Raw genomic sequence first — 57671 nt, forward strand, 5'->3', positions numbered from 1 at the left:
ATCAATGCTGCTGATTGTATCCTTCGTGTTTTCAAGGAATCGATCAACTTGATTGGTAAATTCCTGAACGAATTCAGGTGGGAAACTTTTTGAAACAGCTTCCATGTTTGATTCCATGTTATCCCACAACTGAGTAATGTTCTGTATGTACAGTGGGGAATTTTCGACTAACGCTATTCCTTCGGTAATCACCTTGGTTATAAGGAAGTAACCTAATAACGCAATGAGGATAACAAATAAAGTGAACACAATAATAACTGGAAAATACCGCTTCAGTTTCGTATTCTTTTGAATCAGTTTAACAGCTGGATCAAGGGCAAGGGCGCTGAGAAACGCGAGAATAAGAGGAATGGAGACGGGTAAGATCCAGAAAGCAAGCACTGCTAAAAGCGCAATGACCAATAATATTAGTAAGAATCGTTTTGTGAGGAACTTTGGCAATCTTGTTCTCCTTTCTAAGTCAAACCATCTTACTCTATTATAGTACGGACTTACACGCTTTACCAGTAGAGAGAAATGAATTATTTGACGAATAATTCATTTTCAGCCGTTCATATAATAGTAGGAGAGAATGGCTAGAGGGGGGAAAACATCATGAGAAAACCACTTCAACAAGGAAGCCTTTCCATCTCAGAAAACGTGATTGATTTCATTTTAGAAGTTGCGATAAAAGAGACAGAGGGGATCCATTCAATTGACGCTCCAGTTAAAAAAACGCTGAGGAAGATGGTTGGGAAAGGAAAGCGATCATCTTTCCAGTATGAAAACATGCAGGAAGATGGAGGATTAGCGTTAAAGGTCGAGGTAGCTATTGATTTTGGAGAAGTTATTCCATATACATGCTTCGTTCTCCAGGAACGAATTAAGAATGATGTTGAAAAAATGACTGGGTTACAGGTAGATGAAGTGAACGTTGTTGTTGCAAGCTTACACCTACAAGTGGATGATGAACAGGTATAGAGAAACTCCCTCCTTAGCAATGGAGGGAGTTTTCTTCTTATTTAGAAATGAACATTTGCGTCCAGTAATGGGCATATGAACCACCAGAGACGTAACCTACACCAATTTCAGTATATCCGGGGTTCAAGATGTTTTTTCGATGACCTTCACTATTCATCCATGCCTTTACAACTTCTTCAGGAGTAGCTTGCCCTGCAGCGATATTTTCACCGGCACTTCGATAGCTTACTCCGAAACTGTCAAGCATGTTAAATGGCGAGCCGTATGTCGGTGATTGATGTGAAAAATAATTTTTGTTTCTCATATCCGAGGATTTATATCTCGCGACTCTGGCAACTTGCCAATTCCATGTTAGCGGAGATAGGCCATTTTTTGCCCTTTCTTCATTTGTTAAGTCCATAACTTGTTGACCGACATCCTTTGATTTCTCGATGGATGGATTAGCGGTTGGTACGTTGACTTGATCACCAGGATAGATAAGATCTGGATTTTCAAAATGTGGATTGGCGCTAATAATTTCTGTAAGACCGATTCGATAGCGCTTCGAGATTTTCCATAACGTATCTCCAGATTCCACCGTATATGTAGTTTGACCAAGTGCCACATCTGGAAGGACTATCATCGTTACGAGAAGACTTGATAGTAGGAATAGCTTTTTCATTTGATCATCCCCTTTCCATCGTAGTTTGACCAGAAGCGAAAATAATCATTCCGAATAATTTAATCAATTATTTCATTTTAGTTTGGATAGGATAATAGGAGGTGTAATAAAGGTTATTCAACCAAGTAAACATTGCAACTACACTGCTCGTTATACTATTATTAAAGAGTGACCGTGTTGTGAATTACAAAGGAGGCAAATGAATTATGAAATTTGATAAGACTGGTCTTGAATCTACGATCGTTCAATTTCCGATTCTCGATCACATCATGCATGAAAACGGTTTAGTTCTTGCTGGGCAGTGGGATTATGAGCGCGTTACATATGATTATAAGTTTGAGGATATGACAAACGGTGATGTTTACTATCTTCGAGTACCTGGGGTTGCAGTCGAAGGTATGGTTGATTCCTCTTATGCTGTCATTAAATTAGGCAAGCCTTATGTTGGAAAGCATTACTACCCACATGGCGTAGAGTATGATGAAGAATTTCCAGAAACAATTCTTAACACATGCTATAAGAAACTCGAAATTCTTCGTGATCAATTAGGTTCAGCTCTTCAAAGAAGCATGGTTTCAGTAGGGGATATCGCCCAATATGTTACACCAACTAAACCATCTGATAGCGTTGCTGAAGCAGCTGCTATTATGAAGAAGGAAAACGTAACGATCGTGCCTGTGTGTGATGGAGAAGACTTGGTAGGTATTGTAACGGATCGTGCAATTGCGGTTGGTGGATTTGCCGATAATCAAGCAGGAATGACGAAAGTGGAAGAGCTTTTAGAAAAGCCATCAATGACACTTTCTCCAGATATGAAACCTGAGCAAGCAGCAGACTTAATGAATGAGTCGCGCTTAACAGAAGCTATTGTCGTAGACGGAGAGCGTTTTGTGGGGATTGTTTCCTATTTCCATTTGAAAGAAAAAATGAACGCATAAAAAAGAAGAGCCTGGTGCTCTTTTTTTTTGTCTTGATTAAGAGAAACGAACGATCGCCATGAAGCAGAGTGTAGTCAGGAGAGTACCAGTCTAATCGTTGCAGTTTCTATAATGGATAAGGCATAATAGATACAACGAAATGGAGGCGACTGTCCTATGAAAAATGTCCTTCGGTTCGCTTTGCTAATTGTTGTGATCGTCATTGGAATAGACGTTTACGACAAAATCGAGTGGCGTAACATCGGCACAGAAGTTGAACGAATCATTAACGAAGAGAAATTTGTGTTGGAAAACACGACAGAAGATGTGAAGCAGGAAGAGTCAATAGCGAAAGATGAACCACTACCTGAGCTAACAGGCATCGAAAAATGGGTAGGCCAAGAAGTTGATACAATGAAATCGAATCTGGGTGAACCTGATCGAATTGACCCTAGTTCTTACGGATATGAGTGGTGGATCTATGAACAGTCTAACTCAGCTTATTTACAAATTGGTGTAGAAGAAAATCGAGTTGTCACGGTCTTTTTTATGGGAGATGTGGATGCTGGAGAGAGATACCCAATGGGAGAACAGGCTTCTACTATTTTCAAGGATGAAGCACCTCAAAAGGAAATTTCCGTGAAATTTGATGCTTATGACTATCGTTTTCAATTAACAAAAGAAGAACAGCAGCTAAAACCGTTAGTGGCGATTCACGAAGGATTATTTGCCCAATATTATTTTGATAAATTTAATGGAAGCTTGCGTGCGGTTAGAATTGCAGAGCCCGGAGTTCTCGTTAAACAAAGACCATATGCCGTTTCTTATCGCGGTGGATTGCTAGAGCCCAAAGAGTTATCAGAAGAAGAATGGCAGGGCGTTCAGACGGCGATGGAAAAGCAAATACATGCAATGACAAATGTCCTTCGTAACCTTTCAGATAAAAAACCACTTGGTTATAACGATAAAGTGGCCAATGTGGCGTTTGGTCATAGCAAAGATATGGAAGAGAATAATTATTTTTCACATACTTCTCCATCTGAAGGAGAGCTTTCCGATCGTTTAAAGGAAGGAGACGTGCTTTATAGTTATGCAGGAGAAAACATCGCAGCCAGATATCCTGATGCAGGAGCTGCGATGATTGGTTGGTTGAACAGTAAAGGACATCGCGAAGCGCTTCTTAATGAAGAATTTACTGAAATTGGTGTTGGGGTTTTCCGCTACTATTATACTCAGAATTTTATTAAACCTTTCTAGGAATAACGATAAAATTACCGGTCGCAGTGGCCACGATCGTACCATCATCACGGTAGACGTTCGCTTTTATGACCCATCTCGTATGGCTTTTAAAAACGATATGGGAGCGGCATCTTAATTCATTGCCATCGCCTTTAGATAGGAAGTGGATGTTCATCTCAGATGTCACTGCTGCCTGATCAGAAGGAAGTGATTGGTGAACAAGTGAGCCCATCGCAATATCAATTAAGGATGCCGTGATGCCTCCATGAACCATTTGAAGAGGATTATGCACAAGGTCTCGAACGGGTATGATGCTTTCGTATGTATTTTCATCGAGAAGCTTGCTCTTAATTCCCATTAACCCAGCTAAATACGTCTTATACTCATTTCTTTGTTTCTTTAGCACGCCTTCTAATAATGAATAGAGAGCGCTTTTTTCATTTTCATCTGCCTCAGCTAGGATTTCTGAAAAAAATTGAAGTAGTTGCTGGTCTTCCATATAAGCACCATTCCTTTTGACAAGTTATCGTTTCTATTAGTTTATCAATAAAGGTCTCATTCACCAATAAATAGGCGCACAATTGTTAAAAGTCTAATTATGATGTAGTAAGACCATTTAGGTTTCATGGAAGTGGAGGTGGCGAATTTGCCTGAAGCAAAAGAAAAGGGAAGTCAAAAAGTTCAGGAATTTAAAACGTTCGTCAAAGCTCATCCTCATGTACTAAAAAAAGTGAAGCAGAAGGAAAAAACGCTTCAAGAGTTGTTTGAGGAGTGGATGCTTTTTGGTGAAGAGGATCCAAGCTGGTATGAAGAAAATCAAGAAGAAGATCAAGAAGATCGAGAAGCAACTAATGAAAAAGGGATAGGTAGCATGCTTGGGGCGATTAAACAAATGAATTTTGAAGAGGTTCAAAAAGGGATTGAACAATTCAGCGGTGCCGTATATTCAATTCAAGAGGTGTTGTCCCAATTTCGTAAACCAAAGTCACAGCCTCCTTACTCCCAATCCCATTCTCCTTTCCCGTTTCGACATGACTAGGGGGAGATGCAATGCGTGAGGAAGTACAGGAGTTTTTAGCCAATCGTCAGGATCTTGTTTTTTTTCTAAGGAATCAGCCTGTTTGGTATCGCCGTTTAAGTAGAGAACCATATGCGTTAAAAGAGTTTGAAGAAGCATCAAAAACATTCTACGGTCAGACGTTTCCGCAAAAAGTTGACCGTTTCCAGAACCAATTAAACATGGTGAATATGATGCTTGCTTTAATGACCCAATTAAAAAATTAGGGTCTTTTTTTATTATTCTTTTCACTCGTGGGCACACTTAGGAAAGAAGGGGTGTGGATGCATATGGTTGTTAAGCGTTTAGGAAGGCATCTGATGGTCATTGCTTTAATGATTAGCTGTTGTGTACCAGTTGTTGGGTTCAGTCAAGCACTGCAAGAAAATGTCTCAGCTAAAGAGAACACAGAGCCAGTTGTATTGAATCATCGTGTGAAAGGGTCAGACGTTTTTATTGAGTGTTTGATTCCAAATTTTTCATTTGACGATGGGAATATGACAAAAGAGTATCATGGATACTTAGACATCTATCTTGATGGTGAAAAGTATCAAACGGTTGACCGAGCCGCGTTTGTTATACGTAACTTACCTGAAGGAAAGCATTCGATTCGTCTTGATATTATGCGGGAAGACGGTGGGCGGTATTTATCGTTAAAAGAAATGAAAGTGGAAATAAAATAAGCCTCTATTAGGAGGCTTATGGTTAAGATATTTGCTTAAATGGCGTTGTTGGCGGGACGATAGGTGGAAACTGCTCTTGTAAATAGTTGAAAATCAATTTCTCAACTTCAATTCCCTGGTGGACAAGTGCTTGATTACCAAATAAACAGTTGAATTCCAAAAAGTAATACTTTCCATTAGAACAAACCACATCAAAACCGGCATGATTAATCCCAAGCGCTTTTGCGGTCTGATCAACTAACTGGAGCGCTTCTTCAGGAATATCATGGAAAGAAAGTTTGCCACCTTGTGCGACGTTATTTAGAAATGATTCGCCTCCAACACGCCAATAGGCTGATACAACAGAATTTCCAACATAAACCACGCGTAGATCTTTCTCAATTGGTAAATATTCTTGCACATAGAGCACCTCATTGCGCTCTGCATATGCATGGAATTCTTCTTCTGTTCGAATCAAAAAGACACCATTTCCCATTGAGCTTCTAACTTCTTTTGCGACAAAAGGGAAAGGGAACGTATTTAGAATGCGTTCAATTGACTCGTTAGAACGTCCTGCAATTTCGGTATAAGGCATAAGATCTGGAGAAAGGGACCAAAAAGCTCTTGTCATTTCGATTTTATCGAAGCCAAGTTGAATTGATTGGATCGAAGGGAAAATCTTTTTATTTAATCCATAAACAAGAGAATTCACCTGCCACTTTTCTGGAAAAAGCAGTACATCTGCTTCTCTAATTGCATGAATATCTTTAAACATATGATCAGGTTTAATGTAAGATACGCCTGACATACCAAGAGTTCGAAACGGATTGAACGTAATAAGTTTCACAGTTTTCTTTGTCTTCCTTTCTTAGATGAAAACACATAAATCTAGAAAATTATAGATCCGATTACATAAAAAGTCAATAACCAAATCGTGGGTATTCACTTTACTACTATAGTAGAGGACTGGTCAGGGGGTTCCTAAAAGTGGTAAGATAAGGGTGGAGGTGTAGGTATGATTGCTACTCTAGATAGTGTTATGATTTTAGATCAGGCTGAAGAGCTTGGATTTTTGATAAAAGATTCAGAAGTAGCTCATGAATATCATGAGGCTAGGAAGCAGTTATCAAAAGATCGGGAGGCGCAGCGTTTAATTAAACGCTTCACGGAAATGAAAGAACTTTATGATGAGGTTCAGCGTTTCGGGCGTTATCATCCTGACTTTATGACGATTACTGTAAAAGTACGTGAAGCGAAGCGAGATATGGACCTTCACGAAGCGGTAGCGGCATTTAAGAAAGCGGAGACAGAACTTGAAGGTCTTCTTGTAGAGGTTTGTTCTCTATTAGCTGGTGAAGTATCTCCGTCTATTAAAGTTCCTTCCGGAAATCCTTTCTTTGATAACCAATCGTGTGGTGGAGGCTGCGGCTCAGGCGGCAGTTGCGGTTGTGGATAACCAGAGCATTTGCTCTGGTTTTTCAATTTCGAAACCGAATGCAGTCGGGACAGAGGTTCCCGCAACAAAACATCTTTTCTTGAGGTACTAAAAATCGCACGCGATAAACAAGCAGCTGCTCTTCTTCACGTACGAAGGAATATTCCATCCTTAACTGCTTTCCTCGCATGCTTTTAGCAGCTTCCAATTTAATTAACATCTCAATCTCAGCTTTTCGAATATTCGAATTTACTGTAAGATAGAGAAAGGGAATACCGGTTATGGTTTGTTTTGAAACGGTGTTCACATAAGTTGATTCGGCCAGTCGATTTAGAAATGGATTCCATATCTCATTAAGATTCATTTTAGAGCATCCTTTCTTAAAGACGGTCTCCTAATATCGTAACTGAATCATCATCAAATGACCACTCCGTTTAAGAGTGGAGTTCATAAGTAAAGGGGAAACGCGTCATGTTTGTAGAACGGGTTGGCCTAGCAGTCTATATTCAGTCACTAAAGCATGCCAAACAGCTAAGAAGGTTTGGAAATGTTCACTACGTTTCCTCAAAACAAAAGTATGTCGTGATTTATATTAATCTCGATCAATTGGAAACAACGAAAGAGCGCCTGAACTCTCTTCACTTTGTTAAGAGAGTGGAGCCATCAAAGCGTCCAGAGGTGCAAACTGAATATCAGAACGCTAAGCCTGATAAAGCAAAACAATATGATTACAAAATGGGTCTCTAAAAAGCTAATCCTTTTAAGAGGCTTTTTTTATGTTCTTTTTTAAATAAACCAGTCCTAAACGGTTGATTATTTCGGCAACCGAAGTATATAATGGTCGAATTAAAGGAAGTGACATGGTGGAGAATTGGAAACGAAATGTATGGATTTTGTTTGGTAGTCAATTTTTAGTCCTAGGTGCCATGACGATGATCATGCCATTTCTCCCTTTATACGTGCAAGAACTCGGTGTAGAAGGGGAAAGTCAAATTAGCCTCTGGTCAGGCGTCATTTTCGGAGCGAATTTTTTAACAGCATTTTTATTTTCACCATTCTGGGGACGTATGGCAGATCGACATGGACGAAAGCTAATGCTTCTTCGTTCTGGCTTCGGTATGGCAATCGTTATTATTTTAACCGGATTTGCCACAGGTCCCTGGTCTTTACTTGGTTTACGTTTGCTTAATGGGGTTGTTTCAGGGTTTATCCCTGCTGCAATTGCACTTGTTGCAACAAATACACCAAAAGAGCACGTTGGGTACGCGCTCGGTACGCTAAATTCAGGAGCGGTTGCAGGTGCCATTTGTGGTCCTTTATTTGGAGGATTAATGGCAGAAACGTTTGGCTTTCGGATGATTTTTAATATTACTGGTATTGTTATTTTACTTGCAGCATTTGTTGTATTATTTCTAGTAAAAGAAGAGAAGAAACCAGAACCCTCCGCCAAAAATGAGAAAAGCAACGCGATAAAAGATTTCAAAAAAGTAACGGTGCATTCTCCTATGCTATCTCTAATGCTCGTCGGTTTTCTTGTACAGTTTGCGCTTCTTGGTATGAATCCACTCATTCCTCTTTTTGTACAGCAGCTTACAGCAGGAGGAAATGTGGCTTTATTTGCAGGTATAGCCGCTTCTGTCATGGGAGTAGCCAATATGCTAGCTTCACCTAAACTTGGAAAAGTTGGAGATCGTAAAGGCTCTCATCACGTTCTCTATTACTCGTTAATAGGGGCTGCGATCTTTTCTATCCCTCAGGCGTTTGTTCAAGAACTTTGGCAATTAATTGCTCTTCGCTTTTTATTAGGGTTATGTATTGGCGGATTGCTTCCTTCAGTCAATTCGTTAGTTAAAACGCTATCGCCTGCTGGCATGGAAAGTAGAACGTATAGCTTCTCGAATAGCGCGGTGTATTTAGGAAACTTACTTGGACCTATAACGGGGGGAGCCATTGTCGCGTTGGTTGGGACAAGAGGTCTGTTTTTATTTGCAGGGATCATATTGTTAATCAGCGTAGCGTATGTAAAAAGAAAAGTTCTCCCAATCCTTGATCGGAAACGCACTGTTTATGAAGCAAAAGAAATCCCATCATAAAAGCAGGAGCCATTGGCTCCTGCTTTTGTTTATTCTATGAAATTACTGAAGTGGAGGAATTAAGTTATTTAAGCGAAGTATCCCAATAATATAATTGAAATAAAGATCTACTTCGTTAAACTCACTTGAAGGTTTCACTTCAATAGGGATGATTGGCGTCTCAATCTCATTGCTTAATGCTTCGAATAGTTCCTGGCGCTGTACAGAAGGCTCTTTTGCAGGAATCCCTTCTCTAGATATGTAAAGAGGCTGTAGGTTTCCTTCTCCAGCAGGTTTTAAGACGACTACTGGTGATAAAACCTCCCTGTTATTTTTAGTGGTTTTAAGTACGAGTAAACGGTGAACGCGATGTGAATTCGTTCTTGCAAGTTCAACTAATTCATATATATCAGAATAGCCTTCACCAAGCTCGATAAAGCGTTGAATCATGTTGTCATTCTCCTTTCCTTTAAATCAGAAATCCAATCATAATGTAGCATGAATCCTTTATGATGGAAAGGATGAAGCGTTTGCATTAGAATGAAAGAAAGGAGGTTCTTCTATGGGCTCGATTCTGCTTCTGGTTGGTTTAGTAGGTGGGTTGCTTTATCTGTACTGGAGAGGAAGACATGCTAAAGAGGAAACCGTCGATAAAAAGTTGATTCAGGGTTTGATTATCACAGACATTCTTGCTGCACTTGTGTTGCATGGTGTCATAACAGCTGCGGAGGCTGAAATGCTTTCAGAGCAATCTCTATCAGAGGTAGAAAATTATTTGTTTAATCATACGAGTATTACAGAAGGATCATTTAGCGACTGGGTTCACCACGGTTGGCATGGTGTGCAGGTTGATGCACTTGACATTGATCCTGGCTAAAGTGAGAAACCTCTTTTGATCTGTTTCGATAAAAAAACCCGCAGGATTTCCTGCGGGTGCCTTAAGCTATGAAGCTAAGGCAAATGGGAGAGGAGAAACCGGAGGAAGAACTTATGGGGAAACGTAAGTCTTCTTCCGCGGTTGGCAACATCGTTATGAACGATGCTACTACGTTTAGTATCACCATCCCAAAAACGTTTATACATGGATTTTAGCTTTCTCTTTTTTTGTGGTAGGATAAGTAGGAATATGGAAACGATAAGGTTGTGAGAGAGATGCGTATAATTGCAGGAGAATGTAAAGGAAGGCAAATTAAGCCTGTCCCTGGAACTTCTACAAGACCAACAACAGATAAAGTAAGAGAATCAATTTATAACATCATTGGCCCATTTTTTGAAGGTGGTTTCGCTCTTGATTTGTATGGAGGTAGTGGAGCGCTAGGCATTGAAGCTTTAAGTCGTGGTATTGAAAAATGTGTGTTTGTGGATCGAGAAAGTAAGGCGATTGAAACAATCAAATGGAATTTAGAGCAAACGAATTTTACGGAATCCGCTGAAGTATTTCGGAATGATTCAAAGCGTGCGCTAAAAGCTCTTCAAAAACGAGAGGTTAAATTTTCACTTGTTTTATTAGACCCTCCCTATCATAAAGAGCAAATCTTGCACGACCTTGAAAAGCTCACGGCTTATCATTTGTTAGACGATCAAGCAACGATTGTCGTTGAACACAAAAAAGAAGTGACGCTTCCAGAATTCTATGCGGGATTGCGAATGATTCGTGAAGAAACGTATAGCGGAAAAACAACAATATCCATTTATACATATGAACAGTTGCGTGTTGAGGAGGAGAAATAGTCATGGCAAAAATTGCAGTATGCCCAGGTAGTTTTGATCCAGTAACTTTTGGTCACCTGGATATTATTAAACGAGGTGCAAGAGTGTTTGATGATATTAAAGTTGTTGTGCTTAATAATCAGAGTAAATCCACGTTATTCTCAGTAGAAGAGCGTGTAGCTTTGTTAAAAGAAGCAACAAAAGACATTCCGAACGTTACCGTTGATTCTCATCACGGCCTTTTAATTGAGTATGCTAAAAAAGTTGAGGCGTCAACGATCTTACGCGGATTGCGTGCGGTATCTGATTTTGAATATGAAATGAAAATTGCTTCAATTAACCGAAAACTAGAAGATGAAATTGAAACGTTCTTTATGATGACCAACAATCAATACTCCTTTTTAAGCTCAAGTATTGTAAAAGAAATTGCAAAATACCATGCACCTGTCTCAGATCTAGTACCTGAGATCGTTGAAAGTGCTCTCAGACAAAAGTATGCAGAATCCCCGTTAAGTTAACGGGGGTCTTTTTTCTACTTAGATATTCGTTGATTCCCAGCACGGTAAGTAACAAGGATAATAAATGTAAGTAATGACAAAAGGGTGATCCAGGAACCTGTTTGCGTAAGAAAAGAATAGACGTTTTCAATAAAAGAGGGGGCATCTTCTCGATTTAAAACTGGAAGAGAGCCATTACCTGAAGATAAATAATCTAAATAAATAGGTTTCCAAATGACAAGTGTAAGAAAAGCTGCGAAAAAGCCATGAAGTAACCTTGCGAAAAAAAACGGCTTGAACCGAATGTCGGTATCTGCCAAAATACTTGCTACCTGTGCCTGAACGGAAAATCCATTAAAAGCCAAAATGAAGCTGGTAACGATCGCTTGAGCAAGAAGTGTTGTAGAGCTTTCACTTGCTAGTCTGCTTCCGAGCGTAATTTCAAACATTCCAGAAAGTAATGGGATATCGAGCTCAGGTGATAGCTGTAACAGTAGTAAGATGGAACGAATTACTCCTGCAAGTATAGCAGCGATTCCAATCACTCCGAGTAGCTCATTTAAAACAGAAAACAGAATGATGAAGCCACCAACCATTAATAGTGTTTTAATTGAAGAATGAACAGCATCTCCCATCATTTTTCCAAATGGCCTTGGATCTATAAGTCGTGTTTGATGGAGAGCGGTAAAAGCAAGTCCGATCCGCGACTCAGAGGAGCGAATCATTTCAGTAGGTTGAGCGTCTTCAGGGTGATGAAAACGCATCACGAACCCAACTAAAATATTACCTGTGTAGTGGGCGATCGCTAATATAACGCCAAGGGCAGGATTATGGAAAAAACCAACTGCAACAGCGGCGAAAATAAAAAGCGGGTTTGAGCAGTTCGTAAACGAAACAAGGCGTTCTCCTTCAATAGCAGTGATGTCATTATTTTGACGAAGATGAGCGGTATACTTCGCCCCTGCAGGGAAGCCTGAGGCGATGCCCATTGCAAATACAAAAGCTCCTGAACCCGGTACACGAAAAAGGGGTCTCATCAAAGGTTCTAGTATAATGCCAATAAATCGAACAACGCCGATGCCGATTAGGAGTTCAGAGATAATAAAAAAGGGTAATAAAGATGGGAAGACTATATTCCACCACATGGATAAGCCGCTTTTGGATGCCTCTAGTGTATGATCAGGAAATATAATAACGGCGAGAGCAACGAACGTCACGGACGTTGCAAGCATTATCGTTTTCATTACTTGAACGTTCACAGTTCCATTCCTCCCACTTCTCAAATCATGAGTAGTTAACGAAAAAAGATTCTCTAACCTGTCCGATTATTAAAATATACGTATGTGAGGCACAATTAGACCATATGATTAAGCAGGTATAGACAGGGAGGCGTTCTCTATGAACCGTCCAAAGATCGGATTAGCTCTCGGTTCTGGTGGAGCAAGAGGATTCGCTCATTTAGGTGTGCTTAAAGTATTACTTCAAGAGAAAATCCCGATTGATTGCATTGCAGGAAGTAGCATGGGATCACTCGTCGGTGCGATTTATGGATCTGGACACGATGTCGAAACGATGGAGAAAATGGCATCGCTTTTCCGCAGAAAGTATTATTTAGATTTTACCGTCCCTAAGATGGGGTTTATTGCGGGGAATAAAGTGAGAAGTTTAATTGAAACGTTGACTCATGGGAAACAGATAGAAGACATGGATCCTCCGCTTGCGATTGTGGCAACAGACATTATTAAAGGAGAAAAGGTTGTTTTTCGAACCGGGTCTGTAGCGCAAGCGGTAAGAGCAAGTATTGCGATACCTGGAATACTAGTTCCAGAAAAGATTGGAGAACGCCTCTTAGTAGATGGAGGTGTCATTGATCGCGTCCCAGTTTCTGTTGCAAGAGAAATGGGCGCAGATCTTGTCATTGCTGTAGACGTATCCAACGTAAAAAAAGAACCTGATGTGACATCCATTATAGACGTCATTATGCAAAGTATTGATATTATGCAAAATGAAATGGTGAGGCTGCATGAAATTAATGCAGATGTCATGATAAAACCAGGGTTGGAATCTTTTCAATCAAGAGCTTTTACAAACGTAGTGGATATCATTAAAATCGGAGAGGAAGAAGCCTATCGCCACCTTGAACAAATTCATCGGGCGGTGAAGGTGTGGAAGGAGAAAAACAAATGAATCGAAGCACCAAGAAATTCACCTATGTTTGGGCAATTATTATTGTATTGGTGGCGGCCTTTACATTTATTGACCTCCCCTATTATGTGACAACACCGGGAGAAGCGAGAGTATTAGATGAAGTCATCAACGTCGATGGTGGTTCACAAGATGGTGGAGAATTTATGCTGACGACTGTTCGAGTAGGAGAAGCCAACGTTATTCAATATATCTGGGCCCAATTTAACGAATATCATGAGTTAATTGAAGAAGATTTGATTAAACGTGAAGGCGAGTCGGATGAAGAGTACCATCAAAGACAGCTAGATGTTATGGCAAACTCACAAACGAGTGCGACAATTGTAGCATACCAAGCAGCGAATAAGGACATTACCATTACAAAAAATGGTGTTCTCGTAACCGGAATTATTGAAGGAATGCCAGCGGATGGGAAGTTAGAACTAGGAGATTTAATTGTCGAGGTTGATGGAGAGAAAGTGGAAGAAACCGAACAGCTTCTTGAGCAACTTGGCTCTTATGAAAAGTCAGACACGGTTAACTTAACCATTAAAAGAGAAGATAAGGAAATGAAGGTGGAGCTTGGTTTTGCAGAATTCCCTGCAGCTTATAATGCCGAAGACGGTAAAGTAGGCGTTGGGATTACAGGTCCTGTGACAGCAACGACGATTGAAACAGATCCTTCCATTAAAATCAATACCGACGAAATTGGTGGACCATCAGCAGGGTTAATGTTTTCACTTGAAATTTATAACCAATTAACGGAAGAGGATTGGACAAAAGGGTATGAAATTGCTGGAACGGGTACAATCAACGACGAAGGTGAGGTTGGACCGATCGGTGGAATAAAACAGAAGATCGTGGCTGCTGATGGATCAGGGGCAGAAATTTTCTTTGCGCCGGTTGCTCACTCCAATTATGATGATGCCTTAGAAGCAGGAAAAGATATTGAAACCGATATGAAGATTGTTCCTGTGGAAACTTTTGAAGATGCTCGTGAGTACTTAAAACAATTGAAAGATAAATAAAGCCTGGCATACTGCCAGGCTTTTTTTAGATCATTAAAGGGACCGATTTATATTCTTTTTTAAGAAAGTCTTCTTGATGCTGACCACTGTAGCCGAGTGCATAAACTAGGCTTGCTCGTCTTTCAATTGTGAGAAATGGGTGGTCTGATTGATTAATATTCGAAACGAGAGGAATAGAAAGTGCCCCTTTTTTCTCACTAAGAAACGTTCGACCTGGTTTTGTCATCCCAAGAATACGGATATATGGTGCTTCCCCATCTAGTGCTGGCTTCATATCCTCCTTAGTCGTTTGTGTGAGAACGTGAAGAGCGAACCGTTGAATTCTTGTCCACGTGTATCGTTTGGTTTTGACAAACTCCATAAATGTTTGAAAACTTGGGGCTTTCTTCGCCATTGTAATAAGACGGTTCTCGAGCCCTTCCTCCGCTTCATAGATGAAAGAAAGGTCCTTATTGTTCGTCGTAAGTAGTTTATAACGCAGCAGGTGATAAAGCTTGTGCCACCCGTGGAAGTCGCTATATGTATGCTCATAGTCGAGGAGCTTCTCGTAAGTTGGATGTGGCACGTAATTGATGATGTGATCAAGGGTACTACCTTTTAATAGCTTGCTTCGAATACTTGTTGCGCTTGCTATTTCCACATCGTCAAAGTCTTGATCATGGTAACCTGCTTTGCTTCGTAAAATTGTAAAGGGCTCTATATGAGAATTAAGATCTTGAATCGCTTTAACATAGTGGTAACCCAGTATGTTATTTGGTTGAGAGAGATCAAGCACGTTGGCGTGTCCATCAAGACTCTCAAAAGCTAGCGATGACGCTTTTGGATAGCTATTTCCCTGGCCCATGTAATATTTAATTCGTTCGTTATATTCTGGTTCATTGTGACGGATAAATGTTGTTGTCTTTTGGAACTCTTCTATGGCACCTGATTCACTTCCAAAACAAACGGAATCCACTCCGAGGGAAGATAGGAGTGAAATTGCTCCTTTTGCAAAGATTTCCGCTTTTTGGGTAGCATAAACGTAGGGGAGTTCAATCACAAGATCAACGCCATTTCTTAGAGCCATCTCTGTCCTCGTCCATTTATCAACGAGGGCTGGCTCTCCCCTTTGGAGAAACGAACCGCTCATAACGGCAATCACCACATCAGCATTCGTCGTTTTTTTCGTTTCTTCTAGATGATAAAGATGCCCGTTATGAAAAGGATTGTACTCCACAACAACTCCAGCAGCTTTCATACAGTCGCTCCTCTCCATCCAAATCTAATTGGACGATCATTTTTATTAGTTGAATTAAAGGTTTTTTCTCTGGTATGATAAACATTATACCAAGATTACCAATGAAACAACTGGTGTAAAGAAAAAATATTGACATTTGCTTAATTTGTAGCTATAATACTTTTGTTGCCTTGAGGTGATACACAGATGAAATGGTCAATTGAACAATTGAAGTCCTATAAATTAAAAGGCCTTACAATTGACGAAGAAGTGAATGTAGAGGAACTGAAGGAACGTAATCCAGATATCCGTGAGATTACACCAGTTCATGTTACCGGTGAAACATCGTTTCATGGTAATAAGGTTACCTTTCATCTTACAGTGAAAGGCAAAATGGTTCTACCATGTGCCAATACACTCGAAGATGTTGATTTTCCGTTCGTACTTCGCCCAATGGAGACATTTGTGCTTGAAGCAAACACAAATGGCGTTGATTTTGAGGTAGAAGATGAAGAAATTCATCAAGTTTCGGGAAATACGGTTGACTTAGTTCCGTATATTAAGGAAAATATACTTTTGGAGATTCCGATTCGCGTAGTGAAATATAGCTCTGAATCGGAAGAAATGCCAAAAAAATCGGGTAATGGTTGGGAAGTGATTACGAAGGAACAGCCGAAAGAAAAGGTTGATCCTCGTATGGCCGGTTTAGCTGATTTTTTCAATAAGGAAAATGAAGATAACTAGATCATGATTTCCGTAAGACTGTTAACTTTTTAAGGAGGTGGAAACAATGGCAGTACCAGCTAGAAGAACTTCTAAAACGCGTAAAAACAAGCGTCGTACTCATTATAAATTAGAAGTACCAGGAATGGTAAAGTGCCCTAATTGCGGCGAATACAAACTTTCTCACCGTGTTTGTAAAGAGTGTGGAAATTACAAAGGTGAAAACGTAGTTAGCAAGTAATCTTGCGAAACAGAGAGAGAAATCTCTCTGTTTTTTTTACGTGTTGAATTATTTGACTTTTCAAAAAGAGGTGGAGTGAAATGACGAGTGTAATCACTACGCAACGAAATCAGGCTGCCATCATCACCATTCATCGACCAGAACAAAGGAATGCGATTAATTTTGAGGTAATGGATCAGTTATCGCAAGCAATTGAAACGGTTGAAGCAGACGACAGGATTAGCTATATTGTCCTTACTGGTAGCGGGGATAAAGTATTTTGTAGTGGTGGAGATGTGAGGGCATTTCAAGAACTTCGAACAGAAGATCAGGCTTATCCAATGCTACGTAAAATGGGGAATGTCCTTGATCAATTGTTTTTCTGCAAAAAACCGACTGTTGCGCTTTTGAATGGCCACGCAGTAGGTGGTGGGCTAGAGCTTGCGATGGCATGCGATTATCGGATTGCTAGAAAGAACACGAAGGTAGGGTTTATACAGGGATCGATCGGGTTAACAACCGGCTGGGGCGGATCAACATATGCCTTAACGAGAATGAATCATGCTGAAGCTTTGAAGATGCTTATGAGTGCTGATCGCTATTCGAGTGAAGAAGCTTTTTTAAGCGGTTGCCTTACATATATTACGGATGATCTTCTATGGGAAGAGGATGCGTATCGCTACATAGAAAATCTTCTAAAACGGTCACCACTAATTCTTTCTTCTTACAAAACCTACTGGCTCAATAGCCTAGATTCACATCTCATCCGTCATCGAGTTGAAGAAGAAATTAGAAGCTGTGCTCGCTTATGGGATACAGAGGAGCATCATCAAGCCGTTAAGGCATTTTTAAACAAAAATTCGTAAATTTGTATCGTATAAATCGGTTTCGTTCTAGGTTGTATTGGAATAAGAAAAGGTCTATCCCTCTCTCACTAGGGTCAAAAAAATAGATTCTTTCATAAATACAAGAGTCTACTATATCTAGTAAACGCATATGATGACTGTAAAACAGTTATTGGGGGGATTGTGATTGGTACCGATTCGCCAGGATGCTTGGTCGAAAGATGAAGATGTATTATTAGCTGAGGTTGTCCTACGTCACATTAGAGAATCAAGTACACAACTTGCTGCATTTGAAGAAGTAGGTATGACGTTGTCTCGAACTCCAGCAGCTTGTGGGTTTCGATGGAATTCACTTATTCGTAAACAGTATGAGGCGGCGATCACGTTAGCTAAGAAGCAGCGCAAGGAACAGAAAAAAAATCAAGTGGAAGTGAAAGTAGATTCAGCAGAAGAAGATCGAAGCATCGATTTAATCGATGAAGCCATTAGCCTGTTGATAACATCAAAAACGTATCTGACTGAAACAAGTAAAAGTGAAGCATCACTACAGGAGGCGCTGGCTGAAAATCTTCAGCTTAAGCAAAATCTTCATCAGTTAGAAAAAGAGTACCTAACAGTTCAGGAAGATTATCAATCATTACTAGAAATTTTGGAGAAAGCAAGGAAAATGGTGATCTTTCAAGAAGACGATTCAGGAAGTTTGCGGTTTCAAATGGATGCGAACGGCAACTTAGAAAAAATAAAGAAATAGGAGCGTGTCAGCTCCTATTTCTTCGTTACTCCTGTTCGCTTACGCCTTCAGGATACCATACATAAGGATTTTCTCCACGATCGCGTTCAGGCTGATAGGTGACTGCTTCAAAGCCCATTTTCTCCCAGAATTCACCTGAACCTTGTCTTGCGTTCGTTTTCACCGGCAAATTAAAGGTTTTTGCGAAATTCACAAGCGTGGAACCATAATCACGATTATGATATTGAGGAAGTACTTCAAGTTTCCACAGCTCAAGGTAATCCTGCGGTGGATCAAAATAGCGATCGTATTTGCCATCGATACGATACAAGCTCATTCTAGCAACGAGCTTATCTCCATAATAAATACCATAGAATGGAGATTCGCTATCATTCTCAATGATGTTATCTTGCAGGTCTTCCATCATTGAAAGTTCTTGAATACCAAATTCTTTAAACTTCTTAAACTCCTCAAGAGTTTTGTAATTGATGACAAGTGGACGAACTGTCAGATCTACCATAGTGGCCCCCTCCAAACATGCTTCTTATTCTCTTAGGTGATTAGAAGTGAAACAACTTCTACCTTTCTATTATAACCGAAAACACAAAACTTTTCCTTATTTCAAAAAACAAAGTATAAAAGGAATAATTTGAATATTTATTGAAACGTGAAGGTCATTTAATGATATGATAAATGTAAGGGTTTTCAAACCTGTTAATTCATTATTGTGGTGAGAGGGGCGATACTTTGAAAAAAATCCTAATTGCAAATCGTGGGGAAATCGCGGAACGAATTATAAGAACATGCAGCAAACTTGGTCTTGAGACGGTTGCTGTTTATTCGAGTGCAGATAAGGATCTTCCATATGTTAAGCAAGCAACAGTCGCATATGAGATTGGTGACCCGCCTGCAGCAAAGTCATACCTGAATCAGGATAAAATTCTGAGGGTAGCTAGTGAAGAGAACGTGGACGCGATTCATCCTGGCTACGGATTTTTATCTGAAAATGCTGCATTTGTAAGGAAAATCAATGAACAGGGAATAACGTTTATTGGACCTAGCGCAGATGTTGTGGAAGCGATGGGCGATAAGATTACCGCGAGAAAGACGATGCAGGAAGCTGGTGTACCGGTCGTACCAGGCAGTGGTGAAATCGTGGATGTAGCGGAGGCCATTGCATTTGCGAATGAAATTAACTACCCCATTATGTTAAAAGCCGCTGCGGGTGGTGGTGGCATTGGTATGCAGCGTTGTGAAAATGATCAGGAGCTAGAAAAAGCATTCGTATCGAGTCAAAACCGTGCAAAGGCTTATTTTGGGAACGGAGCGATGTTTGTAGAGAAATTCATTGACGATGCGCGACACATTGAAGTGCAAATTGTAGGAGACAATCATGGAAACATTGTTCACATGAATGAGCGAGATTGCTCGATTCAAAGACGAAATCAGAAGGTGCTAGAGGAAGCGCCATCACCTTTTTTGTCTAAAAGCACCCGTATCCAAATAGGAGAAGCTGCTCTACTAGCTGCTAAGCATGTCCAATATACGAATGCTGGAACAGTTGAATTTGTTATGGACAAGGATGAGAATTTTTATTTTCTAGAGATGAACACTAGATTGCAAGTGGAGCACCCCATTACAGAAGAAACCATTGGTGTCGATTTAGTTGAATGGCAAATCAACGTTGCAGAAGGAAAGGCGCTCCCTCTGAAACAGGAAGACATTCAACCTACAGGTCACAGTATTGAACTTAGGCTATATGCAGAGGACCCAACTTCCTTTATGCCTTCACCTGGAAAGATTGAAACGCTCCATTTTCCTAAAATGGAAGGAGTCCGGATTGATTCAGGTTATGAAAGCGGCTCAACCGTTTCCCCATTCTATGATCCGATGATTGCGAAAATCATTGTATCAGGATCAAGTCGCGAAGAAGCGATTAAACGATGTACAGATTTCTTTTCTTCATTTTCGCTAACGGGGATCAAGCATAATGGACCACTTTTTGCCCAATTACTTAAAGAAGAGAATTTTCAACAGGGGAAATATTCAACGTCTTATCTATCAAAAATTCTTGTCAAAAAATAATACTACTGAAAAGGAATGATGAACATGCAAGAAATTAAAGCATCAATGGCGGGAACAGTTTTAAATGTAATGGTCGGCGAAGGAGATGCGGTTACAGCAGGAAAAGAACTCGTTATGCTTGAATCGATGAAAATGGAAATTCCAATTGAAGCTGTTGAAGAAGGAACGGTTGCAGAGGTTAAAGTAAATGTTGGTGATTTTGTGAACGAAGGCGATGTACTCGTTACGGTAAAGTAAGCGTGTGTTCTGAACGAGCGCTCGATCTAACACTAACAGAAGGAGGAGTTTTCAATGAATCATCTAGAAGAGCTTTTATCGTCTAGAGCATCAGAGGTTGAGTCTGGCGGTGCTGAGAAATATCATGAGAAGTTAAAAGAATCAAACAAACTTTTTGTGCGTGATCGTCTGAAGCTTCTGTTTGATAATGGCGATTATATGGAAGACGGAAAATTTGCAAATCACCTTGCTAAAGATTTACCAGCAGACGGTGTTGTAACAGCGATCGGTAGCGTGAATGGTGAAAAGGTATGCGTGATGGCGAATGATTCCACTGTTAAAGCTGGCTCATGGGGAGCGCGTACAGTGGAAAAAATTATTCGCATCCAAGAGACAGCGATGAACCTTAAAGTGCCTCTTTTGTATCTAGTGGATTCAGCTGGTGCGCGCATTACGGATCAGTTAGAAATGTTTCCGAACCGTCGCGGAGCCGGAAGGATTTTTCATAATCAAGTAAAAATGTCTGGGATGGTGCCGCAAGTTTGTTTGTTATTTGGTCCATCAGCGGCAGGTGGTGCTTACATACCGGCATTCTGTGACATCGTAATAATGGTTGATAAAAATGCTTCCATGTATCTCGGCTCTCCGAGGATGGCTGAAAAAGTGATTGGTGAAAAAGTGACATTAGAACAAATGGGTGGTGCACGGATGCACTGCAGTACAAGTGGATGCGGTGATGTTCTTGCTGATAATGAAGAGCATGCAATCGAACTTGGAAGAAGCTATCTAAGTTATTTTCCGGGGAATTTCCATAAGCAGCCGCCTCATCTAGAAGGGAAACTTCCTTCACTTGATAAATCAATCAGCGAGATTGTTCCTGAAAATCAAAATGCCCCATTCAACATGTATGATTTAATCGATGCACTTGTTGATAAAGAAAGTTTTTTTGAAATGAAAAAGCTGTTTGCGCCGGAATTAATTACAGGCTTTGCAAGAATTGATGGACGAGTTGTAGGACTCATCGCTAATCAGCCTAAAGTAAAGGGTGGGGTGCTCTTTGTAGACTCAGCGGATAAAGGGGCTAAATTTATTCAGCTTTGTGATGCGTACCATATTCCACTGATTTTTCTCGCTGATGTGCCTGGCTTTATGATCGGGACGAAAGTGGAGAGCGCTGGAATTATAAGACATGGTGCAAAACTTATTGCAGCTATGAGTTCGGCGACTGTTCCGAAAATATCGGTTGTCGTCAGAAAAGCCTATGGAGCAGGTTTATACGCTATGGCTGGGCCTGCATTTGAACCGGATTGTTGCATTGCACTTCCAACTGCCCAAATTGCTGTAATGGGCCCTGAGGCGGCTGTGAACGCTGTGTATGCGAATAAGATCAATGCGATTGAGAATCCAAAGGAACGAATCGAATATGTAAAAGAAAAACATCAGGAGTACAAAGAGCACATTGACATTTATAAACTAGCATCAGAGTTAATTGTTGATGATATTGTGCCTGGAAGTGAACTACGTCACGTGTTAATTGAGCGGTTAAGTTATTATGAATCGAAAGAAGTGGAAGCACCATCTAAAAAACATCCGGTCTATCCGGTATAATATGCTGAAAATCCCTTAACTTAACTGTTAAGGGATTTTTTTCTCATCAACATGATGAACCTGTGCTAAACTTTAAAATATAGACTCACGATAAGGTGGGGGAGATGTTGAACGTAACGATCATTGGAGCGGGGTCAATTGGATTACTAGTGGCTGCGAAGCTTGCGATGAATGGCCAAGTCGTGACAGTTGTATGCCGTCGCAAACATCAGGCTGATCAGCTCCGCAAAGGCATTAACTACATAAATAGACGCAAGACTCGGTGCGTCAAAGTTCAGGCAACGCATCAGCTGTCGTCAAAAAAAACGGATTTACTCATTGTGGCAGTCAAGTCAAATCAGGTTCCGTCTGTGCTGTCGTTGATTCAAGAAGTGTATCACGATTCGAATATGCCGGATATCCTTTTTATTCAAAATGGGATGGGGCATCTTTCCTATATCGAGTTGTTGCATCATAATGTTCTTGTCGGGGTAGTCGAACATGGTGCGTTGAAGATCGATGAAAGAACAGTTGAACATACTGGTGATGGAGTCATTAGGATAAGCACTTATTCAGGAGTTCCCAATGTACTAACTGCGCTTTCTAGCGAAGATTTTCCTGTTTATTACGAACCTGACTGGTACGAGATGCTTGCGAAGAAATTAGTTACAAATTGCGCGATTAATCCACTAAGTAGTCTATATGGTGTTTTAAATGGAGAGCTTTTGCAAAATGCAAGGTTTTATAGTCTGATGAGAGAATTAGTAAAAGAAGCTTGTGAAGTTCTCGAGTTAGAATTTGAACGGTCATGGAATGATGTGCAGCTCGTATGCAGAAAGACGAGCGCGAATACGTCTTCGATGCTCGCAGATCTACAAGCTGGAAGATTAACTGAAATCGATGCAATCACAGGATACGTACTAAAAGAAGCGGAGGCACGGGGGAAATATGTTCCTTTTTCGAGGTTTGTCTTTGATAGCGTGAAGGGTCTTGAGATGGTAACGAGATAGAGAAGGGAGTCTCATGAAATGGAAAACCTCTTATCATGGATTGTAGCAACGGCTGTGACAGCCCCACTGCTCGCATGGTACCTGGTCTATATTATTACGGTGAAAATGACACGAAAGAAAAAATTCTCTTTTCGTCTTGCAGTAGACCTTTCTACAATCTTTTTTATTTTAAGCGTGCATTTTATTCTAATCGAATTAGTTGGAAAGTCTTTTCTATGGGTTATTTTATTAATGATTATTGGAGCTGCAGGAGCCTTTACAATTCTGCATTGGAAAACGAAAGATGACATTCACATTCATAAAGTGATAAAAGGCGCGTGGCGATTTAATTTTCTATTGTTCTCGACAGGGTATGTCGTTCTTTTGCTTATTGGGTTAGTTCACCGAATTATTTCGGTCTAACTCATAAGCTTTTTTTTTGGTAGCAATGAGGAAGTTTGATATACTAACAAAGGATTAAATAGGCGGATTTCAGTAACGGTGTCAAGAAAGGAAGAAATATTAATGAGACTCAGAGAAACATTCCTTCCAGGATCAAATGTTATTGCGACAGATTATATCGCTGAGAAAACAACGCTCTCAGCTTTCTTTGACTATACATATCAGCGTGATTCCTCGTATGGAGAGCGATACAAAGAGTTAATGGAACGTCATCAAGATCGTGCGAATTTAACGGAACACTTGATGGCGTTTAATGAAAAATTTGAAGCCGAAGGACCTGCGCTCAGAAATATCGAGCGTTTACAACAACCAGAATCGGTCACAGTTGTTGCCGGACAACAGGCGGGTGTGTTAACTGGTCCTCTTTATACAATCAATAAAGCGATATCGGTCATTAAATTAGCAGAAGAGAAAGAGCGAAAGCTTGGGGTACCTGTTATACCTATTTTTTGGGTAGCGGGGGAAGATCATGATTATCATGAAGTGAATCATATTTATTTGTATGATGAAGGGCGCGAGCGTAAAGAGGCAGTGCCTCAAAAACAAATGACCAAGCAGGCATTATCCGATATATCGCTTGATCATAACGCGATGAACACTTGGACGCGTGACATGCTCAAACGATTTGGGGAAACTTCTTATACGAAAGAGATACAAGCGTTTCTTGAAGGAGTAACAGAGAAGTCAACTACTTACGTGGATCATTTTTGTTACATCATGACAAAGCTTTTTTCAAAGCATGGACTTGTGCTCGTAGATTCAGGTAACAAAGATTTTCGCCAGCTTCAGACGGACGCGTTTAAACAGATGATTCATCAAAACGAAACAATCAATGAAGGGGTTTTAACCCAAGCGGCTCATCTTCGTGAGGAAAATTATCCAATTGGTGTTGACCTTGATGACCAACAAGCAAATTTATTCGTAAAGGTAAATGGTGAGCGAATTTTACTAGAACGACTAAACGGAAGATTTGAGGGGAAAACAGCTTCCGTTTCATTCTCGAAAGAAGAACTGCTTGATTTAGCGGAACGTCAACCGGAAGAATTAAGTAACAATGTTGTGACGCGACCGATCATGCAGGATTTAATGTTTCCTGTGCTAGGATTTGTGGCTGGGCCGGGTGAACTTGCCTATTGGGCTCTGCTGAAGCCTGCTTTTCATTCTTTTGGAATAAAAATGCCTGTAATCGTGCCACGGCTTACATTTACGTTTGTGGAGCGACATATTCAAAAGTATGTCGCTGACCTCTCCTTAACCGATGATGAAATACTAAAGTCAGGGATCGAGCACTTAAAAGAAACCTATATGCGCCAGTTAGATGATGTAGGGATTGGGACGACATTTAACGATGCTAAGGTAAAAGTGGAGGAAATTCATCAAAATCTTCGTGATTTGACAGAATCCGTTGATCACGGACTTGGTCGCTTTGCGGAAAAGAATGGCCGGTTCCTTCAAAGACAGCTTGATCTTCTTCAACAAAAACTTTATCAGTCACTCGAGTACCAGCATGAAAATACGTTGGCTAAATTCGATGAGGTGGGATTTGCATTAAAACCAAACGGCGCTCCGCAAGAGCGAAAGTGGAATGTTGTCTATTATTTAAATTGGCATGGTTTGGATTTTGTGGATCAAATGATGGATCTGGAGCTTCCCTTTAATGATCAGCATAAGGTGATTTATCTTTAGAGATTAGAAGGGAGAGAAGCGGTTATTTCGATTCCTAACTATATAGTTGAAAAGCTGCCGGAGGATTCTGGCAGCTTTTTTTAGTTTGGCCAATATATTTGAGATTTGGCCAATAAAAATGGGATTTAGCTAATATAATTCGAATTTAGCCAATATCCTCGGAATTTGGCCAATATAACGCTATAGGGCATTGTTTCATTCGACAAATAGCGGGGGGTGACAGGCACCCGCGGAGAAAACCAAATATTTTTAAAGAAAAATCCTGCTGAACAGCAGGATTTTTGTGTTGTGGTACGAATTAATTTTTTAGTGGTGAAAAGTGGGGAGTTGTGGTAACTTAGAGGTAGAAAGTGGGAGAGGTGGATGGAGCCATGTTTATGGGGGAATATCAACATACTGTTGATGAAAAAGGCAGAATGATTATTCCCGCTAAGTTCCGTGAAGAACTTGGAGATAGCTTCGTCCTCACCCGCGGGTTAGATAAATGTATCTTCGGCTACCCAATGACCGAATGGGAAGTTCTTGAAGAGAAAATGAAATCACTCCCTTTTACAAAGAAAGATGCTCGTGCTTTTACCCGATTCTTTTTCTCAGGTGCAACTGAATGCCAACTGGATAAACAGGGCAGGGTAAATATTGCCGGAACATTACGCCAGTATGCAGGGCTTGAGAAAGAATGCGTTGTAATTGGTGTTTCAAATCGATTAGAAATTTGGGACAAAGCGGTCTGGGAAGAGTATTTCAATGCATCAGAAGATTCTTTCTCTGAAATCGCGGAAAGTATGATGGATTTCGATTTGTAGAAGGTTAATATGGAATGAAGGTTAAGGTGTCGCTATGTTTGAACACATTACAGTATTAAAAGAAGAAGCAGTAAATGCACTAAATATTAAAGAAGATGGTATTTATGTAGACTGTACGCTTGGTGGCGGCGGTCATTCAAAAGCTATCCTGGATAAGCTTACCACAGGACACCTCTATGCTTTTGATCAGGATCAGTGGGCAATCGATAATGCCAAAACAACACTTGCAGGGTATGAAGAAAAGCTCACGGTTATCGAACGAAACTTTAGTTTTATTAAAGAAGCGTTAGCTGACCTCGGTGTTGAAGGCGTTGATGGGATTTTATTTGACCTCGGTGTTTCCTCTCCGCAGCTTGATAAAGGTGAGCGGGGGTTTAGTTATCAGCATGATGCACAGCTGGATATGAGGATGGATCAATCTTCCAGTTTATCAGCGTACGAAGTGGTGAATGAGTGGGAGTATGAACGTCTCGTCTCGATTTTTTTCAAATTTGGTGAAGAAAAGTTTTCAAAACAAATCGCTCGCAAAATTGAAAAAGCAAGGGACTTAAAACCGATTGAAACCACATTTGAACTCGTTGATCTCATTAAAGATGCTATTCCTGCACCTGCGAGAAGGAAAGGGGGACATCCCGCTAAAAGAATTTTTCAAGCGATTCGTATAGCGGTAAATGATGAGCTGAAAGTATTTGAACAGGCTCTAATTGACGGAATGTCCATTTTAAACCCAGGCGGACGGATGAGTGTCATCACATTCCATTCTCTTGAAGATCGGATTTGCAAAACAACGATGAAAGAAGCAGCTTCGGGGCCAGAACTTCCACCGGGAATGCCGATTATCCCAGATGCATACCAGCCTGATATGAAGCTAGTAACAAGAAAGCCAATTCTACCATCTGAAGAAGAGCAGGAAGCAAACAGACGTGCACGATCAGCGAAGCTTCGTGTGGCAGAGAAAATGTAAAGATAAAAATAAAAAAGAAGGTGCAAGGGGGAAAATGATGAGTAACCTGGCGTATAAGTATCAGCAGCAGCATCAAACGCAAAAACAAGTTGAAACAAAAAAGCAAGCGGTTTATGTAGAACGTGGACGTATTACAAAAGGAGAGAAAATGCTCTGGATGATGCTTGTACTTACTTTTGTGGCCGCGTCAATCTTTATGGTTTCAAATTATGCTACGATTTATAATTTGAATACGGGTCTGCAGCAAGCAGAAGCAGATCAACGTGCTCAAGTGAAACAGAACGAAGAGCTTCAAGTGAAAGTAACTGAGCTAAGTGCACCCGGTCGAATTGTGAACATTGCCGAAGAAAAATTAGGCATGCAACTAAATGATCAAAACGTAGAAGTGATCAACAAGGGATCATAATTTCGGAGGTTTGCACTGTCATGAAAGAAACAAACAAGAACTCACATATTAATGTTGGAGCAGCGATTTTAATGTTACTATTTGTCCTGCTCTTTTTTGCTTTTGTTGGAAGGTTTTTCTATATTGAATGGACGCAGGCGGTTTCAGGTCCCGATGGTGAAAAAGTGGACTTAATGGAGCTAGGTAAAGATAAGTGGACGCGAAGCAAGATTCTTGAAGCGGATCGCGGTACGATTTATGATCGCACAGGAGAAAATGCGCTTGCCACTGACATTCCTTCATTTACACTGCGAGCTATTTTAGATGAAAATTATGAAGATCATGTAAAAGATGTTTCGAAAACTGCGGCTGCTCTTGCGCCGATTCTAGAGATGGAGCAATCCGATGTTACTGAAATTCTATCTAGAGAAGAACTATTTCAGGTGGAGTTCGGAGCATCTGGAAAAAATTTAAGCCTTACTCAAAAAGAAGAAATTGAAAAACTCGACTTACCTGGAGTTGGCTTTATTCCAACGAAAACGCGCCTCTACCCTAATGAAGAGTTTGCTTCTCACCTTCTTGGGTTTACAAACGAAAATGAAAAAGGTGTCCAGGAAGGCTTGTTAGGTTTAGAAAAGGAATTAAATAAGTATCTCGTTCCGCAAGAAGGGAAAGAAACGTATCAAAGTGATCGGGAAGGGTTTAAACTTCCTTATGGAAATGAAAACATCACCCCTTCAAAAAGTGGGAATGACGTTTATTTAACGATTGATCAAAAAATACAGGTATTAATGGAAAACGCATTAAATGAAGCGCAGGAGAAATATAATCCTGAGCGAATGACGGCCATCGTTGCTGATCCGGATACGGGTAAGATATTAGCAATGGGAAATCGTCCAACGTTTGATCCCAATTTAAGAGATGTTTCGAATTATACAAATATGGCATTAACTGCTTTTGAACCAGGCTCTACAATGAAAGTCTTTACGGCTGCAGCAGCTATTGAAGAGGGCGTGTACAACGGAGATGAACTTTTTCAATCAGGACAATATTCTGTACCAGGTGGTCGGGTAAGTGATCACAACGCTGGAGAAGGTTGGGGCATGATTAGCTTTGATGAGGGGATTCGTCAATCCTCTAACGTAGCAGCATCCATTTTAGTAAAAGAAAAACTAGGTTATGACAAATACGAAGACTATTTAACGAAATTTGGATTAGATGCTAAAACGGGGATTGATCTTCCTGGTGAAGCTTCTTCAAGAATTACTTATAGTGGAGAGCTTGAACGGATAACGACTGGCTTCGGTCAAGGGTCTACCATTACACCAATTCAACAAGTTCAAGCGATTACGGCAATTGCAAACGGTGGAAAGATGATGCAACCTTATGTAATTGAGAAAATTGTTGATCCTGAATCAAATGAAGTGAAACTTAATCACGAGCCAAAAGTAGCGGGAGAGCCAATTTCGAAAGAAACAGCAACACAAACGCGCGATCTACTTCGCACGGTTGTGACAGATGGTACGGGAACACCATATAACATTGAAGGTTACGAGATTGCTGGGAAAACAGGTACAGCACAAATTTCTGAAGGGTCAAAAGGATATATGAGTGGATACGGAAACAACATCTTCTCATTTATTGGAATGGCCCCTGCAGATGATCCCGAATTAATTGTTTATGTAGCCGTTGATCGACCTGAACTGGAGTATCCGGAACTAGGAAGTGACCCTGTTTCTCTCATCTTTAACACGGTTATGAAGAATAGCCTTCAATATTTGAATATCGATCCGATTGAGAAGGAAGATAATACTTCTGAGGAAGCTGAAGAGACAGAATCCGGTCAACTATTAAAAGATGTAACGGGCATGAGTGTAAAAGAAGCTAAAAAGCAGCTTGAAGACAAGGACTTATCTGTCACATCACTTGGCGAGGGAGAGGTTGTTGGCCAATCACCTAGGCCGAGTACGAAAATTCTCAATGGTGAACGAATTATTTTGCAAACGGAAGGTAACGCCACAATGCCTGATATAACAGGTTGGTCTCTTGCAGACGTAATGAAGCTCGTCGAGTTGGTTGAGTTAAAACCAAATGTGATGGGGTCAGGTTATGTAGTGAAGCAAGGGATTGAAACGGGAAGTACGATCAAAAAAGATGACTACCTTGTAGCCGAATTAAAGACGCCTTCTTCTGAAACGGAAGAGGAAGAAGAGCCAGAAGAAGAACCAGAACCAATTACGGACTAGCAGGTCTATCCTTCGAACCGAACACATATAGTGAAACGAGCATAATCAGGGAGGATGAGTTTATGCGCGTTTCGAATGTCACTGTTCGAAGAAGACTTGTGATCGCACTTATTGTGGGGCTATTTGTATTTGCTGTAGTTGTTGTAAGACTCGGTTATGTACAGCTTGTAATGGGGAGTTGGCTTAGTGAGAAAGCGAAGGATTCGTGGAGCCGAAATATCCCGTTTGAACCTAGCAGAGGAGAAATCCTGGATCGTAACGGTGTAGCTCTTGCCACAAACGTGAGTGCTCCGTCTGTTTTGATTGTTCCTAGACAGCTCCAAAATCCAGCTGCCACTGCCGAAGCTCTAGCGGCGTCCCTCAATACTAGCAAGGAAAAAGTTTATGAAACAATCACTCAGAATGAATCAATGGTCTGGATTCGACCTGAAGGTAAGAAAATGACGAACGAGAAAGCAAATGAGATCCGCAAATTGAACCTATCTGGCGTTTATATTGCAGAAGATAACAAACGCCACTATCCAAATGGCGATTTTTTAGCTCATGTGCTTGGGTTTAGTGGCATTGATAATCAAGGGTTAACTGGGATCGAGCTCTATTATGACGCTGAATTAAGTGGGGAAAAAGGGCAGGTGGAATATTACGCTGATGCGAAAGGAAAGCGAATGCCATCGCTCGCAGATGATTATACAGAACCTGTTGATGGACTTGATCTTCGGTTAACGATTGATTCCCAAATACAGACGATTATGGAAAGAGAGTTAGATATCGCTGAAGCAACTTATCATCCAGATGGCGCAGCGGCCATCGCAATGGATCCAAATACAGGTGAGATTCTTGGAATGTCTTCAAGGCCAGATTTTAATCCAGAAGAATTCCAGGAAGTATCTCCTGATGTTTGGAACCAGAATAAGCCAGTTTGGAGTACGTATGAACCGGGATCAACCTTTAAAATCATTACGCTTGCTGCAGCACTTGAAGAGGGAGAGGTGGATCTTGAGGAAGATCATTTCCATGATCCAGGTAGCATTGAAGTGGCAGGAACAAAATTAAGGTGCTGGAAAGCTGGAGGTCATGGAAGTCAGACGTTTTTAGAAGGTGTACAAAATTCCTGTAACCCTGGTTTTGTTCTTTTAGGTGAGCGTCTTGGCAAAGAAAAGCTTTTTTCCTATATTGATAAATTTGGCTTTGGTGACAAAACGGGAATTGATTTACAAGGAGAAGCGAGCGGGATTCTTTTTGATGTTGAAAATGTCGGGCCACTTGAACTAGCCACGACTGCATTCGGGCAGGGCGTTTCCGTCACGCCTATCCAGCAAGTGACGGCTGTTTCTGCGGCAGTGAATGGTGGCACGCTTTATGAACCATATATCGCCAAAGAATGGCTAGACCCAGAAACAGGGGCGGTTGTAAGCAAAAACACGCCACAAGCGAAGCGACAGGTGATTTCTGAGGAAACTTCCAAGGAAGTAAGGCATGCGCTTGAAACGGTTGTTGCGCTAGGGACTGGAAAGAACGCCTATGTGGACGGTTATCGCGTCGGAGGAAAGACAGGAACAGCTCAAAAGGCTAAAGACGGAGCGTATCTTAAAAATAATCATATCGTTTCCTTTATCGGTTTTGCTCCGGCTGACGACCCACAAATTGTCGTATACGTTGCGATCGATAATCCTAAAGATACCCTTCAATTTGGAGGGATTGTAGCGGCACCAATTGTAGGTAATATACTCCAGGATAGTTTGACGGTTATGGGTGTTGAAAAAAGGGAAGACCAGATTGAGAAAGAAACGACATGGCAGGATGAAGAGATGATTGAAATGCCGGATTTAGTGGGTATGTCTTCAAAAGAAATTCGTGAAGCGATGTATAATTTGAAAATTGATTCGAGTGGGGAAGGCGATATTGTTGTCGCCCAGGCCCCAGAACCTGGTGTGAAATTACCGGTTGGTTCAGAAATTCGGCTTTATATGGGTGACAAATAAGCGACCGGTGAGTACAATAAGTAGTGAACAAGCCAAGGCGTATGCTCTTGGCTTGTTTTCTGAAAATATGTCAGCAAACTAGAAAGGTTTGAAAGAAATGAAATTAAATGATCTTCTTCATGCATTACTTACATATAAACAGGTAGGAAAAGGCGATCCAGAAATAAAAACGATTGAAAGTGATAGTCGTGCCGTAACAGATGGCAGTCTCTTCGTTTGCATTCCGGGTTATACAGTAGATGGGCATGATTTTGCAGAGCAGGCTGTTCAACAGGGAGCTGTTGCTCTTATATCAGAAAAAGAGATTCATGTTTCAGTACCCGTTATTCTCGTTCGTGATGCGCATCGCGCCTTAGCTGAACTTGCAAATCGTTTCTATCAACATCCGACGAAATCATTTTCATTAATTGGCATCACAGGAACGAATGGGAAGACAACCGTTTCTCATTTAATAGAACAGATACATAGAGATAAAAAGCAAACAACAGGGTTAATCGGAACAATTAATATGAAAATAGCCGATGAAGAATTTGAAACGAAAAACACAACGCCAGAACCACTCTTGCTTCAAAAGCAATTTGCTAAAATGCGCGATCGTCATGTGGACACGGCCGTTATGGAGGTCTCTTCTCATGCCTTAACGCTAGGACGCGTGAGAGGTTGTGATTATGATATTGCTGTGTTTACAAACTTGACGCAGGATCATCTGGATTACCATGGTACGATGGAAGAATACCGTCAAGCAAAAGGTCTTCTTTTTTCACAGTTAGGTAATACATATGATACAGGGAGAAAAAAGGTAGCCGTCCTTAATGGAGATGATGACGCTGCACAGCAGTATGAACAAATGACATCTGCTCATATTTTAAGATATGGCATCGATCGTCCTGCAGATATTAAGGCAGATCACATCTCTTTTTCTGCGAATGGGACAAGGTTTCGCTTAAGTACCCCAGAAGAAAACCGTGACGTTAAATTGATGCTAACAGGCAAATTCAGCGTATACAACGCACTTGCAGCAATTGCAGCTTGTCTTGCAAATGGTTTAGATCTTGATCATATTTTGAACAGCCTAGAGAAAATCGCAGGCGTGCCTGGACGTTTTGAACTTGTAGATGAGGGGCAAGGGTTCCCAGTGATCGTTGATTATGCTCATACTCCAGATAGTCTTGAAAATGTCTTATTGACAGTAAAAGAAATGACCGAAGGAAACGTTTTTGCAGTGGTTGGTTGCGGGGGAGATCGTGATCGAACAAAACGACCACTCATGGCTAAGATTGCAACTGAAATAGCGGATACTGCTGTACTAACATCAGACAATCCACGAAGTGAAGACCCAGAACGCATTTTAGATGATATGGTCGAAGGTGTGAAAGGTCACTATGTGAGGATAACGGATCGGTCAGAAGCGATTCGACATGCGATTCAAAATGCTGTTAATGGAGATGTCGTCCTTATCGCAGGAAAAGGACATGAAACCTATCAAATCGTTGGTGATCAAGTTCTTGATTTTGATGACCGAGAAATCGCACGTCAAGCAATAAAGGAGCGAAAAGGATGAAATTTTCATCGGAATTACTAAACAAAATTAGTCAAGGACCAGTTGATCACGAACTGGTCTTTGAAGGTGTGGCAACCGATACGCGTAAGGACTGCACAAATAAACTATTCGTACCTATCGTTGGCGAAGTTTTCGATGGCCATCGTTTTATCGATGCTGCCATCGTTAATGGTGCTACCGGAACACTTTGGGATAAAAACAAACCGTTTCCTATAGACCTTGTCGGGAAAATCCATGTTTACGAAGTGGAGGATACGACAGTTGGATTCCAGGAATTAGCGAAACAGGTTCTAAAACAGCAAAAACCTTATGTGATTGGTGTTACAGGGAGTAACGGGAAAACGACCGTTAAAGATATGCTTGAGGCTGTTCTAAGTCCGAAATATAAAACATTTAAAACGCAAGGTAATTTAAATAATCATTGGGGACTGCCAATGACCGTGCTTGCGATGCCTGAAGACACAGACGTGTTGATTTTGGAGATGGGAATGAGCGGTCTCGGAGAAATCTCCCTTCTTACTCAAATCGCACAGCCTGATGTAGCGGTTATTACAAATATCGGGGAGTCACATTTACTTCAACTCGGTAGCCGCGAAAATATTGCTAAAGCAAAGATGGAAATTGCAGAAGGACTTAAGTCTGAAGGTGTTCTCGTTATTGATGGCGATGAGCCACTCCTGACACCAGATCACAAAAATGTGATTTCTTGTGGCTATGAAGACAAAAACGACCTTCAAATTGATCGTATTCAAAAGAGAGAAAATGGCTATGTATTTACATTGAAAAATGAAAAAGAGCCGTTCGAAATACCTTTGTTAGGTAAACATAATATAAAAAATGCTGTGTATAGCATCGCTTCAGCAAGAAAACTAGGGATGACGGACGATCAAATTCGCAAATCGTTGTCTTCCTTAACGTTAACTGGGATGAGGCTTGAAAAATTCCGGTCATCTACTGGTGCGTTAATTATTAACGATGCATATAACGCAAGTCCAACCTCAATGAAAGCAGCGCTAGAAACGCTCGCTGAGTTAGAAGGCTTTAATAAAAAAATTGCTATTCTTGGTGATATGTATGAACTTGGTGATCAGGAAGAATTTCTTCACCGGGACATTGCAACCGCGGTAAAACCGTCTATTACAGAAGTGATTACCGTTGGTGAGAAAGCAAAATGGATTTATGATGGGATGACGGAAAATGAAACGCAAGTATCTGCTGTTTCCTTTGACAACAAAGAAGATGCCGCATCATATTTATCGGGTCGACTTGATGATCAAACAGCTGTTTTATTAAAAGCATCAAGAGGGCTTGGACTCGAAACCATACTACAGGCATTAGGGAAAGAATCATAAGGAGGCAGTACAGTGATTGAACAATTATTAATCTTTAGTTTGCTAACATCATTTATAATAGCGGTGCTTGTATCACCGGTATTTATCCCTTATTTAAGAAGACTTAAATTTGGACAGAGTATTCGAGAAGAGGGACCGAAATCACACCAAAAGAAATCTGGAACGCCGACCATGGGTGGTTTAATTATTATTCTCTCGATTATATTAGGAACGATAATTATTGCCCTAAAATATGACGAAATTTCAACCCAGATTTGGCTTCTCTTATTTGTGACCGTTGGATATGGTCTTATTGGTTTCTTAGATGATTTTATTAAAGTAGTGAAGAAACGTAACCTTGGTTTAACCTCAAAGCAGAAGTTACTAGGTCAAATGGTTATCGCTATTCTCGTATACTTTGGTTTAAGAACGATTGGCTTTGATACGGCGATTCGCGTTCCTGGTACTGAAATCAGTTTTGATATTGGCGTAGGGTATGTAGTGTTACTATTTGTAATGCTTGTTGGCGCATCGAATGCGGTTAACTTAACGGACGGATTAGACGGTCTTGTCGCAGGAACAGCAGCCATAGCTTTCGGAGCTTTTGCCATCTTAGCAGCTTCGGTTTATATGTACGACGTAGCTATTTTCTCAGTAAGTGTCGTTGGTGCTGTTCTTGGATTTCTTGTTTTCAATGCACACCCAGCAAAAGTATTTATGGGTGATACCGGGTCACTTGCTCTTGGCGGCGCGCTTGCCGCTGTAGCCATTATGACCAAGCTTGAGCTTCTCCTCGTGATTATTGGTGGTGTCTTTGTTATTGAGACATTGTCAGTTATTATTCAGGTGGCATCATTTAAAACAACTGGGAAGCGTGTGTTTAAGATGAGTCCGCTTCATCACCACTACGAACTTTCTGGTTGGACGGAATGGCGCGTAGTCGCTACATTCTGGACTGTAGGTCTACTTTGTGCAGCATTTGGAATCTATCTTGAGGTGTGGATGTAATGAAAAAAGTAAATTATGAAAATAAATGTGTACTCGTATTAGGCATAGCGAAAAGTGGATTTGCAGCAGCAAAATTGCTTCGTTCTCTTGGCGCAACCGTTACAGTCAATGATCGAGAGCAAGTTGAGAACAATCCAAAAGCTATTGAACTTCAGGAATTAGGTTTTGAAGTGATAGGTGGGGGACACCCGCTCGAGCTGCTTGACGGAATTGACTTAATTGTAAAAAATCCTGGGATTCCATATCAAAACCCGCTCCTTGTAGAAGCAGTAAAAAGAGATATCCCAATCGTAACTGAAGTGGAAATTGCCGGAGAGATTTCTGAAGCGCCATTTATTGCGATTACTGGTTCAAACGGAAAAACAACAACGACGACTTTAATTGGTCAACTATTAAATCAAACGCCTGCTAATCCTATTGTCGCTGGAAATATCGGAACGGTTGTTTGTGAAGTAGCAGCCGAAGCAACACCTGATCAAACACTTGTAACGGAGCTATCAAGCTTTCAATTACAAGGTACGGTAAATTTCCATCCGCATATTTCGGTTCTTCTTAATCTTTATGAAGCGCATCTTGATTATCATGGTACAAAAGAAGCTTACGCAGCAGCGAAAGCACGTATGTTCCGAAATCAAACGAACGAGGATTTTGCTGTTTATAATGCAGATGATTCGCTAGTTTCCTCGTTTGCAGAAGCTTCAAAAGCTTCTCTTGTTCCATTTTCAGCTACTAAAATACTTGATGATGGTGTTTTTATTGAAGATAGTTGGATTGTCTTTAGAAAAGAAAAAGTGATCAAAATAGATGAGCTATCCATGAAGCAGAACATTGAGAATACACTTGCCGCTATAGCTGTAGCGAAGTTATCCGGTGTGTCGAACGAAAAAATTCATCAAGAACTTACGAATTTTCACGGTGTGAAACATCGCCTTCAATTTGTTGGCGAAGTAAGTGGACGTAAATTCTTCAATGATTCAAAAGCAACGAACTCAATCGCTACAAAAAAAGCGTTAGATTCGTTTGAAAAGCCAGTAATCCTTCTCGCAGGTGGCCTGGACCGTGGAAATGACTTTGATGATTTAAATACCTATTTTAAAACAAAAGTAAAGCATTTGATTACGTTTGGGGAAACCTCCTTGAAATTGAAACAAACGGCTAACCAAGCAGGACTGAATTCCGTCACAGTTGTCGATAATGTAGAAGAAGCTGTTTCAACAGCGTATCATCTATCCGGAACGGGAGATGTTATTCTTCTTTCACCAGCTTGCGCAAGCTGGGATCAATTCAAAACGTTTGAAGAGCGAGGAGACATCTTTATTGAGGCAATGCATAGACTCTAATGAAGGGTTGTCTTGCTTATCCGCGAAGTTCGGTTAGGTAAAATCGACATAACGGAGTGTGGGTCCATTGCCGAAAACAAAATCAACGCCAGACCTGGTCTTTTTAACTGCAACACTTGTCCTGTTAGCAATTGGATTAATCATGGTTTACAGTGCAAGCGCCGTATGGGCCTCTTATAAATTTGACGATGCGTTTTTCTTTGCAAAGAGGCAGCTTCTTTTTGCAGGCGTAGGTGTGGCTGCCATGTTCTTCGTTATGAACGTTGAATATTGGACGTGGCGGACATGGTCAAAAGTAGGGGTGCTCATCTGCTTTATCCTGCTTGTTTTAGTACTTATTCCAGGAGTAGGACTTGTTCGTGGAGGAGCGAGAAGCTGGCTTGGTGTTGGTGCGTTTTCAATTCAGCCTTCTGAATTCACAAAGCTTGCCATGATTGCTTTTCTTGCGAAATACTTATCTGAAAATCAGAAACGTATTACGTCGTTTAAAAAAGGTCTAGTTCCGTCACTCGGACTTGTCTTTGTTGCATTTGGCATGATTATGCTTCAACCAGATCTAGGGACAGGAGCCGTGATGGTTGGAACGTGCGTTGTGATGATTTTTATTTCGGGCGCTAGAATTGCACATTTCGTGTGGCTTGGTATGCTTGGGTTGGTAGGGTTTGCAGTACTCATTTTATCTGCGCCATACCGAATTGCGAGAATTACATCTTACCTCGATCCGTGGAGTGACCCATTAGGTAGTGGGTTCCAAATTATTCAGTCCTTATATGCAATAGGACCTGGAGGGTTGATGGGGCTTGGTCTAGGGCAGAGTAGACAGAAGTTCTATTATTTACCTGAGCCACAAACGGACTTTATCTTTGCAATATTATCAGAAGAACTTGGGTTTATTGGCGGAAGCTTTGTGATCCTTTTATTTGCTCTTCTTCTCTGGCGAGGAATACGGATTGCCTTACGAGCACCTGATTTGTTCGGAAGCCTCCTTGCGGTTGGAATTATTGGCATGCTAGCGATCCAAGTCATGATCAATATCGGAGTTGTGACCGGTTTAATGCCTGTTACAGGGATCACCTTACCTTTTCTTAGCTATGGAGGTTCTTCCTTAACCTTAATGCTTGTTGCGATGGGCGTCTTATTAAATATTAGTCGATATGCAAAGTTCTAAGTAGTATAAGTCGTAAAAGCGCTCATTTTGAGCGCTTTTTTCAATGTTTTTGTAACTGTTTTTTCCATTGACTGAACCATTTATAACAAAGAAATATTAGATGAGGGAATGCGTTGATATTTCTCTGGGATGAATTTCCTTCAAGAGGATAATAAGTGTTAAACTTATGCTATAATGATTGAAATAAGAACTATCTGCTGGATCATGCCGTTCGGTTGCCATGATAAGCGTTTATACATCTTAAGGGTAGACAGAAGTTCAATCACCGGAGACGGAGGCAAGACAATGGAAGATCGCAAAGTTGTAACAATTGAAGACCGGATCCCCACTCTGAAAGCACAGCGGAAGCAACGTGCGAATCGAAGGTTGGTTGTATATCTATCAATCTTTTTCTTTCTTATTTTGCTGATTATTTACTTCCAATCTTCCTTAAGTCATATTCGGAACGTAGAAGTTTCTGGAAACAATTACGTTTCTGATCAAGAAATTATTCAGTTGAGCGAACTAGATAATAGCGTGAGCTTTTGGAACTTAAACACTGAGAAAGTAGAAATGAAGGTTGAGGAGTCGAAAGAAATTGCCAATGTAACTGTGTCAAGACAATTTCCTGCGACTGCCAAAGTAAAAGTTGTTGAAAATGCGCGTGTAGCCTATTTAAAAAAGGGTAGTCAGTATTTCCCGATCTTACAATCTGGGGCGATTCTTGATGCGCTTCCTAAAGGAGATACGCCAGTAAGCGCTCCGATTTTAATGCAGTGGAATGAAAGCACAGAGCTATCTGACATGGCAGGAGAGCTTCGGAAGGTGAATTTAAGTATCATTAATCGTATTTCTGAAATACACTACACGCCAGATGGTGATAAAGCGTTTAATTTAACGCTTTATATGACAGATGGTTATGAAGTTAAAACTAGTATTGCTGATTTTTCAGAGAAAATGAATAGTTACCCACTAATTGTAGAGAAGCTTAAGGATAAAGCTAAAGGAGTTCTTTATTTGAATGAGGGTAGTTGGCTAGAGCCATACGAAGAAGTTCCTACAAATGATGAAGAGAAGAAAGAGTCTTCATAAAAATGTGCGATAATACTCATTCGAATGGACAGGGAATGATTTTCATTAACGAACGGTTATAAGCAGGGTATCGCATAAGAAAACTGCTTTATAACATAGCAGAATGAAAGAAAACAACAAATTTCTTTTAATTACCTGAAACAGTGACTTTTCTACTGCTTTCACATGGTGTAGACTAATACGTATGCACTGCTTTAGACTAACTCTTCTTGTAAATGGAAAGTAGGCGAGGAGAGTAGGGGTTTGTTACCCAAAAAAATGAGAGTAATTCTCGTATAAAAGAAGGGAAATAACCGGATTTGTGGAATAGAGTCCTTATATCATATTCTTCCTGGGACTTCATGAAGCAAGGCTTGAGGAAGTTTAGTTTGAATCAATGTTGTGTATATAAAGGTGTTGGACATTTTTTCAACCCTATTATAGAGAAACTATTAATACCTGAATATGGTAGCATTTTGAAGGAGGTGCCAGGAGAATGAACAGCAATGAGATTTATGTGAGTCTAGACATCGGTACATCCAATGTGAAAGTAATCATTGGCCAGATGACGAACGATTCTTTAAATATACTAGGAGTTGGCAGTGCGCCTTCCGATGGGATTCGAAAAGGATCGATTGTGGATATAGATGAAACTGTTCGTTCAATTAAACAGGCAGTAGAAAACGCAGAAAGAATGGTAGGTTTATCGGTTCGTTCTGTGATTGTGGGGATCAACGGCAATCACGTCCAGCTACAGCCCTGTCATGGGGTAGTAGCGGTATCAAGTGAGGATCGTGAAATTCATGATGAAGATATTGCTAGAGTAATTGACGCAGCACAGGTTGTTTCTATCCCTCCTGAGCGAGAAATTATTGATGTAATTCCAGGTCAATTCGTAGTTGATGGACTGGATGGCATTACGGATCCACGTGGCATGATTGGTGTGCGCCTTGAAATGGAAGGGACAATCATTACAGGTTCTAAAACAGTATTACATAATTTATTAAGATGCGTAGAAAAAGCGGGTCTTGAAATTGCTGATATTTGTCTACAACCGCTTGCATGTGGATCAATGGCTTTATCAAAGGATGAGCGTAATCTTGGCGTAGCTCTCGTTAACATGGGTGCCGGTTCGACGACGATTTCCATCTTTGAAGAAGGGAACCTGAAAGCCACGTCCGTTTTACAAATTGGTGGCGATCATGTAACTAAAGATATTTCGATTGGTCTTAGAACAACGACTGAAGAAGCTGAGCGAATTAAGATCAAGCATGGCAATGCTTTCGTTGATCTTGCTTCAGAAGAGGAAGCTTTCACTGTATCGACTATTGGCAGTTCGGCTGAACAAGAATTTAATCAGTACGAATTAGCTCATATTATAGAACCTCGGATCGAAGAGATGTTAGAATTGATAGAAGACGAAATTAAGCGAATGGGAATTCGTGAATTGCCGGGCGGATTTGTTCTAACCGGTGGTATGGTCGGAATGGATGGCGTACTTGAACTTGCTCGTGAAATTCTGCAGCATAACGTACGTGTTGCTGTCCCTGACTATATCGGCGTACGCGAACCGCAATATACAACTGGCATTGGTCTTATCCAATTCACGTATAAAAACGTGAAGATTCAGGGGAAAGAAGTGGCAGCATCACTTAACCCTGAAGAAGAAGTGAAGCCCAAGCGTAGAACAAAAGCCGAACCTCAACCAGGTGAGAAATCTTCTTCACCAGGTATGAAAGAGAAAGTAAAGAATTTCTTTAATCTATTTGTTGAATAAAGGGCTATTACAAGATTAGGAGGACCTGAGATGTTAGAGTTTGATATGAATATGGAACAATTAGCACAGATAAAAGTAATCGGTGTCGGCGGAGGCGGAAGCAACGCTGTCAATCGTATGATTGAAAATGGTGTACAAGGTGTTGAATTTATTGCTGTTAACACGGATGCACAGGCATTAAACCTTGCGAAGGCAGAGGTGAAGATGCAAATTGGTGGTAAATTAACAAGAGGTCTTGGAGCTGGAGCTAATCCTGAGATTGGCAAGAAAGCTGCAGAGGAAAGCAAAGAACAGATCCAGGAAGCACTTAGTGGTGCGGATATGGTATTCGTCACGGCAGGAATGGGTGGCGGAACAGGTACTGGAGCAGCACCTGTTATTGCTGAAATCGCAAAAGAGCTTGGCGCATTAACAGTAGGTGTTGTGACACGTCCATTTACATTTGAAGGTAAAAAGCGGTCAACACAAGCTGTTACTGGTATAGCCATGCTAAAAGAAAAAGTCGATACGTTGATTGTGATTCCTAACGATCGTCTACTTGAAATTGTAGACAAGAATACGCCAATGCTTGAAGCGTTCCGTGAAGCGGACAACGTTCTTCGTCAGGGTGTTCAAGGTATTTCTGATCTTATTGCAGTACCAGGACTGATTAACCTTGACTTTGCGGATGTAAAAACCATTATGACTGAACGAGGTTCTGCTCTAATGGGTATCGGTATTGCAACTGGTGAAAATCGCGCATCTGAAGCGGCTAAGAAAGCTATATCAAGTCCACTTCTTGAAACATCAATTGATGGAGCAAAAGGTGTTCTAATGAACATTACAGGTGGTTCTAACCTGAGTCTTTATGAAGTAAACGAAGCGGCTGATATCGTTTCTTCCGCATCTGATGAAAATGTGAACATGATTTTCGGTTCGGTTATTAATGAAGATCTAAAAGATGAAATTCTCGTTACTGTGATTGCGACAGGATTTGACGAGAATGAGAATAAGAAAAAGACGGTTCCACGTCCTTCTGCTCAGTCGAAGCAAAGCACTCCAATTCAGCAACCTAAGCACGAAGAAGAAGAAGCACAGCCGGAACCATCCAAATTTGGCGCGCGCGCTGACGAATCCAATGACACATTGGACATCCCTACGTTCTTACGTAATCGTAAACGCAATCGACGCTAATATGAAAAACCAGCTCTTTTTTGAGCTGGTTTTTTTATTGGAGAAATTTGGCATCACCCATAATTAGTTACGGAGTCTTAAAATGATTGCGCTTTCTAATAAAAATGTGAGTTGCTTTCCTCTTCTAACATTTGTTAACATAGTAAAAATTATATTTTTTCTGAAAATGGTGTTGTGTTCATGGGCAATCACACGTATAATGTCCATTATATAAAAACAAGTGTCCTCACCAGAAGGACAAAGGAGTGGAGAGAAAATGAAGAATTGCGTATCAGTTGGATTATTAGGACTAGGAACAGTTGGTAGTGGTGTCGTACATATGATTGATTCTCATCAAAAGGAATTGCAGCAACGAGTTGGCTGTGAAGTGAAAGTAGCTAAAGTTCTTGTAAGAGATATGGATAAAGCACGAGGCGTAGATTTAGATGAAAGTGTTCTAACACTTGATCCAGATGATGTCATCAATAATCCCGAAGTTGACGTAGTGATTGAAGTCATTGGTGGAATTGATCAAGCAAAAGAATTTATTCTATCATCACTTCAAAATCATAAGCACGTTGTGACTGCAAATAAAGATTTGATGGCCATTCATGGAAGAGAGTTACTAAGCGCTGCGGTTGAGAATGAAAGTGATCTTTTCTATGAAGCTAGCGTAGCAGGTGGGATTCCGATCCTTAGAAGTTTAGTAGAAGGATTATCTTCCGACCGCATTACGAAATTAATGGGGATCGTAAATGGGACAACAAACTATATTTTAACCAAGATGACAAAAAACAATGTTCCTTACGATAGCGTATTAAAAGAAGCACAGGAGCTAGGCTTTGCAGAAGCAGATCCTACAGCGGATGTAGAAGGACTTGATGCTGCTAGGAAGATGGTTATTCTTGGAACGCTCGGTTTTTCAATGAAAGTAGGTTTAGACGACGTTAAGGTAGAAGGCATTACTCGAGTAGATGAAGAAGATATTGCCTATAGTAAAAAGCTAGGTTACACCATTAAATTATTGGGAATTGCAAGTTCAACAGATGGTTCGATTGAGTTATCCGTTCAGCCAACCTTGCTTCCGTCAAGGCACCCATTAGCTTCCGTTAACGATGAGTACAATGCTGTCTATGTATACGGTGAAGCCGTTGGAGAAACGATGTTCTACGGCCCTGGTGCTGGCCAGTTGCCAACCGCAACGGCTGTTGTATCGGATCTTGTTGCAGTGATTAAGAACATGAGACTAGGCGTGAATGGAAAAAGTGTTATTCTTCCACAGCATGATCGTAAGCTTAAAGATGATGAACAAATCAAAAGTAAGCATTTTATTCGCTTGATTGTAAAAGATGAACCTGGAGCTTTTTCTAAGATCTCACATCTCTTCCAGGACCGTGGACTAAGTTTAGAAAAATTAATTCAAGAACCTGTTGTCAATAAAGGAACTGCAGAACTTGTCATCATCACACATGAAACAAATCAGAGAGCATTTGAGGACGTTCATAATCGATTAAGAGATCTGGACGTTGTTGTAGAAGTGAAAAGTCGCTACCGCGTGGAGGGAATGTAATGAGCTGGAACGGACTAATTAAGCATTATAAAGAATATTTACCTCTTACAGAGGAAACGCCGCAGCTCACTTTAAATGAAGGGAATACCCCTCTCTTAAAGCTTGATCAGCTGTCAGATGAACTTGGGATCTCTCTACACGTTAAAATTGAAGGGGCGAACCCGACTGGCTCTTTTAAAGATCGTGGTATGGTGATGGCGGTTGCGAAAGCAAAGGAAGAAGGCAGTGATGCGATCATTTGCGCATCAACTGGCAACACAGCAGCCGCAGCAGCAGCTTATGGAGCAAGGGCAGGTTTACGCTGTATCATCGTTATTCCAAAAGGAAAAGTAGCGCTTGGAAAGCTAGCTCAGGCAATGATTTATGGTGCAGAAATTTTTGAGATTGATGGAAATTTTGATGAAGCGTTACGAATGGTTCGTGATATTGCTGAAACAGAACCGATTGCACTCGTAAACTCTGTTAATCCTTATCGTTTAGAAGGGCAAAAAACAGCGGCTTTTGAAGTCTGTGACCAGCTAGGTGAGGCTCCAGATGTGCTAGCTATTCCTGTTGGAAATGCGGGTAACATTTCAGCTTATTGGAAAGGCTTCAAAGAATATGTCTCAGAAGAAAATCGCCCGCAAATGCGAGGATTCGAGGCTGAAGGGTCAGCAGCAATTGTTCAAAAGAAAATCATTCCGAATCCAGAAACAATTGCTACGGCGATCCGGATCGGAAATCCGGCTAGCTGGCATCTGGCTGAGGAGGCTGTTATCGAGTCAAAGGGGAAAATTGATAGTGTAACGGATGATGAAATCCTGCATGCTTATCAGGAACTTGCTAAAAAAGAGGGTGTCTTTGCAGAACCAGCTTCTTGTGCTTCAGTGGCAGGAGTTATGAAACAAGTCGCTTCTGGCGAGATTGAGAAAGGAACAAAAGTAGTTGCGGTCTTAACAGGTAATGGATTGAAAGATCCTGCAACTGCGATGGAAAATGTGATCGCGAAACCACGCGTTGTCGCAGCAGATAAAACAGCGTTTCTTGAAGAACTTAAGGGATGTGTCAGCCATTGATAAAAGACGAATGTCTTTACTTAAAAGTTCCAGGAAGCACGTCAAACCTTGGACCGGGATTTGATTCAATTGGTCTTGCCATCAATCGTTATTTACATGTAAAAATTGAACCTTCGACAGAATGGTCTTTTCACTACATTGATTTTGATGACCGTTTTCCATCTGGAAAAGACAATATGATCTATCAAACAGTTGAAGAAATTGGGAGAAAGTATGGGGAAGGGAGAGAGCCGAGGCCTTTCACTGTCACGATGACGAGCGAGCTTCCTTTAGAAAGAGGGCTGGGGAGTAGTGCTGCAGCGATTGTAGCGGCTGTAGAAATAGCAGATTACGCAATGGCACTTGGTCTAACGCTAGAGAAAAAAGTGCAAATTGCGACGGCGTTTGAAGGCCATGCTGATAACGTTGCTGCCTCTCTTTATGGTGGTTTAGTCATCGCTGCAGGGCAAGAGGGTTTAGACACGATATCACATAAAGTAATGGATTTAGAAATGGTCGCCTTAATTCCTAATCATAAATTGAAAACAACAGATTCTCGTTCTGTTCTTCCTAATATGTTACCTTATGAGGAAGCGGTGGAAGCGAGTAGTATTGCAAATCTTTTTATTGGGGCTGCACTCCAAAACAATTGGAAGTTAGCTGGTAAATTAATGGCGCGTGATCTTTTTCATCAGCCATATCGAAAGCACCTTGTACCTGATCTTGAACAAGTCCATGAATTTGCAATAAGTCATGGTGGCTATGGTGCTGCGTTAAGTGGAGCTGGACCAACATTAATTGTCTTTGCTCCAAGTGGCTCCTCAGAGTATCTTCAACAATCACTAGCAAAGCGTTTTCCGATTTACCAATGCGAAGTGCTTCGCCCAACGTCTACCGGGATAGAAGTAACCGTTGGAGCTTATGAAAATCAATCAATCTAAGAAGAAGTCGCCCTCAAAAAGGGCGGCTTTTTCTATTTGAGAGTAATAGTTGATGACTGACAAAACTAGTGATAATTATCCAAAATAACCTCAGTCTAACCGGCACAATCTGACAGGTTTATCTGTCAAATTAGTCTATACTTAGAATCAAAATCGCAAGGGGGGAGGTACTTAGTGGCAGTATACCTTGATGTGATTTGGCTATTGAATTTTTGTTTCGATTATATGCTACTTGCCCTAACCGGGATACTGCTAAAGAAACAAGTTAAGAAAAGACGACTTGCGACAGGTGCATTGGTTGCTTCCTTTTACGTTCTTTTTCTTTTTGTGCCATCACTGAGTTTTATGACACTTCCGCTGATGAAACTCCTTTACTCCTTCGTAATTGTTTTCATGACGTTTGGATTTACTCGATTCCGTAGTTTTTTCCAGTGTTGGCTTCTTTTCTACTTTGTGACGTTTATGATCGGCGGAGGAATGATGGGGGCTCATTACTTTTTTCAGCAAGACATGACGGTCGTTAACGGAGCAATCGCGACAAAAAGTACTGGATTTGGTGATCCGATAAGTTGGGCATTTGTCTTAATCGGCTTTCCAGTAGTCTGGCTTTTTTCAAAAAGGAGAGTTGAGAAACTTGAAACAACACGCATACATTTTGATCAATTGGCCAATGTGTTAATCCGAATTGATGAGGTAACAATTTCCGCAATTGGATTGATCGATAGTGGCAATCAGCTTCAAGATCCATTAAGTAACTCACCGGTAATGATTCTTGATATGACCGTACATGAATCAAACTTTCCGCCAGCATTAATTGAGAAAGCAAAAAACATCACGGATTTTCAAGAAGAGGGAGAGGGGGATCGTTGGGAACACAGGTTACGAATTGTTCCGTTTCGAGCAGTCGGACAAGATCACCAATTCTTGTGTGCTGTAAAGCCGGATGAAGTGATGATCTCATTAGAAGATCGTTCGTTAACAGTAAAGAAAGTGCTTATTGGGTTAAGTTTTCATTCCATTTCTGGAGAAAAAGATTATTCGTGCATACTTCATCCGAAAATGCTGACAGGACATAAGGCGACTGCGTCATAGAAGATAATTCAAGACGATCAAGGAGGAGTTTTGGATGGGGAAAATAAGAATTAAGATTGTTCTCTGGTGGCAGCGGATATTATTGAAATTAGGAATTAAACCTGATGAAATTTATTACATAGGAGGAAGCGAAGCGCTTCCTCCTCCTCTATCCAAAGACGAAGAAGCACATTTGTTGATTCAATTACCTAAAGGAGATAAAGCGGCAAGGTCGATCTTAATTGAACGGAACCTTCGTTTGGTCGTTTATATAGCGCGCAAATTTGAGAATACGGGAATTAATATTGAAGATTTGATAAGCATAGGAACAATAGGATTAATTAAAGCTGTGAACACGTTTAATCCTGAGAAAAAAATCAAACTTGCTACTTACGCTTCACGGTGTATTGAAAATGAGATTTTGATGTTCTTGAGAAGAAATAATAAAATCCGATCTGAAGTATCGTTTGATGAGCCGCTTAATGTGGACTGGGATGGGAATGAACTGCTTCTATCAGACGTTCTCGGGACAGATGAAGATATTATTACGAAAGGAATTGAAGCTCGCGTAGATCGTCGTCTGCTTGTTAAAGCGTTAGAAACACTAAATCCACGAGAAAAACAAATCATGGAGTTAAGATTTGGTCTAGCGGGTGAAGAAGAGAAAACGCAAAAAGATGTCGCAGATCTTCTCGGTATATCTCAATCTTATATTTCCAGGCTTGAAAAACGCATCATAAAACGTCTTCGAAAAGAATTCAATAAAATGGTCTAAGCATGTTAAGAGAATAGATGCATAAAATTCCCACTCGCGGAGATACTTTACTTTGACAGCATCTCCGATGAGGAGGGAATGAGTTGACACGAAACAAAGTCGAGATTTGTGGAGTAGATACCTCCAAACTTCCTGTGCTTAAAAATGAGAAGATGAGAATTCTTTTTAAGCAGATGCAGGAAGGGGATATATCTGCACGTGAAGAATTAGTTAACGGAAATTTAAGGCTAGTTCTAAGCGTGATCCAACGATTCAATAATCGAGGAGAATATGTGGATGATCTTTTTCAGGTAGGGTGTATTGGCCTGATGAAATCCATAGATAACTTTGATTTAGGGCAAAACGTGAAATTCTCTACTTATGCAGTGCCGATGATTATCGGTGAAATTCGTAGATATCTCCGTGACAATAACCCGATTCGGGTTTCGCGATCATTACGAGATATCGCTTATAAGTCTCTCCAGATTAGAGATAAGTTAATGACGAAGAATTCTAAAGAACCAAATCCCACTGAAATTGCAAAAGAGCTAGGCGTCACGAAAGAAGAGGTTGTCTTTGCTCTTGACGCGATTCAGGATCCCGTTTCATTATTTGAACCGATCTATAATGATGGCGGTGATCCGATCTTTGTAATGGATCAAATCAGCGACGATAAACAAAAGGATATTCAGTGGTTAGAGGATATTGCACTTAAAGAAGCGATGACTCGATTAAATCAGCGAGAAAATATGATTTTACAAATGCGGTTTTTCCAGGGGAAAACCCAAATGGAAGTAGCGGATGAGATCGGGATATCACAAGCCCAGGTATCTCGTCTTGAAAAAGCCGCGATCCATCAAATGAATAAAAATATTCAAAGTTAGAATGAGACCTGAGAAACAGGTCTTTTCTTTTGCCTGCATTTCATATAATGAGTTGAAAGGTGGGTGCGTCATGATAAAAATTTCTGAATTTCAGGTTAAAGATGTTGTGAACGTATCGAACGGACGAAAATTAGGTCACATCGCTGATCTGGAAATTAATTTAACTACAGGTAAAATAGAAGCGATTGTGATTCCGGGTGCAGGTAAGATGATGGGCTTATTCGCAAGAGAAAGCGATGTTGTTATTCCATGGCGAAACATTGTTAAGATTGGTTCAGACGTGATTTTAGTACGACATCACGATACGGCAGATGGCGAATCTTTTCAGAAAGAATCGTAAGCTCAGAAAGATGTAACAATCTATCTCCCTTAGCTTCAACATATTATGATAAAATAAGGTATAAACTGTATCATGGTATAAAGGGGTGCAATTGTGGCGAACGAACCATTTCATGCAACAATGAAACAAACTTCACTGGAACTGAAATTTCCAGATCAAGCTGAGCGAAAAAATCAACCAATTGCAGGTTTTTCGACTCGCAGAAACGGAGTTAGCCAGACTCCGTTTTCTAGCTTGAATCTTGGATTTCACGTACCAGATGAAGCGAAAGATGTGCTCAAGAACCGAGAAATTCTTGCTGGTGATATTGAGCGACCACTACATCAGTGGGTCGTTGGAGAACAAATCCACGGCGCGGCTCTTGCAGAGGTTGTTTCAAAAGATAAAGGACGTGGATCAACGGATCATCACGATGCGATTTCGAGCGTCGACGGGTTATATACAGATGATCAGGATGTTTTATTAACGGCTCTTTATGCAGATTGTGTTCCATTATATTTTTATGCTCCAAAAGCGAATCGGGTTGGTCTTGCCCACGCAGGGTGGAAAGGAACGACGAAGAATATTGCTGGAGAGATGATCAATGCTTGGAAGCAAGATGGTATAAAGGCTGAGGATATTTATGCAGCGATAGGACCGTCTATTGGGAAGTGCTGTTACGAAGTTGATGATGGAGTAGTCAATCAGGTCAATTCACTCCTTTTAAATAAAGCTACACTGTATGAAGAGACGTCAAAAGGAAAATATCAGCTTGATTTAAAAGCTGTTAATCGGGAATTGCTTCTAAAGGCTGGTGTTCAATTAAGTCATCTATCAATTAGTAGCTACTGTACAAGCTGCAGCAATCTGTTTTTTTCTCACCGAAAGGAAGAAGGGAAAACAGGAAGAATGATGGCATACATAGGACTCGGGGAGGTATAGCATTAACGTGGATGTAAGAGAAAGTTTCACTACGATTAAAAAACAAATAAACGCAGCAGCCGAAGCTTCTAGTCGAAATCCAGAGCGTGTCAACGTGGTAGCCGTTACAAAATACGTAAGTGTTAAACGGACAAAAGAAGCGCTTGATGCAGGATTGACGCATTTTGGTGAAAGTCGTGATGAAGGACTTTTAGAAAAAGTGGAAGCACTTGGCACAACGCCCTCCTGGCACTTTATCGGCACGCTACAATCACGTAAAGTAAAAGAAGTTCTTCCATTTGTAGATTATATTCATTCACTTGATCGTCGTTCTTTAGCAAAAGAAATACAGAAACGAGCCGATCGTGAAATTAACTGTTTTGTACAGGTGAACGTATCCGGTGAGGATTCCAAGCATGGCTTATCATTAGATGATACGATTCCTTTTATTGAATCGCTGAAAGAGTTCTCATCGATTAAAGTGATTGGGTTAATGACAATGGCGCCGCATACAGATAATCGTAATGAAATTCGATCAGTCTTTAAGCAACTCCGGGAGCTTGGAGAACGTATTCAAAACCTTTCACTCAGTCATGCACCTTGTAACGAGCTTTCGATGGGCATGTCTAACGATTATGAAATTGCAGTTGAAGAAGGTGCAACTTACGTTCGAATTGGATCGTCACTTGTCGGTAATGAAAAATAAATTAAGCTCTCCAGGAGGTGCAGGGAATTGGGTATTAAGACGAAATTCAAACAGTTCTTTGAACTTGATGATGAGACAATAGAATTGGATGAGCAGCAGGAGAACGAAGCCTATATGGAAGAAGAAGAGCCTGAAGTAAGCAGGGCAAATCGAAAAAGCAAACAAAATGTTGTCAGTCTTCAAAGCGTTCATAAGAACTCAAGAGTTGTGCTAGTGGAACCTAGAGTGTATGCTGAAGCTCAGGATATTGCTGATCATGTGAAGAATCGGAAGTCCGTTGTCATGAATCTTCAACGTATTCCGCAGGATCAGGCAAGACGAATTGTCGACTTTTTAAGTGGAACCGTCTATGCTGTTGGGGGCGATATTCAAAAGCTTGGTCCGGAGACATTCTTATGTACGCCGGATAACGTTGAAATTTCAGGAAATATCACAGATGAAATTTATGAAGACGAGTAAGTAAGAAAGGGTGAAGAGTTTGAACATTGCTTCAATCTTAATTTCAGCAGTACAAATTTATACGTGGATTCTCATCATTTACATTTTTATGTCATGGATTCCAAATGCAAGAGAATCTTCAATTGGCCAGATGATTGCTTCGATTGCAGAGCCATATCTTGCACCGTTTCGCAAATTCATTCCACCAATCGGAGGTATGCTTGACATTTCACCGATTGTTGCGATCTTTGCGCTTCAATTCGTCCAATACGGAATCGCTGCTCTCTTTAGTTTCGTAAGTTAATGTCGATTTACGAACATTACCGCCCTGAAGAACGGACCTTTGTGGATCGCGTTTTGCAGTGGCAAGATGAGGTTCAGGAAAGATATGCGCCCAGATTAACAGATTTTCTAGATCCGCGAGAGCAGGATATGGTGAGACAAATCATAGGAAATCATCCTGATGTGGGAGTGTTTTTCTCAGGTGGAGTGGTAGGGTCTGAACGTCAAAGGGCTCTTCTTGTTCCACCTTACTTTGAGCCTTCAATCGAAGATTTCGAAATAACAGCATTTGAAATTACATATCCAGCTAAGTTCGTTACACTTACGCACCCTGATTTGCTTGGTGCAATGATGGGCCTCGGGATAAAACGAGAGAAGTTTGGGGATATCATCGTAAATGAAAGTCTTGCACATCTTATTGTCGCAAAGGAAATTGCAGACTTTGTTCAAATGAATTTGACGCAAGCTGGTAAAGCTTCTCTTTCTCCAGTAGAAATTTCACTTGAACATTTACATTTACCTGAAGCAGTATGGGACGAGCAGGCAGGGACGGTAACTAGTCTTAGACTAGATACTGTTCTGGCTGAAGTTTATAACCTCTCAAGAGGTAAAGTTAGTACGATGATTGAACATGATCGTGCGAAATTAAACTGGAAGATTGTTAGTCAACCTTCTGCTGAAGTGAAAGAGGGAGATTACTTATCTCTTAGAGGCTCAGGTAGAAGTAAAGTTGTTTCAATCGATGGGAAAACAAAGCGAGATAAATGGCGAATCACTTATCAAATTCGTAAATAGTTTGTCACATATAGAAGGAATATCCAAATCGCTGTCGAAATAGGATTAAGCCGGGTATATGAAATGAGAGTAAATCGGAGGTGGCTGAATTGCCTTTAACACCATTAGATATTCATAACAAAGAGTTTACTCGCGGTTTCCGCGGTTATGATGAAGATGAGGTCAATGAATTTCTCGATCAGGTAATTAAAGATTATGAAACGGTAATCAGAGAAAAGAAAGAATTGAATGAGAGAGTGAAACTATTAGAAGAACGACTAGGACATTTCTCTAACCTGGAAGAAACGTTAAACAAGTCGATCTTAGTTGCACAAGAATCAGCAGAAGAAGTAAGACAGAATGCCAAAAAAGAATCTCAGCTTATTGTGAAAGAAGCAGAAAAAAATGCCGATCGCATTATTAATGATTCACTTGCAAAAGCGCGTAAGATTTCAATGGATAACGAAGAGCTAAAGAAACAAGCTGCCGTTTATCGCACGCGTTTTCGTATGCTAGTTGAAGCTCAACTCGAAATGCTTAATAACGAAGACTGGGATGGTCTTGTAGCTCGATTTGAAGAAGAGGAAGAAGAGCAGCAGGAACAAATCGAAGAAAAAGCGTAATGCACTTATTTATTTTTTTGTCATTTCCTTGACTTCTTATTTTTATTTAAACTATACTTCTAGTAATAGCAATAACGATCGACGAAGATGGGAAGAGTACCTAATTCTTACTTAACAAAGCGAGCCGGGTATGGTGTGAGCCGGTGTTAAACAATTAGGGAAGATCGTCCCTGAGTCCCGTGCTGAACGATAAGTAAGCCTCGGCGAATCATTCACGTTACGAATGCAAAGTGAGCGTAAAGCTTAATTTGGGTGGTACCACGGGAAAAACCTTCTCGTCCCTATTCGGGGACGAGAAGGTTTTTTTGTATGTGACAAAAGTGATGCCGAGGATATTCGCGCTACGGATGTTGGTCGTTATAAGTTGAAGGAGGAAACCTCATGAGCTTTAAAGAAACGCTCTTAATGCCAAAAACTAAATTTCCGATGAGAGGAAATTTACCAAATAAAGAGCCTGATATGCAAAAAGAATGGGAAAACATCAATCTTTATGAAAAAGTACAGGAAAGAACGAAAGATCGTCCTTTGTTTGTGCTACATGATGGCCCTCCATATGCGAATGGTGACATTCATATGGGGCACGCTGAAAACAAAGTGTTGAAGGATATTATCGTTCGTTATAAATCAATGAACGGTTTCAATGCCCCTTACGTTCCTGGTTGGGATACACACGGCCTTCCAATTGAGCAGGCGTTAACAAAAAAAGGCGTTGATCGTAAAAAGTTAACAGTAGCTGAATTTAGAAAGAAATGTGAAGAGTACGCATTAAAACAAGTCGATCGTCAGCGCGAGCAGTTTAAGCGTCTTGGTGTTCGAGGCGATTGGGATAACCCGTACATCACACTTCATAAAGGCTACGAAGCGCAACAAATCAAAGTGTTTGGTGAAATGGCGAAGCGCGGTTATATCTACAAAGATAAGAAAACCGTTTACTGGTCTCCAACTTCTGAATCTGCATTAGCAGAAGCTGAAATCGAGTATCATGATAAGCGCTCTCCTTCCATCTATGTTGCATTTGATGTTAAAGACGGTAAAGGTGTGCTTGCAGGTGATGAGAAGTTTATTATCTGGACTACAACACCATGGACGATCCCTTCTAACCTTGCGATTGCATTAAACGAGAAATTTGAGTACAGCGTTGTTGATGCTGACGGAACAAAATACGTCGTTGCAACAGAGCTTGTTGATCAGTTAAAAGAAGAGTTTGAATGGACGAACGTAAGTGAAGTAAAGCGCGTTAAAGGTAGCGAGCTTGAATACGTAACAGCTCAGCATCCGATCTATGACCGGGAGTCTCTTGTTATTCTTGGTGATCATGTCACGCTTGACGCTGGTACAGGATGCGTTCATACGGCTCCTGGACACGGGGAAGATGACTACTTGATTGGACGAAAGTATAAACTTGATATCCTTTGCCCGGTTGATGAGAAAGGCGTCTTTACAGATGAAGCTCCTGGTTTTGAAGGAATGTTTTATGATAAAGCGAATAAGCCAATAACAGAGAAGCTTGAAGAAGCAGGCGCTCTCGTAAAGCTTACGTTCTTCACTCACTCTTATCCACATGATTGGCGTACGAAGAAACCAATTATCTTCCGTGCAACAGAACAATGGTTTGCTTCTATTAAAGAGTTTCGTCCAGAGCTACTTCAAGCTGTGGCAGATGTGAATTGGTTCCCTACTTGGGGCGAGATTCGCCTTCACAATATGGTGAAGGATCGTGAAGATTGGTGTATCTCTCGTCAACGTGCGTGGGGCGTTCCGATTCCGGTATTTTATGGCGAGAATAATGAGCCAATCATCACAGATGAAACAATTTCTCACGTATCAGACCTATTCCGTGAACACGGATCTAACATCTGGTTTGAGTGGGATGCAAAAGACCTTCTTCCTGAAGGATTTACTTCAGAGCACAGTCCGAACGGAGAATTCCGGAAAGAAATGGACATCATGGACGTTTGGTTTGATTCAGGTTCATCTCACCAGGCTGTACTAGAAGAGCGTAGTGATCTCGTTCGTCCTGCTGACTTGTATCTTGAAGGTTCTGATCAGTATCGTGGATGGTTTAACTCATCTCTTTCAACAGCTGTAGCTGTAACTGGAAAAGCACCTTATAAAGCGGTTCTAAGCCACGGCTTTATCCTCGATGGTGAAGGAAAGAAAATGAGTAAATCGCTTGGAAACACGATGGTACCAAACGATGTGATGAAGCAATTAGGCGCAGATATCCTTCGTCTTTGGGTTTCATCAGCTGATTACCAGGCTGACGTGAGAGTCTCAGATGATATTTTAAAACAAGTAGCTGAAGTGTATCGTAAAATCCGTAACACATTCCGCTTTATGCTTGGTAACTTGGAAGGCTTTGATCCAACTCAGCATCAAGTCGCTTATGAAAATCTAGGTGAACTTGATCAATATATGCTTGTGAAGCTAAACAACTTAGTATCAAAAGTGAAGAAAGCTTACGATGAGTATCAATTCTTAACGGTTTACAACACCATTCATAACTTCTTCACAATTGAAATGAGTTCCTTCTACCTTGATATTGCAAAAGATACGCTTTATATCGAGCATGAAGATCATCCAAAACGCCGTGCGATTCAAACTGTTCTTTATCAGACGGCTGTAGCGTTAACAAAACTTCTTTCTCCAATTATCCCGCATACAGCTGAGGAAGTTTGGCAGTATGTTCCTGGTGAGAAGGAAGAGTATGTACAGCTTTCTGATATGCCGGAAGTGAAAAACTTTGAAGGCACTGCAGATCTAGAGCAAAAATGGGATCATGTTATGGAACTTCGCGATGAAGTGCTTAAAGCATTAGAAGAAGCACGTAACGAGAAAGTAATCGGGAAATCATTAACAGCTCAGCTTCATATTTACGCTGATAAGGGCACGAAGCAGTTGCTTGAAGGCGTAGCTAATCTTGAGAAGCTCTTTATCGTATCTGGTGCTACAGTTGCCGGTACGAAGGCTGAAGCACCTGCAGAAGCGAAAGTATATGAAGAACTAGCAATCGCTGTTTCACCTGCTGAAGGAGAAACGTGTGAGCGCTGCTGGCAAGTGAAAACAGATGTTGGCACTGATAGCGAGTACCCAACTCTTTGTGCTAGCTGTGCTGAAACGGTTAAAAATCATTACTAATCGTGATCGTTAACGAAAAGACGCTTTGCAATTGCAAAGCGTCTTTTCTATATGGCAATCGCAGTTTCGATTGTCTGCTGAAGCAAGCTGTGCTAAACTTTCATAGGAAGTAACATTTGATCGGAGGAGCGCTCGTGTGGAAATATCTCATAGCCATTGGCATCATTGTACTTGATCAGTGGACCAAATGGCTTGTTGTGAAGTATATGGAATATGGTGAAAACATAACATTGATCGATGGTTTTCTTTCTCTCACATCTCATCGAAACCGGGGCGCGGCCTTCGGAATCCTTCAAGGACAGATGATTTTCTTTTATATTATAACGATTTTCGTTATTGGAGCGGTTATTTATTATATGAGACAGTATAAACATAGCCGTTTCGTTAGTGTAACGCTCGCACTCATACTTGGTGGTGCAATTGGGAACTTTATTGATCGAGTCCTTCGAGGAGAAGTAGTGGATTTTGTAAACACGTTCATCTTTTCTTATGACTTCCCGATTTTTAACGTTGCTGATGCATCCCTTGTTGTAGGAGTTATTCTCATTTTTATCGGAACTATTTTTGAAAGTAAGCAGGCTAAAGGGGAAAACTAATGGAAAAATTCACATTTAAAGTAGCAGAAGAAGAAAAAGGTGAGCGAATTGATAAGCTCATTACTTCTTATGAAAGTGACTGGTCACGTAGCCAGGTTCAAACTTGGATTAAAGAAAAAAACATTCAAGTAAATGGTGAAGCAGTAAAAGGCAATTATAAAGCAACAGCTGGCGATGAAATTGAAGTAACCGTTCCAGAGCCTGAGGAGTTAGAAATTGTTGCGGAGAACTTAAATCTTGAGATCGTTTATGAAGATGCAGATGTACTTGTCGTGAACAAGCCTCGTGGTATGGTTGTTCATCCTGCACCGGGACACGCTAGCGGCACGCTTGTAAATGGACTAATGTATCAAGTAAATGACCTAAGCGGCATTAATGGCGTTGTTCGCCCTGGAATTGTGCACAGAATTGATAAAGATACATCAGGTTTGTTGATGGTTGCTAAAAACGATAAGGCGCATGAATCACTCGTAAAGCAACTGCAAGCCAAAACAGTTAACAGACTGTATACGGCCATTGTACATGGCAATATTCAGCATGATGTAGGCACGATTGATGCTCCAATCGGACGAGATCGTCAAGATCGTCAAAAAATGACGGTGACGGATGAGAATAGTCGCGATGCTGTTACACATTTTCGTGTGCTTGAGCGGTATAAGCAATATACGTATGTGGAGTGTAAGCTTGAAACAGGTCGGACGCATCAAATTCGCGTGCACATGAAGTATATCGATCATCCTGTCGCAGGAGACCCGAAATACGGACCAAGAAGAAAGTCGCTTCCAATTGACGGTCAGGCGCTCCATGCAGGAGTACTTGGTTTTCGTCACCCTGTAACGGAAGAGTGGCTTGAATTCTCTGCGCCTATTCCCGAAGACATTGAACGCTTATTAAAAAGACTTAGACAAGATTAAGGTTGACTTTCAAGAAGATCTCTGCGATACTCTTTGTAGACAACAGCATACCCTTTAACGACAGTCCCGTGAGGCTGCAAAGGAAAATCGTCTGCGTACGAACGCTACATTTGTATGCCCAAGAACCCTTTTGCCCTCATGGCGAAAGGGTTTTTTTACTGCTTAGGAATAGAAAGAGAGAGGGGCGGTCATCATGGAAAACAAGCGAATTTTGCTAGATGATCAAGCGATTCGAAGAGCACTAACAAGAATTGCGCATGAAATACTCGAACGCAATAAAGGCATTGAAAATACAATGCTTGTTGGAATAAAAACCCGAGGCATCTATTTAGCTGAAAGGTTAGCTGAACGAATTGAGCAAATCGAAGGCTCAGCGATTTCAGTAGGAGAAGTGGACATCACGATGTATCGCGATGACTTAACTCACAAAAATGAAGATCAGGATCCGCTGATTAAAGGAACAAGCATATCAAAAGATGTGAGCAATCAGAAAGTGATTCTCATTGACGACGTCCTTTATACCGGTAGAACCGTTCGTGCAGCAATGGACGCTTTAATGGATCTCGGTCGTCCATCACAGATTCAACTAGCTGTGCTAGTCGATCGCGGACATCGAGAATTACCGATTCGACCTGATTACGTCGGGAAAAACGTGCCCACGTCAAAAGAAGAAATCATTGAAGTTGCTCTTACAGAAGTAGATGACTTTGATCAAGTTAGCTTAACACAATCATAAATCGTGCTCCCTTTAATTCCGT

General features: G+C 40.8%; 63 protein-coding genes and 1 other annotated feature (1 of these 64 cut by a window edge). Of the genes, 54 read left to right on the top strand and 9 right to left on the bottom strand.

The features are described from left to right. Positions 1-441 carry the 5' end (the start) of a sporulation integral membrane protein YtvI gene (gene ytvI / locus LCL91_RS02235; RefSeq protein WP_224879591.1) on the bottom strand. The gene continues 618 nt to the left of window position 1, outside the view, so the window shows 441 of its 1059 coding nt (coding positions 1-441); its start codon is at positions 439-441; its stop codon lies off the left edge, out of view. Positions 442-594: 153 nt separating this feature from the next. Between ytvI and LCL91_RS02240 the strand changes: the two genes are divergently transcribed. Beyond that, positions 595-960, top strand: a complete 366-nt coding sequence (locus tag LCL91_RS02240) for an Asp23/Gls24 family envelope stress response protein (RefSeq protein WP_224879593.1) — start codon at positions 595-597, stop codon at positions 958-960. 37 nt (positions 961-997) lie between these two features. Here LCL91_RS02240 and safA read toward each other — a convergent pair whose 3' ends face one another. Further along, positions 998-1621, bottom strand: coding sequence for a SafA/ExsA family spore coat assembly protein (gene safA / locus LCL91_RS02245; protein WP_224879595.1), 624 nt, complete (start codon positions 1619-1621; stop codon positions 998-1000). Positions 1622-1827: 206 nt separating this feature from the next. Between safA and LCL91_RS22160 the strand changes: the two genes are divergently transcribed. Together LCL91_RS22160 and LCL91_RS02260 are read left to right on the top strand one after the other, a co-directional pair. Next, complete coding sequence (locus tag LCL91_RS22160; RefSeq protein ID WP_369522932.1) at positions 1828-2559, top strand: YugN family protein; 732 nt, start codon at positions 1828-1830, stop codon at positions 2557-2559. A 156-nt stretch (positions 2560-2715) separates the two neighbouring features. After that, positions 2716-3795: a CAP domain-containing protein gene (locus LCL91_RS02260; RefSeq protein WP_224879598.1), complete on the top strand. Its 1080-nt coding sequence runs from the start codon at positions 2716-2718 to the stop codon at positions 3793-3795. On the opposite strand, the gene LCL91_RS02265 is transcribed toward LCL91_RS02260, so the two are convergent. After that, positions 3782-4276, bottom strand: coding sequence for a PaaI family thioesterase (locus tag LCL91_RS02265; RefSeq protein WP_224879600.1), 495 nt, complete (start codon positions 4274-4276; stop codon positions 3782-3784). The two genes, LCL91_RS02260 and LCL91_RS02265, sit on opposite strands and share 14 nt — an antisense overlap. A 147-nt stretch (positions 4277-4423) precedes the next feature. On the opposite strand from LCL91_RS02265, the gene ylbD reads away from it, so the two are divergent. The 3 genes from ylbD (at position 4424) to LCL91_RS02280 (ending at position 5517) form a co-directional block, all read left to right on the top strand. Next, entirely contained in the window at positions 4424-4816 is a 393-nt protein-coding gene (ylbD, locus tag LCL91_RS02270) for a YlbD family protein (RefSeq protein WP_224879602.1), read from the top strand. Positions 4817-4827: 11 nt separating this feature from the next. Further along, positions 4828-5061, top strand: coding sequence for a YlbE-like family protein (locus LCL91_RS02275; RefSeq protein ID WP_098443268.1), 234 nt, complete (start codon positions 4828-4830; stop codon positions 5059-5061). A gap of 63 nt (positions 5062-5124) precedes the next feature. Next, a complete protein-coding gene (locus LCL91_RS02280) occupies positions 5125-5517 on the top strand; it encodes a hypothetical protein (RefSeq protein WP_224879605.1) in 393 nt (130 codons plus the stop codon). Positions 5518-5539: 22 nt separating this feature from the next. On the opposite strand, the gene LCL91_RS02285 is transcribed toward LCL91_RS02280, so the two are convergent. Beyond that, a complete protein-coding gene (locus LCL91_RS02285) occupies positions 5540-6343 on the bottom strand; it encodes an ATP-grasp domain-containing protein (RefSeq protein WP_224879607.1) in 804 nt (267 codons plus the stop codon). 168 nt (positions 6344-6511) lie between these two features. On the opposite strand from LCL91_RS02285, the gene LCL91_RS02290 reads away from it, so the two are divergent. Next, entirely contained in the window at positions 6512-6952 is a 441-nt protein-coding gene (locus LCL91_RS02290) for a YlbF family regulator (RefSeq protein ID WP_098443271.1), read from the top strand. A 22-nt stretch (positions 6953-6974) separates the two neighbouring features. Here LCL91_RS02290 and LCL91_RS02295 read toward each other — a convergent pair whose 3' ends face one another. Beyond that, on the bottom strand, positions 6975-7295 hold the full coding sequence (locus LCL91_RS02295) for a hypothetical protein (RefSeq protein ID WP_098443272.1): 321 nt from the start codon (positions 7293-7295) through the stop codon (positions 6975-6977). A 107-nt stretch (positions 7296-7402) separates the two neighbouring features. Between LCL91_RS02295 and LCL91_RS02300 the strand changes: the two genes are divergently transcribed. Together LCL91_RS02300 and LCL91_RS02305 are read left to right on the top strand one after the other, a co-directional pair. Further along, positions 7403-7678, top strand: a complete 276-nt coding sequence (locus LCL91_RS02300; protein WP_098443273.1) for a YlbG family protein — start codon at positions 7403-7405, stop codon at positions 7676-7678. Positions 7679-7794: 116 nt separating this feature from the next. Next, positions 7795-9024 carry an MFS transporter gene (locus LCL91_RS02305; protein ID WP_224879609.1) on the top strand — a complete coding sequence of 410 codons (1230 nt, stop codon included), beginning with the start codon at positions 7795-7797 and terminating at the stop codon, positions 9022-9024. A gap of 42 nt (positions 9025-9066) precedes the next feature. On the opposite strand, the gene LCL91_RS02310 is transcribed toward LCL91_RS02305, so the two are convergent. Beyond that, positions 9067-9453, bottom strand: coding sequence for a DUF7147 family protein (locus LCL91_RS02310; protein ID WP_224879612.1), 387 nt, complete (start codon positions 9451-9453; stop codon positions 9067-9069). 112 nt (positions 9454-9565) lie between these two features. Here LCL91_RS02310 and LCL91_RS02315 point away from each other — a divergent pair, with 112 nt between their 5' ends. The 3 genes from LCL91_RS02315 to coaD all read left to right on the top strand — a co-directional run bounded on the left by LCL91_RS02315 (position 9566) and on the right by coaD (position 11231). Next, entirely contained in the window at positions 9566-9880 is a 315-nt protein-coding gene (locus LCL91_RS02315) for a hypothetical protein (protein ID WP_224879614.1), read from the top strand. Positions 9881-10146: 266 nt separating this feature from the next. Further along, positions 10147-10734, top strand: a complete 588-nt coding sequence (rsmD, locus tag LCL91_RS02320) for a 16S rRNA (guanine(966)-N(2))-methyltransferase RsmD (protein ID WP_224879616.1) — start codon at positions 10147-10149, stop codon at positions 10732-10734. 2 nt (positions 10735-10736) lie between these two features. Next, positions 10737-11231 (top strand): pantetheine-phosphate adenylyltransferase, encoded by a 495-nt coding sequence (coaD, locus tag LCL91_RS02325; protein ID WP_098443278.1) that lies wholly within the window; start codon positions 10737-10739, stop codon positions 11229-11231. A 14-nt stretch (positions 11232-11245) separates the two neighbouring features. Here coaD and ylbJ read toward each other — a convergent pair whose 3' ends face one another. Beyond that, a complete protein-coding gene (gene ylbJ, locus LCL91_RS02330) occupies positions 11246-12469 on the bottom strand; it encodes a sporulation integral membrane protein YlbJ (RefSeq protein ID WP_224879618.1) in 1224 nt (407 codons plus the stop codon). Between the two features lie 139 nt (positions 12470-12608). Here ylbJ and LCL91_RS02335 point away from each other — a divergent pair, with 139 nt between their 5' ends. Next, positions 12609-13397, top strand: a complete 789-nt coding sequence (locus tag LCL91_RS02335; RefSeq protein ID WP_165995246.1) for a patatin-like phospholipase family protein — start codon at positions 12609-12611, stop codon at positions 13395-13397. Beyond that, entirely contained in the window at positions 13394-14422 is a 1029-nt protein-coding gene (locus LCL91_RS02340) for a SepM family pheromone-processing serine protease (protein ID WP_224879620.1), read from the top strand. Before LCL91_RS02335 ends, LCL91_RS02340 begins: the two co-directional genes overlap by 4 nt. A gap of 25 nt (positions 14423-14447) precedes the next feature. On the opposite strand, the gene LCL91_RS02345 is transcribed toward LCL91_RS02340, so the two are convergent. Continuing rightward, positions 14448-15659, bottom strand: coding sequence for a nucleotidyltransferase (locus tag LCL91_RS02345; RefSeq protein WP_224879622.1), 1212 nt, complete (start codon positions 15657-15659; stop codon positions 14448-14450). Between the two features lie 186 nt (positions 15660-15845). Between LCL91_RS02345 and LCL91_RS02350 the strand changes: the two genes are divergently transcribed. The 4 genes from LCL91_RS02350 (at position 15846) to LCL91_RS02365 (ending at position 18177) form a co-directional block, all read left to right on the top strand. Next, positions 15846-16382 carry a YceD family protein gene (locus LCL91_RS02350; RefSeq protein WP_160919243.1) on the top strand — a complete coding sequence of 179 codons (537 nt, stop codon included), beginning with the start codon at positions 15846-15848 and terminating at the stop codon, positions 16380-16382. A 46-nt stretch (positions 16383-16428) separates the two neighbouring features. Continuing rightward, entirely contained in the window at positions 16429-16602 is a 174-nt protein-coding gene (gene rpmF / locus LCL91_RS02355; RefSeq protein WP_098443283.1) for a 50S ribosomal protein L32, read from the top strand. 80 nt (positions 16603-16682) lie between these two features. After that, positions 16683-17447 (top strand): enoyl-CoA hydratase/isomerase family protein, encoded by a 765-nt coding sequence (locus tag LCL91_RS02360; RefSeq protein WP_224879625.1) that lies wholly within the window; start codon positions 16683-16685, stop codon positions 17445-17447. 166 nt (positions 17448-17613) lie between these two features. After that, the gene (locus tag LCL91_RS02365; RefSeq protein WP_224879627.1) at positions 17614-18177 is read left to right on the top strand and encodes an RsfA family transcriptional regulator; all 564 of its coding nucleotides are present in this window, start codon (positions 17614-17616) and stop codon (positions 18175-18177) included. 25 nt (positions 18178-18202) lie between these two features. On the opposite strand, the gene LCL91_RS02370 is transcribed toward LCL91_RS02365, so the two are convergent. Further along, positions 18203-18676, bottom strand: a complete 474-nt coding sequence (locus LCL91_RS02370; protein WP_098443286.1) for an N-acetyltransferase — start codon at positions 18674-18676, stop codon at positions 18203-18205. 227 nt (positions 18677-18903) lie between these two features. Between LCL91_RS02370 and LCL91_RS02375 the strand changes: the two genes are divergently transcribed. The 36 genes from LCL91_RS02375 (at position 18904) to pyrR (ending at position 57649) form a co-directional block, all read left to right on the top strand. Beyond that, entirely contained in the window at positions 18904-20241 is a 1338-nt protein-coding gene (locus LCL91_RS02375; protein ID WP_224879629.1) for an acetyl-CoA carboxylase biotin carboxylase subunit, read from the top strand. Positions 20242-20265: 24 nt separating this feature from the next. Further along, complete coding sequence (locus LCL91_RS02380; protein ID WP_224879631.1) at positions 20266-20478, top strand: biotin/lipoyl-binding carrier protein; 213 nt, start codon at positions 20266-20268, stop codon at positions 20476-20478. A gap of 54 nt (positions 20479-20532) precedes the next feature. Then, entirely contained in the window at positions 20533-22065 is a 1533-nt protein-coding gene (locus tag LCL91_RS02385) for an acyl-CoA carboxylase subunit beta (RefSeq protein WP_224879633.1), read from the top strand. Between the two features lie 107 nt (positions 22066-22172). Beyond that, a complete protein-coding gene (locus LCL91_RS02390; protein WP_255639850.1) occupies positions 22173-23054 on the top strand; it encodes a 2-dehydropantoate 2-reductase in 882 nt (293 codons plus the stop codon). Positions 23055-23072: 18 nt separating this feature from the next. Beyond that, a complete protein-coding gene (locus LCL91_RS02395; protein ID WP_098443291.1) occupies positions 23073-23456 on the top strand; it encodes a DUF3397 domain-containing protein in 384 nt (127 codons plus the stop codon). A 102-nt stretch (positions 23457-23558) separates the two neighbouring features. Next, complete coding sequence (gene bshC / locus LCL91_RS02400; RefSeq protein ID WP_224879637.1) at positions 23559-25181, top strand: bacillithiol biosynthesis cysteine-adding enzyme BshC; 1623 nt, start codon at positions 23559-23561, stop codon at positions 25179-25181. 371 nt (positions 25182-25552) lie between these two features. Further along, positions 25553-25984: a division/cell wall cluster transcriptional repressor MraZ gene (gene mraZ / locus LCL91_RS02405; protein ID WP_098443293.1), complete on the top strand. Its 432-nt coding sequence runs from the start codon at positions 25553-25555 to the stop codon at positions 25982-25984. A 34-nt stretch (positions 25985-26018) separates the two neighbouring features. Further along, positions 26019-26948, top strand: a complete 930-nt coding sequence (rsmH, locus tag LCL91_RS02410) for a 16S rRNA (cytosine(1402)-N(4))-methyltransferase RsmH (RefSeq protein ID WP_098443294.1) — start codon at positions 26019-26021, stop codon at positions 26946-26948. Positions 26949-26985: 37 nt separating this feature from the next. Then, on the top strand, positions 26986-27354 hold the full coding sequence (ftsL, locus tag LCL91_RS02415) for a cell division protein FtsL (protein ID WP_224879639.1): 369 nt from the start codon (positions 26986-26988) through the stop codon (positions 27352-27354). 20 nt (positions 27355-27374) lie between these two features. Beyond that, complete coding sequence (locus LCL91_RS02420) at positions 27375-29579, top strand: penicillin-binding protein (protein ID WP_224879640.1); 2205 nt, start codon at positions 27375-27377, stop codon at positions 29577-29579. A gap of 62 nt (positions 29580-29641) precedes the next feature. After that, a complete protein-coding gene (locus tag LCL91_RS02425) occupies positions 29642-31561 on the top strand; it encodes a stage V sporulation protein D (RefSeq protein ID WP_224879643.1) in 1920 nt (639 codons plus the stop codon). A gap of 97 nt (positions 31562-31658) precedes the next feature. After that, on the top strand, positions 31659-33122 hold the full coding sequence (locus LCL91_RS02430) for a UDP-N-acetylmuramoyl-L-alanyl-D-glutamate--2,6-diaminopimelate ligase (protein WP_224879645.1): 1464 nt from the start codon (positions 31659-31661) through the stop codon (positions 33120-33122). Next, positions 33119-34474 carry a UDP-N-acetylmuramoyl-tripeptide--D-alanyl-D-alanine ligase gene (locus LCL91_RS02435; protein ID WP_224879648.1) on the top strand — a complete coding sequence of 452 codons (1356 nt, stop codon included), beginning with the start codon at positions 33119-33121 and terminating at the stop codon, positions 34472-34474. Before LCL91_RS02430 ends, LCL91_RS02435 begins: the two co-directional genes overlap by 4 nt. A gap of 12 nt (positions 34475-34486) precedes the next feature. Then, positions 34487-35461, top strand: coding sequence for a phospho-N-acetylmuramoyl-pentapeptide-transferase (gene mraY, locus LCL91_RS02440; protein WP_224879650.1), 975 nt, complete (start codon positions 34487-34489; stop codon positions 35459-35461). Next, positions 35461-36801, top strand: coding sequence for a UDP-N-acetylmuramoyl-L-alanine--D-glutamate ligase (gene murD / locus LCL91_RS02445; protein ID WP_224879651.1), 1341 nt, complete (start codon positions 35461-35463; stop codon positions 36799-36801). The genes mraY and murD overlap by 1 nt, the downstream gene beginning before the upstream one ends. A 67-nt stretch (positions 36802-36868) precedes the next feature. Then, positions 36869-37969 carry a stage V sporulation protein E gene (spoVE, locus tag LCL91_RS02450; protein WP_159782302.1) on the top strand — a complete coding sequence of 367 codons (1101 nt, stop codon included), beginning with the start codon at positions 36869-36871 and terminating at the stop codon, positions 37967-37969. Positions 37970-38254: 285 nt separating this feature from the next. Continuing rightward, complete coding sequence (locus LCL91_RS02455) at positions 38255-39040, top strand: cell division protein FtsQ/DivIB (RefSeq protein WP_224879654.1); 786 nt, start codon at positions 38255-38257, stop codon at positions 39038-39040. Between the two features lie 475 nt (positions 39041-39515). Then, complete coding sequence (gene ftsA, locus LCL91_RS02460; protein ID WP_098443304.1) at positions 39516-40796, top strand: cell division protein FtsA; 1281 nt, start codon at positions 39516-39518, stop codon at positions 40794-40796. Between the two features lie 30 nt (positions 40797-40826). Then, positions 40827-41969 (top strand): cell division protein FtsZ, encoded by a 1143-nt coding sequence (ftsZ, locus tag LCL91_RS02465; protein WP_224879656.1) that lies wholly within the window; start codon positions 40827-40829, stop codon positions 41967-41969. Between the two features lie 256 nt (positions 41970-42225). Then, the gene (locus tag LCL91_RS02470) at positions 42226-43518 is read left to right on the top strand and encodes a homoserine dehydrogenase (RefSeq protein WP_224879658.1); all 1293 of its coding nucleotides are present in this window, start codon (positions 42226-42228) and stop codon (positions 43516-43518) included. Further along, positions 43518-44573, top strand: coding sequence for a threonine synthase (gene thrC, locus LCL91_RS02475; RefSeq protein WP_224879660.1), 1056 nt, complete (start codon positions 43518-43520; stop codon positions 44571-44573). Before LCL91_RS02470 ends, thrC begins: the two co-directional genes overlap by 1 nt. Further along, complete coding sequence (thrB, locus tag LCL91_RS02480; protein ID WP_224879662.1) at positions 44570-45493, top strand: homoserine kinase; 924 nt, start codon at positions 44570-44572, stop codon at positions 45491-45493. Before thrC ends, thrB begins: the two co-directional genes overlap by 4 nt. Positions 45494-45667: 174 nt before the next feature. Then, complete coding sequence (gene spoIIGA, locus LCL91_RS02485) at positions 45668-46585, top strand: sigma-E processing peptidase SpoIIGA (RefSeq protein WP_224879664.1); 918 nt, start codon at positions 45668-45670, stop codon at positions 46583-46585. A 34-nt stretch (positions 46586-46619) separates the two neighbouring features. Further along, positions 46620-47339: an RNA polymerase sporulation sigma factor SigE gene (sigE, locus tag LCL91_RS02490; protein ID WP_224879666.1), complete on the top strand. Its 720-nt coding sequence runs from the start codon at positions 46620-46622 to the stop codon at positions 47337-47339. A gap of 83 nt (positions 47340-47422) precedes the next feature. Continuing rightward, the gene (gene sigG / locus LCL91_RS02495) at positions 47423-48202 is read left to right on the top strand and encodes an RNA polymerase sporulation sigma factor SigG (RefSeq protein WP_159782310.1); all 780 of its coding nucleotides are present in this window, start codon (positions 47423-47425) and stop codon (positions 48200-48202) included. 70 nt (positions 48203-48272) lie between these two features. Continuing rightward, a complete protein-coding gene (locus LCL91_RS02500; RefSeq protein WP_098443312.1) occupies positions 48273-48542 on the top strand; it encodes a YlmC/YmxH family sporulation protein in 270 nt (89 codons plus the stop codon). Positions 48543-48635: 93 nt separating this feature from the next. Then, positions 48636-49463, top strand: coding sequence for a peptidoglycan editing factor PgeF (gene pgeF / locus LCL91_RS02505; RefSeq protein ID WP_224879668.1), 828 nt, complete (start codon positions 48636-48638; stop codon positions 49461-49463). Positions 49464-49470: 7 nt separating this feature from the next. After that, the gene (locus tag LCL91_RS02510; RefSeq protein ID WP_224879670.1) at positions 49471-50148 is read left to right on the top strand and encodes a YggS family pyridoxal phosphate-dependent enzyme; all 678 of its coding nucleotides are present in this window, start codon (positions 49471-49473) and stop codon (positions 50146-50148) included. A 27-nt stretch (positions 50149-50175) separates the two neighbouring features. After that, on the top strand, positions 50176-50607 hold the full coding sequence (locus tag LCL91_RS02515; RefSeq protein WP_160919267.1) for a cell division protein SepF: 432 nt from the start codon (positions 50176-50178) through the stop codon (positions 50605-50607). 19 nt (positions 50608-50626) lie between these two features. Continuing rightward, on the top strand, positions 50627-50890 hold the full coding sequence (locus LCL91_RS02520) for a YggT family protein (RefSeq protein ID WP_224879672.1): 264 nt from the start codon (positions 50627-50629) through the stop codon (positions 50888-50890). Next, entirely contained in the window at positions 50890-51663 is a 774-nt protein-coding gene (locus LCL91_RS02525; protein WP_224879674.1) for an RNA-binding protein, read from the top strand. Before LCL91_RS02520 ends, LCL91_RS02525 begins: the two co-directional genes overlap by 1 nt. A gap of 89 nt (positions 51664-51752) precedes the next feature. Next, positions 51753-52265, top strand: coding sequence for a DivIVA domain-containing protein (locus tag LCL91_RS02530; protein ID WP_098443316.1), 513 nt, complete (start codon positions 51753-51755; stop codon positions 52263-52265). A gap of 75 nt (positions 52266-52340) precedes the next feature. Next, positions 52341-52551, top strand: a binding site (T-box leader). 95 nt (positions 52552-52646) lie between these two features. After that, positions 52647-55403 carry an isoleucine--tRNA ligase gene (gene ileS / locus LCL91_RS02535; RefSeq protein WP_224879677.1) on the top strand — a complete coding sequence of 919 codons (2757 nt, stop codon included), beginning with the start codon at positions 52647-52649 and terminating at the stop codon, positions 55401-55403. A gap of 134 nt (positions 55404-55537) precedes the next feature. Beyond that, positions 55538-55999: a signal peptidase II gene (lspA, locus tag LCL91_RS02540; protein WP_098445727.1), complete on the top strand. Its 462-nt coding sequence runs from the start codon at positions 55538-55540 to the stop codon at positions 55997-55999. Further along, positions 55999-56913, top strand: coding sequence for an RluA family pseudouridine synthase (locus tag LCL91_RS02545; protein WP_224879679.1), 915 nt, complete (start codon positions 55999-56001; stop codon positions 56911-56913). The genes lspA and LCL91_RS02545 overlap by 1 nt, the downstream gene beginning before the upstream one ends. A 193-nt stretch (positions 56914-57106) precedes the next feature. Further along, positions 57107-57649, top strand: coding sequence for a bifunctional pyr operon transcriptional regulator/uracil phosphoribosyltransferase PyrR (gene pyrR / locus LCL91_RS02550; protein ID WP_224879682.1), 543 nt, complete (start codon positions 57107-57109; stop codon positions 57647-57649). Positions 57650-57671: the final 22 nt, after the last annotated feature.

This window comes from Guptibacillus hwajinpoensis (genome assembly GCF_020171785.1).
Classification (GTDB): domain Bacteria; phylum Bacillota; class Bacilli; order Bacillales; family Guptibacillaceae; genus Guptibacillus; species Guptibacillus sedimenti.

Excerpts from the sequence above, each read along its gene's own strand:
- LCL91_RS02240 (WP_224879593.1), top strand. The coding sequence starts at position 595 with ATGAGAAAACCACTTCAACAAGGAAGCCTTTCCATCTCAGAAAACGTG.
- safA (WP_224879595.1), bottom strand. The coding sequence starts at position 1,621 with ATGAAAAAGCTATTCCTACTATCAAGTCTTCTCGTAACGATGATAGTC.
- LCL91_RS22160 (WP_369522932.1), top strand. The coding sequence starts at position 1,828 with ATGAAATTTGATAAGACTGGTCTTGAATCTACGATCGTTCAATTTCCG.
- LCL91_RS02260 (WP_224879598.1), top strand. The coding sequence starts at position 2,716 with ATGAAAAATGTCCTTCGGTTCGCTTTGCTAATTGTTGTGATCGTCATT.
- LCL91_RS02265 (WP_224879600.1), bottom strand. The coding sequence starts at position 4,276 with ATGGAAGACCAGCAACTACTTCAATTTTTTTCAGAAATCCTAGCTGAG.
- LCL91_RS02275 (WP_098443268.1), top strand. The coding sequence starts at position 4,828 with ATGCGTGAGGAAGTACAGGAGTTTTTAGCCAATCGTCAGGATCTTGTT.
- LCL91_RS02280 (WP_224879605.1), top strand. The coding sequence starts at position 5,125 with ATGGTTGTTAAGCGTTTAGGAAGGCATCTGATGGTCATTGCTTTAATG.
- LCL91_RS02290 (WP_098443271.1), top strand. The coding sequence starts at position 6,512 with ATGATTGCTACTCTAGATAGTGTTATGATTTTAGATCAGGCTGAAGAG.
- LCL91_RS02295 (WP_098443272.1), bottom strand. The coding sequence starts at position 7,295 with ATGAATCTTAATGAGATATGGAATCCATTTCTAAATCGACTGGCCGAA.
- LCL91_RS02300 (WP_098443273.1), top strand. The coding sequence starts at position 7,403 with ATGTTTGTAGAACGGGTTGGCCTAGCAGTCTATATTCAGTCACTAAAG.
- LCL91_RS02310 (WP_224879612.1), bottom strand. The coding sequence starts at position 9,453 with ATGATTCAACGCTTTATCGAGCTTGGTGAAGGCTATTCTGATATATAT.
- LCL91_RS02315 (WP_224879614.1), top strand. The coding sequence starts at position 9,566 with ATGGGCTCGATTCTGCTTCTGGTTGGTTTAGTAGGTGGGTTGCTTTAT.
- coaD (WP_098443278.1), top strand. The coding sequence starts at position 10,737 with ATGGCAAAAATTGCAGTATGCCCAGGTAGTTTTGATCCAGTAACTTTT.
- LCL91_RS02335 (WP_165995246.1), top strand. The coding sequence starts at position 12,609 with ATGAACCGTCCAAAGATCGGATTAGCTCTCGGTTCTGGTGGAGCAAGA.
- LCL91_RS02340 (WP_224879620.1), top strand. The coding sequence starts at position 13,394 with ATGAATCGAAGCACCAAGAAATTCACCTATGTTTGGGCAATTATTATT.
- LCL91_RS02345 (WP_224879622.1), bottom strand. The coding sequence starts at position 15,659 with ATGAAAGCTGCTGGAGTTGTTGTGGAGTACAATCCTTTTCATAACGGG.
- LCL91_RS02350 (WP_160919243.1), top strand. The coding sequence starts at position 15,846 with ATGAAATGGTCAATTGAACAATTGAAGTCCTATAAATTAAAAGGCCTT.
- rpmF (WP_098443283.1), top strand. The coding sequence starts at position 16,429 with ATGGCAGTACCAGCTAGAAGAACTTCTAAAACGCGTAAAAACAAGCGT.
- LCL91_RS02360 (WP_224879625.1), top strand. The coding sequence starts at position 16,683 with ATGACGAGTGTAATCACTACGCAACGAAATCAGGCTGCCATCATCACC.
- LCL91_RS02370 (WP_098443286.1), bottom strand. The coding sequence starts at position 18,676 with ATGGTAGATCTGACAGTTCGTCCACTTGTCATCAATTACAAAACTCTT.
- LCL91_RS02380 (WP_224879631.1), top strand. The coding sequence starts at position 20,266 with ATGCAAGAAATTAAAGCATCAATGGCGGGAACAGTTTTAAATGTAATG.
- LCL91_RS02385 (WP_224879633.1), top strand. The coding sequence starts at position 20,533 with ATGAATCATCTAGAAGAGCTTTTATCGTCTAGAGCATCAGAGGTTGAG.
- LCL91_RS02395 (WP_098443291.1), top strand. The coding sequence starts at position 23,073 with ATGGAAAACCTCTTATCATGGATTGTAGCAACGGCTGTGACAGCCCCA.
- bshC (WP_224879637.1), top strand. The coding sequence starts at position 23,559 with ATGAGACTCAGAGAAACATTCCTTCCAGGATCAAATGTTATTGCGACA.
- mraZ (WP_098443293.1), top strand. The coding sequence starts at position 25,553 with ATGTTTATGGGGGAATATCAACATACTGTTGATGAAAAAGGCAGAATG.
- rsmH (WP_098443294.1), top strand. The coding sequence starts at position 26,019 with ATGTTTGAACACATTACAGTATTAAAAGAAGAAGCAGTAAATGCACTA.
- ftsL (WP_224879639.1), top strand. The coding sequence starts at position 26,986 with ATGAGTAACCTGGCGTATAAGTATCAGCAGCAGCATCAAACGCAAAAA.
- LCL91_RS02420 (WP_224879640.1), top strand. The coding sequence starts at position 27,375 with ATGAAAGAAACAAACAAGAACTCACATATTAATGTTGGAGCAGCGATT.
- LCL91_RS02425 (WP_224879643.1), top strand. The coding sequence starts at position 29,642 with ATGCGCGTTTCGAATGTCACTGTTCGAAGAAGACTTGTGATCGCACTT.
- LCL91_RS02430 (WP_224879645.1), top strand. The coding sequence starts at position 31,659 with ATGAAATTAAATGATCTTCTTCATGCATTACTTACATATAAACAGGTA.
- LCL91_RS02435 (WP_224879648.1), top strand. The coding sequence starts at position 33,119 with ATGAAATTTTCATCGGAATTACTAAACAAAATTAGTCAAGGACCAGTT.
- murD (WP_224879651.1), top strand. The coding sequence starts at position 35,461 with ATGAAAAAAGTAAATTATGAAAATAAATGTGTACTCGTATTAGGCATA.
- LCL91_RS02455 (WP_224879654.1), top strand. The coding sequence starts at position 38,255 with ATGGAAGATCGCAAAGTTGTAACAATTGAAGACCGGATCCCCACTCTG.
- ftsA (WP_098443304.1), top strand. The coding sequence starts at position 39,516 with ATGAACAGCAATGAGATTTATGTGAGTCTAGACATCGGTACATCCAAT.
- ftsZ (WP_224879656.1), top strand. The coding sequence starts at position 40,827 with ATGTTAGAGTTTGATATGAATATGGAACAATTAGCACAGATAAAAGTA.
- LCL91_RS02470 (WP_224879658.1), top strand. The coding sequence starts at position 42,226 with ATGAAGAATTGCGTATCAGTTGGATTATTAGGACTAGGAACAGTTGGT.
- thrC (WP_224879660.1), top strand. The coding sequence starts at position 43,518 with ATGAGCTGGAACGGACTAATTAAGCATTATAAAGAATATTTACCTCTT.
- sigE (WP_224879666.1), top strand. The coding sequence starts at position 46,620 with ATGGGGAAAATAAGAATTAAGATTGTTCTCTGGTGGCAGCGGATATTA.
- LCL91_RS02500 (WP_098443312.1), top strand. The coding sequence starts at position 48,273 with ATGATAAAAATTTCTGAATTTCAGGTTAAAGATGTTGTGAACGTATCG.
- LCL91_RS02525 (WP_224879674.1), top strand. The coding sequence starts at position 50,890 with ATGTCGATTTACGAACATTACCGCCCTGAAGAACGGACCTTTGTGGAT.
- ileS (WP_224879677.1), top strand. The coding sequence starts at position 52,647 with ATGAGCTTTAAAGAAACGCTCTTAATGCCAAAAACTAAATTTCCGATG.
- LCL91_RS02545 (WP_224879679.1), top strand. The coding sequence starts at position 55,999 with ATGGAAAAATTCACATTTAAAGTAGCAGAAGAAGAAAAAGGTGAGCGA.
- pyrR (WP_224879682.1), top strand. The coding sequence starts at position 57,107 with ATGGAAAACAAGCGAATTTTGCTAGATGATCAAGCGATTCGAAGAGCA.